The organism is Streptomyces sp. NPDC056734, assembly GCF_042790455.1.
GTDB lineage: Bacteria > Actinomycetota > Actinomycetes > Streptomycetales > Streptomycetaceae > Streptomyces.
Genome location: NZ_JBHTZD010000012.1, coordinates 150,035 through 192,151, shown reverse-complemented (window position 1 = coordinate 192,151; position 42,117 = coordinate 150,035). Strand labels below are relative to the sequence as shown.

At 72.0% G+C, this 42,117-nt stretch carries 40 protein-coding genes and 1 riboswitch; of the genes, 17 read left to right on the top strand and 23 right to left on the bottom strand.

Features of this window, described 5'->3' with window-relative positions:
• Nucleotides 1-115: 115 nt before the first annotated feature.
• The 3 genes from tuf to ACFRFC_RS20020 form a co-directional block, all read right to left on the bottom strand.
• A complete protein-coding gene (gene tuf, locus ACFRFC_RS20030; RefSeq protein ID WP_382692237.1) occupies nt 116-1,309 on the bottom strand; it encodes an elongation factor Tu in 1,194 nt (397 codons plus the stop codon).
• A gap of 207 nt (nt 1,310-1,516) precedes the next feature.
• Nucleotides 1,517-2,272: an SDR family oxidoreductase gene (locus ACFRFC_RS20025; RefSeq protein ID WP_382692238.1), complete on the bottom strand. Its 756-nt coding sequence runs from the start codon at nt 2,270-2,272 to the stop codon at nt 1,517-1,519.
• A gap of 23 nt (nt 2,273-2,295) precedes the next feature.
• Nucleotides 2,296-3,777, bottom strand: coding sequence for an FAD-dependent monooxygenase (locus ACFRFC_RS20020; protein WP_382692239.1), 1,482 nt, complete (start codon nt 3,775-3,777; stop codon nt 2,296-2,298).
• Nucleotides 3,778-3,868: 91 nt separating this feature from the next.
• Here ACFRFC_RS20020 and ACFRFC_RS20015 point away from each other — a divergent pair, with 91 nt between their 5' ends.
• The 5 genes from ACFRFC_RS20015 (at nt 3,869) to ACFRFC_RS19995 (ending at nt 7,658) form a co-directional block, all read left to right on the top strand.
• Complete coding sequence (locus ACFRFC_RS20015) at nt 3,869-4,477, top strand: TetR/AcrR family transcriptional regulator C-terminal domain-containing protein (protein WP_382692240.1); 609 nt, start codon at nt 3,869-3,871, stop codon at nt 4,475-4,477.
• A gap of 162 nt (nt 4,478-4,639) precedes the next feature.
• Nucleotides 4,640-4,942, top strand: coding sequence for a hypothetical protein (locus ACFRFC_RS20010; protein WP_382692241.1), 303 nt, complete (start codon nt 4,640-4,642; stop codon nt 4,940-4,942).
• A complete protein-coding gene (locus ACFRFC_RS20005; RefSeq protein WP_382692242.1) occupies nt 4,939-6,549 on the top strand; it encodes an amidase in 1,611 nt (536 codons plus the stop codon). Before ACFRFC_RS20010 ends, ACFRFC_RS20005 begins: the two co-directional genes overlap by 4 nt.
• Before the next feature lie 149 nt (nt 6,550-6,698).
• Nucleotides 6,699-6,827: a hypothetical protein gene (locus ACFRFC_RS20000; RefSeq protein WP_382692243.1), complete on the top strand. Its 129-nt coding sequence runs from the start codon at nt 6,699-6,701 to the stop codon at nt 6,825-6,827.
• 189 nt (nt 6,828-7,016) lie between these two features.
• Nucleotides 7,017-7,658: a superoxide dismutase gene (locus ACFRFC_RS19995; RefSeq protein ID WP_382692244.1), complete on the top strand. Its 642-nt coding sequence runs from the start codon at nt 7,017-7,019 to the stop codon at nt 7,656-7,658.
• A 46-nt stretch (nt 7,659-7,704) separates the two neighbouring features.
• On the opposite strand, the gene ACFRFC_RS19990 is transcribed toward ACFRFC_RS19995, so the two are convergent.
• The 5 genes from ACFRFC_RS19990 to ACFRFC_RS19970 all read right to left on the bottom strand — a co-directional run bounded on the left by ACFRFC_RS19990 (nt 7,705) and on the right by ACFRFC_RS19970 (nt 12,942).
• A complete protein-coding gene (locus tag ACFRFC_RS19990) occupies nt 7,705-8,439 on the bottom strand; it encodes an ABC transporter ATP-binding protein (protein ID WP_382692245.1) in 735 nt (244 codons plus the stop codon).
• Nucleotides 8,432-9,346: an ABC transporter ATP-binding protein gene (locus ACFRFC_RS19985; protein ID WP_382692275.1), complete on the bottom strand. Its 915-nt coding sequence runs from the start codon at nt 9,344-9,346 to the stop codon at nt 8,432-8,434. Before ACFRFC_RS19985 ends, ACFRFC_RS19990 begins: the two co-directional genes overlap by 8 nt.
• Nucleotides 9,347-9,438: 92 nt before the next feature.
• Nucleotides 9,439-10,245, bottom strand: coding sequence for an ABC transporter permease (locus tag ACFRFC_RS19980; protein ID WP_382692246.1), 807 nt, complete (start codon nt 10,243-10,245; stop codon nt 9,439-9,441).
• A gap of 118 nt (nt 10,246-10,363) precedes the next feature.
• On the bottom strand, nt 10,364-11,332 hold the full coding sequence (locus ACFRFC_RS19975; RefSeq protein WP_382692276.1) for an ABC transporter permease: 969 nt from the start codon (nt 11,330-11,332) through the stop codon (nt 10,364-10,366).
• A gap of 20 nt (nt 11,333-11,352) precedes the next feature.
• Nucleotides 11,353-12,942, bottom strand: a complete 1,590-nt coding sequence (locus ACFRFC_RS19970; protein ID WP_382692247.1) for an ABC transporter substrate-binding protein — start codon at nt 12,940-12,942, stop codon at nt 11,353-11,355.
• Between the two features lie 152 nt (nt 12,943-13,094).
• Between ACFRFC_RS19970 and ACFRFC_RS19965 the strand changes: the two genes are divergently transcribed.
• On the top strand, nt 13,095-13,535 hold the full coding sequence (locus tag ACFRFC_RS19965; protein ID WP_382692248.1) for a hypothetical protein: 441 nt from the start codon (nt 13,095-13,097) through the stop codon (nt 13,533-13,535).
• 133 nt (nt 13,536-13,668) lie between these two features.
• Here ACFRFC_RS19965 and ACFRFC_RS19960 read toward each other — a convergent pair whose 3' ends face one another.
• A complete protein-coding gene (locus tag ACFRFC_RS19960) occupies nt 13,669-15,000 on the bottom strand; it encodes a hypothetical protein (RefSeq protein ID WP_382692249.1) in 1,332 nt (443 codons plus the stop codon).
• Between the two features lie 25 nt (nt 15,001-15,025).
• Complete coding sequence (locus ACFRFC_RS19955) at nt 15,026-15,502, bottom strand: hypothetical protein (protein ID WP_382692250.1); 477 nt, start codon at nt 15,500-15,502, stop codon at nt 15,026-15,028.
• A 134-nt stretch (nt 15,503-15,636) separates the two neighbouring features.
• Here ACFRFC_RS19955 and ACFRFC_RS19950 point away from each other — a divergent pair, with 134 nt between their 5' ends.
• Both ACFRFC_RS19950 and ACFRFC_RS19945 read left to right on the top strand, forming a co-directional pair.
• Nucleotides 15,637-16,188, top strand: a complete 552-nt coding sequence (locus tag ACFRFC_RS19950; protein WP_382692251.1) for a hypothetical protein — start codon at nt 15,637-15,639, stop codon at nt 16,186-16,188.
• A gap of 26 nt (nt 16,189-16,214) precedes the next feature.
• A complete protein-coding gene (locus ACFRFC_RS19945) occupies nt 16,215-17,429 on the top strand; it encodes a helix-turn-helix domain-containing protein (protein ID WP_382692252.1) in 1,215 nt (404 codons plus the stop codon).
• A gap of 36 nt (nt 17,430-17,465) precedes the next feature.
• On the opposite strand, the gene meaB is transcribed toward ACFRFC_RS19945, so the two are convergent.
• The 8 genes from meaB to ACFRFC_RS19905 all read right to left on the bottom strand — a co-directional run bounded on the left by meaB (nt 17,466) and on the right by ACFRFC_RS19905 (nt 26,544).
• Nucleotides 17,466-18,449, bottom strand: coding sequence for a methylmalonyl Co-A mutase-associated GTPase MeaB (gene meaB / locus ACFRFC_RS19940; protein WP_382692253.1), 984 nt, complete (start codon nt 18,447-18,449; stop codon nt 17,466-17,468).
• Between the two features lie 15 nt (nt 18,450-18,464).
• Nucleotides 18,465-20,639: a methylmalonyl-CoA mutase gene (gene scpA, locus ACFRFC_RS19935; RefSeq protein WP_382692254.1), complete on the bottom strand. Its 2,175-nt coding sequence runs from the start codon at nt 20,637-20,639 to the stop codon at nt 18,465-18,467.
• Nucleotides 20,639-22,438: a methylmalonyl-CoA mutase family protein gene (locus ACFRFC_RS19930; RefSeq protein ID WP_382692255.1), complete on the bottom strand. Its 1,800-nt coding sequence runs from the start codon at nt 22,436-22,438 to the stop codon at nt 20,639-20,641. Before ACFRFC_RS19930 ends, scpA begins: the two co-directional genes overlap by 1 nt.
• Before the next feature lie 217 nt (nt 22,439-22,655).
• Nucleotides 22,656-23,483, bottom strand: a complete 828-nt coding sequence (locus tag ACFRFC_RS19925; RefSeq protein ID WP_382692256.1) for an energy-coupling factor ABC transporter ATP-binding protein — start codon at nt 23,481-23,483, stop codon at nt 22,656-22,658.
• A gap of 1 nt (nt 23,484) precedes the next feature.
• The gene (gene cbiQ / locus ACFRFC_RS19920) at nt 23,485-24,228 is read right to left on the bottom strand and encodes a cobalt ECF transporter T component CbiQ (protein ID WP_382692257.1); all 744 of its coding nucleotides are present in this window, start codon (nt 24,226-24,228) and stop codon (nt 23,485-23,487) included.
• Nucleotides 24,229-24,234: 6 nt separating this feature from the next.
• A complete protein-coding gene (locus ACFRFC_RS19915) occupies nt 24,235-24,738 on the bottom strand; it encodes an energy-coupling factor ABC transporter substrate-binding protein (RefSeq protein WP_382692258.1) in 504 nt (167 codons plus the stop codon).
• Nucleotides 24,735-25,445 (bottom strand): energy-coupling factor ABC transporter permease, encoded by a 711-nt coding sequence (locus tag ACFRFC_RS19910; RefSeq protein WP_382692259.1) that lies wholly within the window; start codon nt 25,443-25,445, stop codon nt 24,735-24,737. The genes ACFRFC_RS19915 and ACFRFC_RS19910 overlap by 4 nt, the downstream gene beginning before the upstream one ends.
• A gap of 29 nt (nt 25,446-25,474) precedes the next feature.
• A riboswitch (cobalamin riboswitch) is annotated at nt 25,475-25,659 on the bottom strand.
• Between the two features lie 126 nt (nt 25,660-25,785).
• Nucleotides 25,786-26,544: a DUF4142 domain-containing protein gene (locus ACFRFC_RS19905; protein ID WP_382692260.1), complete on the bottom strand. Its 759-nt coding sequence runs from the start codon at nt 26,542-26,544 to the stop codon at nt 25,786-25,788.
• Nucleotides 26,545-26,771: 227 nt separating this feature from the next.
• Between ACFRFC_RS19905 and ACFRFC_RS19900 the strand changes: the two genes are divergently transcribed.
• The 8 genes from ACFRFC_RS19900 to argF all read left to right on the top strand — a co-directional run bounded on the left by ACFRFC_RS19900 (nt 26,772) and on the right by argF (nt 36,559).
• Nucleotides 26,772-27,206, top strand: coding sequence for a cell division protein SepF (locus ACFRFC_RS19900; protein ID WP_382692261.1), 435 nt, complete (start codon nt 26,772-26,774; stop codon nt 27,204-27,206).
• Between the two features lie 387 nt (nt 27,207-27,593).
• Nucleotides 27,594-27,893 carry a nucleotide pyrophosphohydrolase gene (locus ACFRFC_RS19895; RefSeq protein WP_382692277.1) on the top strand — a complete coding sequence of 100 codons (300 nt, stop codon included), beginning with the start codon at nt 27,594-27,596 and terminating at the stop codon, nt 27,891-27,893.
• A gap of 269 nt (nt 27,894-28,162) precedes the next feature.
• Entirely contained in the window at nt 28,163-28,636 is a 474-nt protein-coding gene (locus tag ACFRFC_RS19890; RefSeq protein ID WP_382692262.1) for a DUF6099 family protein, read from the top strand.
• A 180-nt stretch (nt 28,637-28,816) separates the two neighbouring features.
• Nucleotides 28,817-29,740, top strand: a complete 924-nt coding sequence (locus tag ACFRFC_RS19885) for an LLM class F420-dependent oxidoreductase (RefSeq protein WP_382692263.1) — start codon at nt 28,817-28,819, stop codon at nt 29,738-29,740.
• Nucleotides 29,741-29,920: 180 nt separating this feature from the next.
• On the top strand, nt 29,921-31,384 hold the full coding sequence (locus ACFRFC_RS19880) for a 3' terminal RNA ribose 2'-O-methyltransferase Hen1 (RefSeq protein ID WP_382692264.1): 1,464 nt from the start codon (nt 29,921-29,923) through the stop codon (nt 31,382-31,384).
• Complete coding sequence (locus ACFRFC_RS19875; protein WP_382692265.1) at nt 31,381-33,933, top strand: polynucleotide kinase-phosphatase; 2,553 nt, start codon at nt 31,381-31,383, stop codon at nt 33,931-33,933. Before ACFRFC_RS19880 ends, ACFRFC_RS19875 begins: the two co-directional genes overlap by 4 nt.
• Nucleotides 33,934-34,227: 294 nt before the next feature.
• On the top strand, nt 34,228-35,451 hold the full coding sequence (locus ACFRFC_RS19870) for an arginine deiminase (protein WP_382692266.1): 1,224 nt from the start codon (nt 34,228-34,230) through the stop codon (nt 35,449-35,451).
• Between the two features lie 100 nt (nt 35,452-35,551).
• Entirely contained in the window at nt 35,552-36,559 is a 1,008-nt protein-coding gene (argF, locus tag ACFRFC_RS19865; protein ID WP_382692267.1) for an ornithine carbamoyltransferase, read from the top strand.
• 66 nt (nt 36,560-36,625) lie between these two features.
• Here argF and ACFRFC_RS19860 read toward each other — a convergent pair whose 3' ends face one another.
• The 5 genes from ACFRFC_RS19860 to ACFRFC_RS19840 form a co-directional block, all read right to left on the bottom strand.
• Nucleotides 36,626-37,087, bottom strand: coding sequence for an ATP-binding protein (locus tag ACFRFC_RS19860; protein ID WP_382692268.1), 462 nt, complete (start codon nt 37,085-37,087; stop codon nt 36,626-36,628).
• A 389-nt stretch (nt 37,088-37,476) separates the two neighbouring features.
• The gene (locus tag ACFRFC_RS19855; RefSeq protein ID WP_382692269.1) at nt 37,477-38,691 is read right to left on the bottom strand and encodes a sulfate adenylyltransferase subunit 1; all 1,215 of its coding nucleotides are present in this window, start codon (nt 38,689-38,691) and stop codon (nt 37,477-37,479) included.
• Between the two features lie 2 nt (nt 38,692-38,693).
• A complete protein-coding gene (gene cysD, locus ACFRFC_RS19850) occupies nt 38,694-39,596 on the bottom strand; it encodes a sulfate adenylyltransferase subunit CysD (protein ID WP_382692270.1) in 903 nt (300 codons plus the stop codon).
• Nucleotides 39,593-40,147, bottom strand: coding sequence for an adenylyl-sulfate kinase (cysC, locus tag ACFRFC_RS19845; protein ID WP_382692271.1), 555 nt, complete (start codon nt 40,145-40,147; stop codon nt 39,593-39,595). Before cysC ends, cysD begins: the two co-directional genes overlap by 4 nt.
• 212 nt (nt 40,148-40,359) lie before the next feature.
• A complete protein-coding gene (locus tag ACFRFC_RS19840; RefSeq protein ID WP_382692278.1) occupies nt 40,360-41,172 on the bottom strand; it encodes a PaaX family transcriptional regulator C-terminal domain-containing protein in 813 nt (270 codons plus the stop codon).
• A gap of 334 nt (nt 41,173-41,506) precedes the next feature.
• Between ACFRFC_RS19840 and ACFRFC_RS19835 the strand changes: the two genes are divergently transcribed.
• Nucleotides 41,507-41,950: a DUF6299 family protein gene (locus ACFRFC_RS19835; RefSeq protein ID WP_382692272.1), complete on the top strand. Its 444-nt coding sequence runs from the start codon at nt 41,507-41,509 to the stop codon at nt 41,948-41,950.
• Nucleotides 41,951-42,117: the final 167 nt, after the last annotated feature.

Genomic DNA, 42,117 nt, shown 5'->3' with positions numbered 1-42,117 from the left:
TCGGGGGTGCCCGATTTTTCGGCGCCCCCCACCGTGTTTTTACACTTGGTTGCCCCCCGGGGGTGGCGCGCCCCGGGGCCGGGCCCCCCGGGCCCGCCCCCGCCGGAGCCCCGGTCTAGCGGCTGACCTTGGTGACCTGTCCGGCGCCGACGGTCCGGCCGCCCTCGCGGATGGTGAAGCGCAGGCCCTCCTCCATCGCGACGGGCTGGATGAGGGACACGGACATCTCCGCGTTGTCGCCGGGCATCACCATCTCCGTGCCCTCCTGGAGGGTCACGACGCCGGTGACGTCGGTGGTGCGGAAGTAGAACTGCGGACGGTAGTTGTTGAAGAACGGGGTGTGACGGCCGCCCTCGTCCTTGGACAGGATGTACGCCGTCGCCTCGAACTCGGTGTGCGGGGTGACCGAGCCCGGCTTGATGATGCACTGGCCGCGCTCGACGTCCTCGCGCTTGATGCCGCGCAGCAGCAGTCCGACGTTCTCACCGGCCTGGCCCTCGTCGAGCAGCTTGCGGAACATCTCGATGCCGGTGACCGTGGTGGTGGCCTTCTCGGTCTTGATGCCGATGATGTCGACGGTCTCGTTGACCTTGAGGACACCGCGCTCGATCCGGCCGGTGACCACGGTGCCGCGCCCGGTGATGGTGAAGACGTCCTCGATCGGCATCAGGAACGGCCTGTCGACGTCCCGCTCGGGCTGCGGGATGTGCTCGTCGACGGCCTTCATCAGACCGAGGAGCTTCTCGGCCCACCCCTTGTCGCCCTCCAGGGCCTTGAGCGCCGAGACCTGCACGACCGGCGCGTCGTCGCCGTTGAACTCGTACTCGTTGAGGAGTTCACGGACCTCCAGCTCGACCAGCTCCAGGATCTCCTCGTCGTCCACCATGTCGGCCTTGTTCAGCGCGACGACGATGTACGGCACCCCGGACTGCCGGGCCAGCAGTACATGTTCCTTGGTCTGCGGCATCGGGCCGTCCGTCGCGGCCACGACCAGGATCGCGCCGTCCATCTGCGCGGCGCCGGTGATCATGTTCTTGATGTAGTCCGCGTGCCCCGGGCAGTCGACGTGCGCGTAGTGACGCGCGTCGGTCTGGTACTCGACGTGCGCGATGGAGATGGTGATGCCGCGCTGCCGCTCCTCGGGCGCCTTGTCGATCTCGTCGAACGGCGTGAACGGGTTCAGCTCCGGATGGGCGTCGTGCAGCACCTTGGTGATGGCCGCCGTCAGCGTCGTCTTGCCGTGGTCCACGTGCCCGATCGTGCCGATGTTCACGTGCGGCTTGGTCCGCTCGAACTTCGCCTTCGCCATGTGTCCGTCTCCTCACGCCCGGACGGGCGACGCTCCGTCGCGCACCCGCCGGGCTCCGCTCGTGCCTGGGATGGCGCGCGGGTGCGGCCGGCGGCGGCCGCACCACTCCACATAGTCACGACCGCCGGTAGCCGCACTCGCACGTACGGTGATGATAGGGCCGTCCGGGGTGCCCCCTCGCCGCCCCAAAACCACCGCGACCGGCGGTCAGAAGCCGTGCCGGGCGCCGCCGTCCACCGAGAGCATGACGCCGGTCACATAGGAGGCGGCGGGGGAGAGCAGGAAGGCGCCCGCGCGGCCGAACTCCTCGGGGGTGCCGTAGCGCCGCAACGGGATGCCCGCCTCGTTGGCGGCCCGGCCGGCGACCGGGTCGGCGGCCAGTCCGTCCAGCTCGCGCATCCGGTCGGTGCCGATCCGGCCCGGCAGCAGGCCGAAGACGCGGATGCCGCGCGGCCCCAGTTCGTCCGCGAGGGACTTCGCGAAACCGGCGAGTCCGGGCCGCAGCCCGTTGGAGATGACCATGCCGGTGGCGGGTTCGTGCACGGTGATCGACAGCACGAACCCGATGGCCCCGCCCTCGCCCAGTTCGGCGGCGGCGGCGCGGGCCAGCCGGACCGAGCCGAGGAACACCGAGTCGAACGACGCCTGCCACTGCGCGTCGGTGCTGTCCGCGAGACGGCCCGCGGGCGGTCCGCCGACGCTGACGAGGATGCCGTCGAAGCCGCCGAACCGCTCCCGCGCGGTGGCGATCAGCCGCCCCGGCGCCTCGGGGTCGGCGTTGTCCACGGCGACCCCGGCCGCGTGCGGGCCCAGCCCGGCCGCGGCCTCGGCGGCACGCCGCTCGTCACGGCCGGTGATGACCACCTTGGCCCCGTCGCCGACCAGTTCACGGGCGACCGCGTGGCCCAGCCCGCGGGTGCCGCCGGTGACGACGTACACCCGGTCCTTCAGTTCGAGATCCATGATCGTGCCGTTCCTTCCGAGGGCTACGCGCGGCCGAGGGCGCCCGCGATGACGGTGTCCGCCTCGGCGGCCAGCTCGGTGTCGTCCGGCTCCGTACCGGCCCAGGCGACATGGCCGTCGGGCCGGATCAGGGCGGCGCGCACGCCGTCCCAGCCCTCGGGCACCCGGTCCAGCGCCCCGCCCCGCACGGCGATCCGCTCCTGCCCGCGCCCCGCGAGCACCCCGCCGGCCGTGAGGTCGACCAGGAGGTACGAGTCCGCCCGCAGCAGCGCGAACAGGCCGCCGTCCGTGCCGGTGAAGGTGAGGTCGGGGGCGCGGACGCCGGTCAGCGGGTGGGCGGCCGGGTCCGCGCGGGGGTAGGCGACGTCGAGCGCGGTGAGCCGCCCGGCCAGGAAATCGCTGAACTCCCGCGACCGCGGCACCATCCGGCTGAGCAGATCACGCAGGGCGAGGCCCTCGGGGGAGAAGGCGTGGAACAGATAGGTCTGCGCGCGGCTGTGCTCCATCAACTGCTCGCCGACCGGGTACCGGTCGCTGTGGTAGCTGTCCAGCAGACCGTCCGAGGCCCAGCCGTTGACGGTCGCCGCCAGCTTCCAGCCGAGATTGAAGGCGTCCTGCACGCCGACGTTCATGCCGACCCCGCCGGTGGGGTAGTGCTGGTGGGCGGCGTCGCCCGCGAGCACGATCCGGCCCCGCCGGTAGTGGGCGGCCAGCCGGGTGGCGTTGCCGAACCGGGAGAGCCAGGACGGGTCGCGCATGCCGAAGTCGTCCCCGGCGATGGTGCGGGTCTTGCGCCGCAGCTCCTCCATGGTGAAGTCGCCGGGCCACTCGGTGGTCGCGCTCCGCGGATCGGTACCGGCGATGCGCCACCGGTTGCCGGGCAGCGGCACGACCATCAGGCCGCCGTGCTCGGTGAAACGGTTGAAGCCGGGCGGCGGCGGGTTGTCGAACAGCACGTCACCGAGCCAGCCCAGATAGGTGGAGTCGGTGCCGGGGAAGTCGATCCCGGCGGCCTGGCGCACGGTGCTCCTGGTGCCGTCGCAGCCCGCCAGATACTCGGCCCGGATCTCGTACGGTCCCTGCGGGCCCTCCACCCGGACGGTCACCGTGTCGGGGTGCTCGGTGTGGCCGGTGACGCGGTGGCCGCGCCGGATGGTGGCGCCGAGTCCGAGCGCGTACTCCTCGAAGAGTTCCTCGGTGCGGGCCTGCGGGATGAAGAGGGTGTAGGGGTGCGGGGTGTCCAGGACGGAGAAGTCCAGGCGGTCGGCGAGGTTGGCGAAGTGGCCGGTGGAGATCTTCAGGGCCTCGTCCAGGAAGCGCCGGTGCACCTGGCGGGAGGCCAGTACCTCCACGCCGCGCGGGTGCACGGTGAGCGCCTTGGAGCGCTGGTCGACCTCGGTGCGCTGCTCCAGGACGGTGACGGAGACGTTGTTGAGCCGCAGTTCGGCGGCGAGCCAGAGCCCGACCGGTCCGCCTCCGGCGATGACGACCTGCTGCGTTTCCATACGACCACCTCTGGGTGCGCGGCGGCAGGGCTGCCGCCGGGGAGCCTCTAGGTCACTGACCTAGAGCGGGTGGGTGCAGTAAACTAGGTCAGTGACCAATAGGCAACAGGAACGACTTGATCCGGCCGCGGTGATCCGTACGGCACTGGACCTTCTGGACGAGAAGGGCCTGGACGCGGTGTCCACGCGCGCGGTCGCCGACCGCCTCGGCGTCCGGATCAACACCGTGCAGTGGCATGTAAAGACCAAGGCCCGGATGCTGGAGCTGATGGCGGACGCCGTCCTCGGCGAGATCCCGCTCGGCGACCTCCCGGACGCCGCCGACGCACGCGCCCGTGAACTGGCCCGCCGCTACCGCCGCGCCCTGCTGTCGCACCGCGACGGCGCGATGCTGGTGGTGGGGACCTATCCGGCCGAGACGAACACCCTGCGGTTCGCCGAGGCCCTGGTGGAGGCGGTGCTCGGCTGCGGCCTCGGGGACCGCGAGGCCGCCTGGACCGCCTGGTCCGTCATCTACTTCACCCTCGGCCTCACCCAGGAGGAACAGGCCGTCGACCACCGCCCGCTGGGCGACCTCCTGGCGAGCGCGATCTCCGAGACGGCCCACCCCTCCCTGCACCGCGTGGCCGGACACCTCGCCCCGGCGTCCTTCGACGAGCGGTTCGAGTTCGGGGTGAGCGCGATCCTCGCCCCGCGCTGACACGGACCGGGCGAAGGGGGCAGGAGGCAGGGGGCAGGGGGCAGGGGGAGAGCGTGGAATGTGGGCAACAACCGTGACACGCGGGCTTAATGGGGCGGATATGGATGGGTGATGAAGTCTGGCCAAGTTGTCCGCCCCCCACGCAGACCGAGGGAGGATACGTTGAGCCAGCCCCAGCCGCCCACCACCGAACAGGTGGACGCCTACATACGCACCAGACTCGCGCTCGCCGGGTTCGATCTGGCGATGCTGCCCGAGACCCCCGACGCCACCACCGGGGTCCCCACCCAGGCCCAGGCCATCGCCTCCCTGCGGACGTTCGTGACCACGTCCCCGGTGTCCATCGCGGGCTGGGCCCCGCCCGTGACCCGCGAACCCGCGCCCGCCTACGCCCAGCAGGCCGCGGCCCCCCTGATCTATCCGTCCATCACCGAGTCCTGGACCGGAAAGGCGGACGCCAAGTGAGCGCCTCCGCGCCCGGCGCCGAGCGCCGCGCCCTCAATCGCCGTACGTTCCTCGCCGGTTCCGCCGCCGTCACGGGCGCCGTGGCCGGAGGCATCGCCCTTCCCACGCCGGCCGCCGCCGCCCCCGCGACCGCGTCCGGCGGCGTGACGCCCTACCTCCCCGACATCGCCGTACGCGACGCGGCCCGCAAGGACCCGACCGAGGCGACCCTCACCGAGGCCGCCGTGCTGATGCGGCAGCGCAAGCTGACCTCGGTCACCCTGGTCGAGGCGTACCTGGACCGGATCGGGTCCTTCGACTCCGTCTACAAGGCGTTCTCCGAGGTGACCGCCGACCGGGCGCTCACCGCCGCGCGGGCCGCCGACAAGCGCACCAAGCCCGGAGTCCTCAACGGCGTCCCGCTCTGCATCAAGGACAACTTCTTCACCAAGGACGTGCCGACCCGCTGCAACTCGTACATCTTCGAGGACTTCGTCCCCGAGTACGACGCCACCGCCGTCGCCAGGCTCACCGGGGCCGGCGGGATCGTGCTCGGCAAGGGGCAGATGGGGCCGCTGGCGACCACCCGCGCGACCTTGCCCAACGGCACGGTCACCACCGTCAACGCCTGGACCCCGAACAACCCCGCGACCGACCCCGGCGGCTCCTCCACCGGCCCCGCCTGCGCGGTCGCCGGACGGATGGCGGCCTCCGCCATCGGCACCCAGACCGGCGGATCCATCGTGCTGCCGGCCAACCGGCAGAATCTCACCGGTCTCAAGCCCACCATGGGCCGGGCCTCCGTATACGGCGTCATCCCGCTGTCCTTCACCCGCGATCACCCCGGACCGCTGGCCCGGGACGCCATGGACGCCGCGCTCATGCTCTCCGTGATGGCCGGACCCGACCCCAACGACCCGCGCACCCTCGGCCTGCCCGCCGTACCCGACCTGGTCAAGGCCGCCACCCCGGTCCGCTCCAAGCGCGGCGTCGTCGAGCTGCGGCACGCCACCCGCATCGGCGTCCCCACCAACTTCCTCACCTCCGCCGCCGACGTACGCTCCGCGCTGCTGGCCAAGCTCGACTCCATCCCGGGGGTGACCCTGGTCGACATCACCTACCCGGACGACTGGGCCCTGCTGACCACCACCTTCAACGCGGCCCGGCTCTCCGAGCGCACCGAACCCTTCCGGTACTGGCTGCGCGAGGACCCCCGCAAGTTCGGGGTGTCCCTGCTCAGCTGGCTCCAGGGGCTGATGCTCTCCGGTGATGAGTGGATCACCGCCCAGCGGGCCAAGAACCATCTGCTGCGCGAGGTGCTGGACGGCATCCTGGACGACTGCGACGTGGTGTTCCAGACCGACGTGGTCCCCTTCGACCTGCTGGGGCTGCCGCAGATCGGCTTCCCCGCCGGGTTCGTGGGCGGTGTCCCCTCCGGGGTGATCCTCGGCGGCCAGCCCTACGAGGAGGACCGCCTCCTGGAGGTCGTCGCCGCGTACCAGGCCGTCACCGACTGGCACACCCGCCGCCCGGCCGACCCCACACCCGCCCCCACCACCCTGGCCATGCGCTCGGCGACGGCGGAGCCGCGGCTGACGGCGGAGGAGGCGGCGGAACAGTCCGCCTGACCGGCGGTCACGGGAGTCGCAACGGCCCGGTCTTGTCCGAGGCGGATGGGCATGGGACTCTGCCCCGGACGAACCGGACACCGACCGGGGATGGACCGGACACCGGCCGTCGACCGGCCGTCGACCGGACCGACCACACGGGGGGAACCATGACCATCCGCCGTATCAGTACCGCCGCCCTCGCCGCGCTGGCCGCCGCGCTTCTCTCCCTCGGCGCCACCGCCCCGGCGCACGCCGCCGCGGGTGACAAGAAGGTCGAGGTCATCAAGGAGGCGTGACGGGCCAACTGGGGCCTGCTGAGAAACGCCCGTTCGGCACTCGCCGGACGGGCGTTTCTCATGCCGGTGGCCGGAGCGGTGATATCCCGCCGGACCCGGGACCTAGGTCCAACGCCTGATCGGCATCCGCGGCCTGCTGCTGTTAGCGTGCAGATGCACATCAGTTGCAATTAAGCCCAAGGGGACCGCATGCCCGTCTACACGCTGCCTGAACTGCCGTACGACTACTCCGCACTCGCCCCCGTGATCAGCCCCGAGATCATCGAGCTGCACCACGACAAGCACCACGCGGCCTACGTCAAGGGCGCCAACGACACCCTCGACCAGCTCGCCGAGGCCCGTGACAAGGAGACCTGGGGCTCCATCAACGGTCTGGAGAAGAACCTCGCCTTTCACCTCTCCGGCCACATCCTGCACTCCATCTACTGGCACAACATGACCGGCGACGGCGGCGGTGAGCCGCTGGCTGCCGACGGCGTGGGTGATCTGGCCGACGCCATCGCCGCGTCGTTCGGGTCCTTCGCCGCCTTCAAGGCCCAGCTCACCAAGGCCGCCGCCACCACCCAGGGCTCCGGCTGGGGCGTGCTCGCCCACGAGCCGCTGAGCGGACGCCTGATCGTCGAGCAGGTCTACGACCATCAGGGCAATGTCGGCCAGGGCGCCACGCCGATCCTGGTCTTCGACGCCTGGGAGCACGCCTTCTACCTCCAGTACAAGAACCAGAAGGTCGACTTCATCGACGCCATGTGGGCCGTCGTCAACTGGCAGGACGTCGCCAAGCGCTACGACGCCGCCAGGTCGCGCGCCGATGTGCTGCTGCTGGCACCCTGAGCCCGCTCCCCGCAGACGCCCTGCCTGGTGATCGTCTTCTCACCCTTCACCCGGCGGGCCGCACGACGGAAGGCTCCCGTGGCGAGGCCGGCCGCGGGAGCCTCTCCGTTGTCCGGGGGCCGTCCTGGTCCGAGACCTCCGGCCAGTGCAGGGTGCGGTCGCACCAGCGGGCCAGGAGGACATGGTCGTGGCCGACGGCCAGGAGCCCGGCGCCCGTTGCGGCCCGGTACTCCTCCACCGCCCCGACCAGCGCGGCCGTGGTGGACGCGTCGAGCATCGCCGTCATCTCGTCGCAGATCAGCCAGCGCGGGCGCAGCACCAGGGCGCGGGCCAGACACGCCCGCTGGAGCTGCCCGTCGCTGAGTTCGTGCGGGCGCCGGTTCAGCAGATCGGGCGTGAGGCCCACCGCCGGGGCCAGTTCGGCGATCCGCTCGCCGGTCTCCTCCCGGCGTCCAGTGGCCCGCAGCGGCTCGGCGATCAGGTCGGTCAGCCGCAGCCGGGGGTCCGCCGACAGCCGGGGCTGCTGGAAGACGACGCCGATCGCGGTGCGCTGCGCGCGCGGCGCCCGGTGCCGCCAGCCCCGTACGGTCTCGCCGTCCAGGACGACCGTGCCCGCGTCCGGGCGGTGCAGCAGGGCCGCGACCCGGGCCAGGGTGGACTTGCCGCAGCCGCTGGGGCCGAGCAGCCCGACGGCCTGACCGGGGTCCACGGAAAGGGACGCGCCCCGCACGGCCGGGGTCCGCCCGCCGTACCCGGCGGTGATGGCGCGCAGCTCAAGCACGGTGGTCCTCCGGTCGGTGCGGGTGGTGGCAGGCCGTGCCGTCGGTCAGCGCGGGCGGTGCGGCGCAGACGGCGGTGGCCCGTTCGCAGCGCGGGGCGAAGGCGCAGCCCGCCGGGAGGTCGCCCAGTTCGGGCGGCAGCCCCGGGATCGGGGTGAACCCGCGGTCGGGCAGCGCCTGGAGCAGACCCCGGCTGTAGGGGTGACGGGGGCCGGGGGTGCCGAAGAACGCGGCGGCGTCGGAGAGTTCCACGATCCGGCCCGCGTACATCACCGCGACCCGGTCCGCGATCCGCTCCGCCGCCGTCAGATCGTGGGTGATGACCAGCAGGGCGCGTCCGCCGCCGCCGTCGGCATGGCGGCGCAGTTCGTCCACGGTGTGGTCCACCAGGTCGCGGTCCAGGCCGGTGGTGGGTTCGTCGGCGAGCAGCAGCGGCGCGTCGCCGACCAGCGCGAGCGCGGTGGCGGCGCGCTGGGCGAGGCCGCCGGAGAGTTCGTGCGGGTGCCGGTCGAGATGGTCGGCGGGGAAGGCGGCGCGCTCGGCCGCCTTGTCGGTGGCGGCGCGCAGGGCGGCCCGGCCGCGTGTGCCGGTCAGCGCCTTGACCGTCTCCGCCAGCTGGGAGCGGATCCGGCGCACGGGGGTGAGGTGCGCGGCGGGGCTCTGCGGGATGAGGCCGACCATCCGGCCGCGTACGGTCCGGGCGAGGGTGCGTTCGTCGGCGGCGAGCAGGTCCAGTTCGCCGAGCCGGGCCTCGCCCGCCGTCTGGGCGTTGGCCGGGAGCAGCCCCAGCAGGGCGGAGGCCAGCACCGACTTGCCGCAGCCGCTCTCGCCGATCAGCGCCAGGCACTCACCGGCGGCCACCTCGAAGTGCGCGTCGGTGACGGCCGCGACGCGTCCGCCGCCCGGCATCAGGAACCGCACGGACAGCCCGCGCACGGACAGCACCGGATGACGCGCCTCGGGGAGTTCCTCCGCCTCGGGGCGTTCCTTCCTCAGGTCCGTCACAGCATCAGCTCCGATCGTCGGCGCGGATTGATCCGCTCCCGCCACGCCCCGGCGAGCCCCGCGATGGCGAGGGTCGGGACGATGATGAACAGGCCCGGGAAGAGGGTGGGCCACCATTGCCCGGCGAGCAGTGAGCTGCGGGCACCCTGGATGAGCGTGCCGAGGCTCGCGGTGTGGGTGGGCAGGCCCAGGCCCAGGAAGGACAGCGCCGACTCGTGCCACATGGCGTGCGGCACCATCAGTACGGCGGCCAGCCCCGCCTGCGGCAGCACGGCCGGCAGCAGATGCCGTACCGTCACCCGCCACCGGGAGGCGCCCCCCGACACAGCCGCGTCGATGTACGGGCGCGAGCGCAGCGAGAGCACCTCGGCGCGCACGATCCGGGCGGTGGACAGCCAGTGGGTGAGGGCGACCGAGACCACCACCGGCCAAACGCCCGGCCGGAACATGGCCACGATGAAGATGCCGAGCAGCAGATGCGGCACGGACGCGAGGGTGTCGACCACCCGCATGACGGTCCGGTCCACCCAGCCGCCCAGCGCGCCCGCGGTCGCCCCGACGGCGGTACCGATCACGGTCGCGGTGAGCGCCGCCGCCAGCCCCACCAGCAGCGAGACCCGCAGCCCGTAGACGCAGCGCAGCAGCAGGTCCCGGCCCACGTCGTCGGTGCCGAACGGGTGGGCCCAGCTCGGCGGCAGGAGCTTGGCGGCCAGATCCACGGCCTGCTGGTCGAGCTGGACCAGCGGCGGGACGAGGAGCACGGCGAGCGCGGTCACGGCCACCAGGGCGGCGGAGACCCGCACCCGTACGGTCCGGGTGGAGCGGCGCTTGGTGCCGTACGACCGCCAGGTCGATGGCGATGGGGACGGTGCCGGCGATGGCGATGGCGACGGTGCTGGCGATGGAGACGGTGCGGGCGCGTCACATGTCACGGAACTTCACCCTCGGATCGAACAGGCCGTACAGCAGATCCGCGAGCAGATTGCCGAGCAGTACGGCGGCGGTGGCCAGGGTCGTGAGCGCGGCGAGCAGCGGGAAGTCCACGGAGGTGGCCGCCTCCACGGTCGCCGCGGCGATGCCGGGCCAGCTGAAGACGGTCTCCACCAGCAGGGCGCCGGTGATGAGTTCGGGCACGCGGGAGCCGACCAGGGTGAGCACCGGCAGCAGTCCCGAGCGCAGGGCGTGTCCGAGCAGTACGGTCCGCTCGCTCAGCCCCCGGGCCCGGGCCCCGCGCACGGGGTCCTCGGCGAGCGCGTCGCCGACGCCCTGCCGGACGTACAGCGTGAACCAGGGCAGTTGCGAGATGGCGAGGACCCCGGCGGGCAGTACGACATGGCCGGCGACCTGGCCGAAGGTGACGTGTTCGCTGCCGGTGTCGGTGAGTCCGCCCGCCGGGAGGATGCCGAGCTGGAGGGCGAAGAGCCAGACGGCGAGCAGGGCGAGCCAGAAGACGGGGGCCGCCTCCAGGGAGTACGCCAGCGAGGTGACGGTCCGGTCGAGGAATGAGCCGGGGCGGCGGGCCGCCAGCACGCCGAGGACCGTACCGGTCAGCACGGCGGCGACGAACGCGACCGTGCACAGCAGCGCGGACCACACCAGCCGTTCGCCGATGACCTCGGTGACCGGCTGGCGCATCACGCTGGAGTAGCCGAGGTCGCCGCCGAGCGCGGAGGTCAGCCAGTTCCACCACTGCGCGGTGAACGCCTGGTCCACGCCGAGGTTCTCGCGCAGCCGGGCCAGTGTCGCCGCGTCGGCGCCGAGCGCGGCGGTCCCGGCGTACGCCTTGACCGGGTCGAAGGGGGAGGCGGCGGCCACGGCGAAGACGCCGAAGGTGACGACGAGCAGCACGGGCGCGGCGAACACCAGCCGCCGCCCCGCGAGCCGGGCCATCGGCCCCCAGGGCAGCGAGGTCACTTGCTGGGCTTCCAGGTCTCCAGGTTCCACCACGGGCCGCTGGCGAAGCCGTGCTCGTGCGGCTCGATCTGGGTGGTGAGCCCGTCCCAGCGGTCGGCGAGGACGTAGACGTGGTTGACGTGGGTGAGGAAGGTGTAGCCGGGGTCCTTCACCAGCTCACGCTGGAGCGTGCCGTACGCCTCTTCGCGCGCGCCCTGATCGGCACTGCGGCGGGCGGCGTCGAGGGCGTCGTCCACGGCTGGATTCTCGTAACCGGCCATGTTGTTGAAGCCGTCCCCGGCGAGCGTGGAGTGCAGCAGGGTGTAGAGCCCGAAGTCGGGGTCGCCGACGCTGCCGAATCCGGCGAGCACGGCGTCGTCCGCCATCCTGGGCTCGATGACCTCCCAGGTGGCGCTCTCCACCGTCACCTCGATCCCGGCCTTCTTGGCGTCGGAGGCGTAGGCGAGGGCGTGATCCTGGCGGACCTTGTCACCGGAGGGGTAGAGGAGGGTGAAGGAGGCCCGCTGATCGCCCTTGGCACGAATGCCGCCGTCCCCGGCCGTCCACCCGCCCGCGTCGAGGATCCGCCCGGCCTCGGCGAGATCCTGCTCGCGCTCGATCCCGTCGGCGAACCAGGTGTCGCCGACCGGCAGCGGCCCGTAGGCCGGGGTCCCGGCCCCGCTGAGGATGCTGTTCACCATCGCCTCGCGGTCCACGGCGAGGTCGAGCGCCTGCCGGATGGCGGTGTCCCCGGTGACGGGGCCGGACTGGGGGAGCGTGACAGCCCGGAAGTCGTAGGTCTTGGCCTCGTACGTCGTCCTGGTGTCGTCATTCTCGAAGGTGGCGGCCAGATTGGGCGGCAGCACGGCCCCGTCGAGATCGCCGGAGCGCAGCCGGGTGGCGCGCACGTCGTCATCTTCGATGATCGCCATGGTGACGGTCTTCACCTCCGGCTCCCCGCCCCAGTAGTCCGGGTTGGCCTTGAAGGTGAGCTTCTCGCCCTTGCTCCAGGACGACAGCGTGTACGGGCCCGTCCCCACCGGCTCGGTGTTGAAGTCGCCGGTGTTGGGGTCCTGCGCGCCCGCGACATGCTCGGGCACGATCGGCAGCACCGTGCGGGCGGCGAAGGGGGTGTAGGGGTACTTGAGCGTGAAGACGACCGTGCCGTCCCCGTCGGCCCGCACGTCCTCGATGGCGTCCAGCTCGCTGCGGGCCGTGTTGTTGGTCTTCTCGTCGAGGATCGTGTCGTACGTGAACACCACGTCGGCGGCGGTGAGCGGCTCCCCGTCGCTGAAGGTGACGCCCTCGCGCAGGGAGTAGGTGTAGGTGAGCCCGTCGGCGGCGACCTCGGGGAGCGCCTTCGCCAGCGCGGGGCGCAGCGAGAGGTCCGCGTTTCTCGCGAGCAGCCCGTCGAAGATCTTGGAGTTCCCGTCCTTGCCGTAGCCGAGGAGGGGGCTGAGCGTGTCGGGCTCGGAGGCGACCCCGACGACCACGGAGTCGGCTGCGCCGCCGCTGTCCTCGCTCCCGCCCCCGGGCGCCGAACAGGCGGCCACGCCGGTGAGTATCGCGCCCGCGAGTGCGGCCGTCCGTATCCGTCGGTTCGACATGGGTCTCCCACCGTTAATGCCTTACAGGTGCTGTTGCATATTAAGTGCAGGTAAGAAAAGAGCAAGAAGCGATCTCATCTTTGGTGGCGCTCCCGTACGGAGATGTTCACCACGTGGCGCGCGGCGCCGGGACCCTCTACTCTCTGCGGCCCATGCGAAGAGTTCTGCCGACCGCCGGGACGCTGGCCGCGCTGGCCGCCGTCTCCGGCTGCGCGATGTCCGGCCAGGCCCCCCGGTGCACCCTGATCGCCATGGACTCGGCGGTGTCGGTGACCTGGCTGCCCTCCGACTTCGGCGGCACGGACGCGGCGACGATCCGGCTGTGCGTGGCGGACCGCTGCGAGGAGCGGGCGTCCGGGGAGGCGGAGGCGCCCTTCGCGCGGCTGTCCGTACGGCTGCCCGACGACATCGGGGCGGTCACCGTGCCGGTGGGGGTGAGGGTGACGGCGGCCGACGGGGGGCGGATGCTCGTGACGGACGCGCGGGAGACGCGGCTGACGGAGGCGCGGCCGAACGGTGAGGGGTGCGGGCCGGTGGCCTGGACGGCGACGTATCGGGTTTCGGCGGAGGGGTTGGGGGAGGTGGTGGGGTGACGGGGCGCTTGTCGTGGGGCGGTTGGGCATCTGCCGCACATGCCTCTGGTCGCCGTCCGTCCCACGGAGCTGCTTCAGCGCTGCACCGGCTACAGAGGGATGCGCTCATCACGGTCGTACCAGGGGCGCTGCATCATGTCCCGAGGGCATCCATCAGGTGATCGTCCAGGTCGGCCACCCAGTCCTCCCGTCGCCATGGCCGCAGTTCCGAGCGGGCCTGTCTGAGACGCAGCGCCGGTACCCGGCCCCCTGTGCTCGACGCGGCAGCGACGCACTGGTGCAACAGGTCGGCCGCCGATCGCGGGTCGCCGAGTCGGATCCGCGCCAGCGCCTGATCAGTGGTCACGATCGCCCGCTGCACCTGCTCCCGGGGCGTCGACAACGTCGTCGCGGATCTCTCGAACCGGGCATGCGCGACCTCGGCATCCCCGATGTACAGCTCGCAGACGCCCTCGAAGCCTCGCAAGTGCCCGGCGGAGAACCCTGTCGGTGCCGGGTCGCCGCCGTGATCCGCCTCTACGTCGTACCAGGCGAGCCCGAGTGCGGCGCGCGCCTGGCGCTCATGCCCCCCTCGCGCCGCGAGTTCGGCCTGGAGCGCGTGGGCGCGCGCCCGTACGAAGTTGCTGTCCCCGCTGCGCGCTGTCCGCACTGCCTGGTCGACGAGTCGCCGTGCCTCGGCCACTCCCGTGGAGTACAGGGTGACGAGGGCGTGACTCATGTGGACGTTGGCCTGCCGCCACGGCTGTGCCAGTCGACTGGCTTCCTGGGTGGCCTCGGTGTACAGCGCTCGGGAGGCGGAATCGTCACGGGTCTCGAAAGCGAGCCTGCCGGCGAGGGTCATCCCGGCGACCGCCACCTCACGCAGGGGGGCCACCAACGGGTCGGGCAGCGGTCCGGCCAGGAGGCGGCGCGTGGCTTCGACAACTGGGGCGAGGAGCACCTGGAGCCGGACCATCGGCAGTGAGCCCACCTCCTGATTCACGTCGGCGACGGCCGAGGCCAGAGCAGCCACGGTCGCTCCGTCGGCCCGCGCCGGATCGTCGAGCGAGGAAGCGAGGCCGACGCGCACGGAGGGGGCCAGGAGAGCCAGAGTGCCGCCACCGTGGTCAGTGGCCGACCCAAGGACGAGCGTTCTGATCTCGGTGATGCGCCGCTCGCTCTCGCCGAGAAGGGCGAGGGCGTGCAGCAGCTCGGCGAAGTCGGTGCCACCGCCGAGCGCGGTGTCTCCGCCGGGCGTGCGCGCGTAGACGTGGGCGAGGAGGAGTTGGTACCGCTCATCGGGCAGGGTGGGCCGCGCGGACTCCCAGCGTGCGACGGAACGCTGCACGCTCGCCACGGCTGGGAGCGCGGGCTGATGCAGATCTGAGGCCATGGCGGTCAACGCGCGGGCGAGCCCGGACAGGGACAGCCCGCGCTGTCGTCGCAGTCGGCCGAGGGTTGCGGCTCCGGTGGCCCTGTCCTCCATGGCGTCATGCTGCACCACTTCGCGCCTACACGGGGACGATCAGGTGTGGTTTCCCCTGATCGCGGGTGTAGTTGAGGGTCTGCCAGGTACCCGAGTCGAGTTCACCGTTCCTCGGGAAGCCGATCGTCAGCTCGCTGCGGTCGACCATCCAGCGGTTTCGGGCGTGGTAGGCCGGTGCCGCGAGGCGGGCAGCCTTCAGTTCGACGACCTCGGTGATGCGGTCCCGTACGCGAGCGATGGCCTGTTGGGCCTCGGTCGGCTGCTGCTCGACGGTTCCGGGGACAACAACGGTGAGGTGGGCAGCGGTGTTCTCGGCGAGCCAGTGGAGGGTGAGGGAGTCGATGCCCTTGGCGCCGCCCATGTAGAGGTGGGCGTTGTCGGTGAAGGGCTGAAGGTAGGTGGCGAAGAGGTACGCATACTCGGCGAGGGGGCGGTGTCCCGTGCTGCGGGTTCCCGTGATGGTCACAGCGTGCAAGATCAACTCCGTGTCATAGGTTGTCATCTCCCCTGGTCCGGCGTCGGTTGGGACGCTCTACCCGTGGACACCGACGACCTCAAACATCTCGGCGAACTTCTGGACGCCGAGCGTATCGCCCGCATCCTCACCGCTGGGACGAGCCCGAAAGCGTCAGCGGCGTGAGCGCCCCGATGAACTACTTCGCCACCGGCACGGCCGATCTGCGGCTTGCCGGAGAGCAGTGGCTGCTCTCCACCCTCGACGCCCCCGGCCGGGACCACGCCCGCAAGGAATGGCAGGAACACGGTCTCGCCCTGCTCCCCCTCGGCACCCTCTTCGCCGCCGTCCGGCTGCCCGGCGCCGTGGTCGCCGCCGTCGCCGGGGACGACGCCCCCTCCGGCGCGGCGGACGACATCCTCGCCGAGATTCTCGACGGCGGCCCCGTCATCTGCGACCTCCACAGCGCCCGGTACTACGCCCTCGTACCGCCGAGCACCCCCCGCACCTGGCGGGACGCCATCGAGGAATGGCGGAGCCTCGGAGTCGACGCCCTCGGTCAGGGGACCTACCTCGGCGTCCCCCACCCGGCACTGACCGAGCCCGACCGCCGATCCTGCGCCTCGTACTGGTCCGTGCCGATGGACCCGCCCTGGAGGCTCTGCTCGCCCCTCCACGTGGCCCGCCTCATCGCCGCCGCCCGGCACCTGCTCGCCGAGGAACTGCCGACATGACGGCATCGGCGGCATACCGTGGCCCCGTGGCCACTCATGACCTCGGACACACTCTCCTGCGCCTGCGCCGCCTGGCCTCCCTCACACAAGAGGAACTGGCCGAACGCTCCGGCATCTCCGTCGACGTGATCCGTCAGCTCGAACAACACCGTGAACGATCCGCGAGGCTACCCACCTTGCACGCCCTGGCGAACGGGCTCGGCGTGGAGCTGACGACGCTGCTGGGGGACCCACCCGCGCTCTCCTCGACGGGCGAGAACGACGGCCCACGCTTCGTGGCGGTGCGGCGTGCCATCATGCCGGTGCTCTGGGGGACGGAGCCCGAACCGTCGGGACCCGGTCTCTCGCTCAGCGTCCTGCGCGAGCGGATCGCCGACGGCTGGACGCAGTACCACTCCGCCGATTTCGACACCGTGATGAAGGCGCTGCCGGACCTGATCTCCGACGCGCGCACGGCCACCGCCTCGTCCGACCCCGCCGACCGGGCCACCGGCTTCGCGGCGCTGGCCAAGGCGCTCCAACTGGCCGGTCATGTCGCTGTGCGGATGGGCAAGACGGACCTCGCTCTCATCAGCCTGGAGCGGGCCATAGCAGCGGCCGGTGAGTCCTCCGACCCCCTACTGCCGCCGATGATCGTCAACTCGGTCGCGTGGACGTATCAACGTCAGGGGCGCCTCGACGACGCCTTGTCGATCGCCCTGCGCGCGGCGGACGGCATCCGCGACGGCGGGCACACCACCACCGCCGACGGCCTGAAGGTCTGGGGCGCTCTGACCATGTCCGCCGCCACCTCCGCCGCGCGCGGCAACGACTACGACCGGGCCGCCGCGCTGATGGCGCACGCGGAGCGCGAAGCCACCCGCGTGGACACGCTGCCCCAGGTCGGCGACACCCGCATGGTCAGTGTGTTCAGCCCGTCCTCGGTACGGATCGAGCGCGTCCGCCTGGCCGTTCAGTACGGGCACCCGCATGAGGCCCTGGCGCTCGCGAGGGACATGCCACCGGACGCCGACATCCCCCTGTCCTGGCGGACCTGGCTCCTCCTCGACACGGCCCGCGCCCTGACGGATCTCGGCGACACGGACGCGGCCGTGGACACGCTCGCAGCACTGCGCAGCCTGGCACCGGCCTGGATGCGGCACCACACACAGGCGGTGGCCATCGTGCGCGACCTGTGGGCCCTGCTCCCTCACCCACCAGGACTACGGCCGCTGACAGAGTTCCTGGGCGTCACCGACTAGCCCCGGAAACCCGGAACGCTCCCGCGCAGGACGCCATCAGTCCCCCTCCCTCCCCAACGCCCCCAAAATCCGCTCCGCCGCCACCGTCGCCGTAATCTCCCCCTCCCGCACAGCCCGCTCCACCCCCGGCGTCACCTCCCGTACCGCCGGATCCGAGCGCAGCCGTCCCAGCAGCTCATCCCGGACCATGCTCCACGTCCAGTCGACCTGCTGCTCCCGGCGTTTGGCGGCCAGTCGGCCCGTGCCCTCCAGCAGCGCCCGGTGCTGTTCCAGGCGCTCCCAGACCACATCCAGGCCCAGCAATTCCCGCGCGCTGCAACTCAGCACCGGCGGTGTCCAGGACGCGTCCCTGCCGTGCATCAGCCGTAGCGCGCCCGCCAGTTCCCGGGCCGCCGCCTGCGCGTCGCGTTCGTGTGGGCCGTCCGCCTTGTTCACGGCGATGACGTCCGCCAGTTCCAGGACGCCCTTCTTGATGCCCTGGAGCTGGTCGCCGGTCCGGGCGAGGGTGAGGAGGAGGAAGGAGTCGACCATGTTGGCGACCGCTGTTTCTGATTGGCCTACGCCGACCGTTTCGACCAGGACGACGTCGTAGCCCGCCGCTTCCATCACCACGATCGACTCACGTGTCGCCTTGGCGACCCCGCCGAGTGTCCCGGCCGTGGGGGAGGGGCGTACGAACGCCGCCGGGTCCACCGCCAGCCGTTCCATCCGGGTCTTGTCGCCGAGGATCGAGCCGCCCGTACGGCTGGAGGAGGGGTCCACGGCGAGGACGGCGACCCGGTGCCCCAGCCCCGTCAGCATCGTGCCGAACGCGTCGATGAACGTCGACTTCCCGACGCCCGGCACCCCGCTCACCCCGATCCGACGCGCCCGCCCGCTGTGCGGCAGCAACTCGGTCAGCAGGTCCTGGGCCAGGGCCCGGTGCCGGGGGCTGGTGGACTCGACCAGAGTGATCGCGCGGGCCACCAGGGCGCGCTTTCCGTCGAGCACGCCCTTTACGTAAGTGTCAACGTCGATCATGCGGGCCATGGGCGATCACAGCTCGTGGGCGAGATCGGACGCCAGCCGCCGTACCAGGTCGTACGCCGCGTCCGGGATCACCGTCCCCGGTGGGAACACCGCCGCCGCGCCCATCTCCAGCAGCGTCGGTACGTCCTGCGGGGGGATCACCCCGCCGACCACGATCATGATGTCCTCCCGGCCCTCCGCCGCCAGCTCCTCGCGCAGCGCCGGTACGAGGGTCAGGTGACCGGCGGCCAGGGAGGAGACGCCGACGATGTGGACGTCCGCCTCCACCGCCTGCCTCGCCACCTCGCCCGGGGTCTGGAACAGCGGGCCGACGTCGACGTCGAAGCCCAGGTCGGCGAAGGCCGTCGCGATCACCTTCTGGCCCCGGTCATGGCCGTCCTGGCCCATCTTGGCGACCAGGATGCGCGGCCGGCGGCCCTCCGCCTCCTCGAAGGCGTCCACCAGGGCGCGGGTGCGGTCCACGGACGGGGACTCGCCTGCCTCGTTGCGGTACACCCCCGAGATCGTACGGATCTGGCTCGCGTGCCGCCCGTACACCGTCTCCAGGGCGTCCGAGATCTCGCCCACCGTCGCCTTCGCGCGGGCGGCGTTCACCGCCAGCTCCAGGAGGTTGCCCTCGCCGCCCGCCGCCCGGGTCAGTGCGTCCAGGGCATGACGGCAGGCGTTCTCGTCGCGCTCCTCGCGCAGCCGCCGCAGCTTCTCGATCTGCTGCACCCGCACAGAGGAGTTGTCGACCTTCAGGACGTCGATCTGCTCGTCGGTCTCCACCCGGTACTTGTTCACGCCGATCACCGGCTGCCGCCCCGAGTCGATCCGGGCCTGTGTCCGCGCCGCCGCCTCCTCCACCCGCAGCTTGGGGATGCCCGCGTCGATGGCCTGCGCCATGCCGCCCGCCTGCTCGACCTCCTGGATGTGCTGCCAGGCCCGGCGTGCGAGGTCGTACGTCAGTTTCTCCACGTACGCGCTGCCGCCCCACGGGTCGATGACCCGGGTCGTGCCCGACTCCTGCTGGATGAGCAATTGCGTGTTGCGGGCGATGCGGGCCGAGAAGTCGGTCGGCAGGGCCAGCGCCTCGTCCAGCGCGTTGGTGTGCAGGGACTGGGTGTGGCCCTGCGTGGCCGCCATCGCCTCCACGCACGTACGCGTCACGTTGTTGAAGACGTCCTGCGCGGTCAGCGACCAGCCCGAGGTCTGTGAATGGGTGCGCAGGGACAGGGACTTGGTGTTCTTCGGGTCGAACTGCTTCACCAGTTTCGCCCACAGCAGGCGCGCGGCCCGCAGCTTGGCGACCTCCATGAAGAAGTTCATGCCGATCGCCCAGAAGAAGGAGAGCCGGGGCGCGAACGCGTCCACATCGAGACCGGCCTCCCGGCCCGCCCGGAGGTACTCCACCCCGTCCGCGAGGGTGTACGCCAGCTCCAGATCGGCCGTCGCCCCCGCCTCCTGGATGTGGTAGCCGGAGATGGAGATGGAGTTGTAGCGCGGCATCCGCTGCGAGGTGTACGCGAAGATGTCGGAGATGATCCGCATCGACGGCTTCGGCGGATAGATGTACGTGTTGCGGACCATGAACTCTTTGAGGATGTCGTTCTGGATGGTCCCCGCGAGTTTCTCCGGCGGCACCCCCTGCTCCTCCGCCGCCACGATGTACAGCGCCAGGACCGGCAGCACGGCCCCGTTCATCGTCATTGACACCGTCATCTTGTCGAGCGGGATGCCGTCGAAGAGCTGGCGCATGTCGTAGATCGAGTCGATCGCCACGCCCGCCATGCCGACATCGCCCGTCACGCGCGGATGGTCGCTGTCGTAGCCCCGGTGCGTCGGCAGGTCGAAGGCGACCGACAGGCCCTTCTGACCGGCCGCCAGATTCCGCCGGTAGAAGGCGTTCGACTCCTCGGCCGTGGAGAAGCCCGCGTACTGGCGGATCGTCCAGGGCTGATTGACGTACATCGTCGGGTACGGGCCGCGCAGATACGGGGCGATGCCCGGATAGGTGGCCAGGAAGTCCAGGCCCTCCAGGTCCTGCCCGGTGTACAGCGGCTCGACCGTGATGCCCTCCGGGGTCTCCCAGAGCAGATCGTCGCCGCCGGCGGCCTTCTTCACCGCCGTACGCCAGTCGTCCGGGCCGCCCTCGACGGTGGGCGTGCCCAGCTCGATCCCGGAGAAGTCGGGGACGGTCATCACGACACTCCCATGCGGTCGAGGGCGGCGGACAGCACGGCCACCGCGTCACAGCCGGCGAAGACATAGGTGTCCACCCCGGAGTACCGGCCGGGGCGGCCCGCGAGGAACACGTGCGTGGCGCCCGCCGACCGCAGCTCCCCGGCCACCGCCTCCGCCCGCTCCTCGTACAGCGCGTCACTGGAGCACAGGCAGACCTCGCGCGCCCCGCTGTCCGCGAAGGCGCCCTCGGTGACCGGCTCGATGCCGCCCGCCTGGAACAGGTTCGCGGTGAAGGTGAGCCGCGCGGTGTGCGCGGCGGCCGGGCCCAGCGCGGCCAGATACACCCGGGGGCGGGCGCCGGTCGCGGCCAGATGGGCGTCCGAGCGGGCGCGCAGGGCCGCGAAGTCCTCGTCGCGCCGTACGCGCGGCAGTCCGCCGGACGGCGGCTCGGGCACCGGCTCCCGCACCACCGGCTTCTCCGCGAGGAACGGGAACTCACTGACCCCGGTGATCGGCTCGCGCCGCGTGGCCAGCTTCGCCTTGCGCACGGACCAGGTCCCGGCGAGCCGGTCCGCCACCAGCCCCGAGCGCAGCGCCGCCGCCTGACCGCCCGCCCGCTCGATCTCCTGGAAGAACTCCCAGCCCGCGTGGGCGAGTTCGTCCGTGAGCCGCTCCACGTACCAGGAGCCGCCCGCCGGGTCGATCACCCGGGCCAGATGCGACTCCTCGATGAGGATCGTGGAGGTGTTGCGGGCGATCCGGCGCGCGAACGCGTCCGGCCGACCCAGCGCGTGATCGAACGGCAGTACGGTCACCGCGTCCGCGCCGCCCACTCCGGCGGCCAGCGCGGCGACCGTCGCCCGCAGCATGTTCACCCACGGGTCGCGAGGCGTCGTCATCACCGAGGACGTCACGACATGCTGCCGCTGCGGGCTCGGCGCCCCGCACACCTCACCGACCCGCGCCCACAGCCGCCGCGCCGCGCGCAGCTTGGCGATGGTGAGGAACTGATCGGCGGTCGCCGCGTACCGGAACTCCAGCTGCGCGCACGCCTCGGCCGCGCTCAGCCCGGCCCCGGTCAGCTCCCGCAGATAGGCCACGCCGGTCGCCAGCGAGGCACCCAGCTCCTGTGCCGCCGACCCGCCCGCCTCGTGGTACGGCAGCGCGTCCACGGTCAGCGCCCGCAGCCCGGTCGGTGCGGCCAGCCGCGCGAGCCCGGCCAGCTGCGCCAAGTCGTAGGGCCGCTGCCCGGTGCGGGCCTCGAACCCCAGCGGATCGGCGCCCAGATTGCCGCGCAGCGCCTCCGGAGCCACCCCCCGCTCCTCCGCCAGCCGCAGCAACTCCCGTGCCGCGGGCTCGACTTCGGCCCCGGCCTCCAGCACCACCGGCGCCAGATCCAGATAGACCCCGTCGAGCACGGAGGCCAGCGCGGCGACCGGGATGTCGGCCTCGCCGACCACCAGCCACAGCGAGCCGACGCCGTTCTCCAGATCGGCGAGCACGGCTGTGTTGTCGGCCGCCGCGTGCCGCTGCCGCACATCCCAGCCGCCGACCGTGGCGCCCTCGGGCGTACCACCCCGCACGAACGGGGCGAAGCCGGGCAGGCCGGGGTCGGGCGCGGTGTCCCGCGCGGTGTACAGGGGGCGGGTGGTGAGCCCGTCCTCCAGCGGCGTGGACAAGGCGTCCTCCGCCGCGGCACCCGAGACTTCCCTGCCCGACTTTCGCAGGACACCCTCGACGAGGCGCTGCCACTGCTCATGCGTCGCTTCCGGGAACTCGGCGGCCAGGGAGAGCCCGTCATCAGGCAGGACCGTCATGTCTCGGATGCTAGGACAGATCGGCGAACGAGCAGCAGTGGGCGCGGCTGTGACCTTCTTCTCCTAGGGGGTGTGACGCGCCACGCTAGGGGGTGTCAGGGGGGTGAGGAGGGGGTGCGTGGGGGTGCTGAAGGAGGGGGTGACGCCAGGCATCAGGGGGCCCCGGGGGTTGCGGGCCACCCGCCCGCCGGCTCCGCCGGTTCCCCCTCCCCGTCGGCTACGCCAGCCCCGCCAGTTCCTCCGCCGTCAGCGGCCCCCGCTGCCCCTCCCCGAGCAGTCCCCGCGCCCGCAGCAGCCCGGCCGCCGCCACGCCCCACGGCAGCCGCAGTCCCGCCGCCGCCAGCAGGTCCGTCCGGGCGAGGGTCGCGGCCACCGGCCCGGTGTGCACCCCGCCCGGGGTGAGCAGGGCGGCGTCGTCGGCCCAGCGCAGGGCGAGATCCACGTCATGGGTGGCCATGACCACCGTCGTGCCGCCCGCCCGCAGCCCGTCCAGGGTCGCGAGCAGCCGCTCCTGCCCGTCCGGGTCGAGCCCGGCCGTCGGCTCGTCCAGGATCAGCACCCGGGGCCGCATCGCGACGGCTCCGGCGATCGCGGTCCGCTTGCGCTGGCCGTACGAGAGCAGATGCGTCGGCCGATCGGCCAGTGGAGTGATGTCCAGCGCGGCCAGCGCCTGCGCCACCCGCGCCCGCACCTCGCCGTCCGGCAGCCCGAGGTTCAGCGGCCCGAACGACACGTCCTGCCCCACCGACGCCGCGAACAGCTGATCGTCCGGGTCCTGCACCACCAGCTGCACACGCGTCCGCAGCCGGGTCAGCCCCTTGCGGTCGTACGACACCGTCCGCCCGTCGACCGACAGCTCCCCGGCGTCCGGCCGCAGCCCGCCGCTGAGCAGCCGCATCAACGTGGTCTTGCCGCTGCCGTTACGCCCCAGCAGCGCCAGCGCCCGCCCCTCGAACACACCGAAGTCCAGCCCGCTGAGCACGGCGGGCCCGTCCTCGTAACCGAAGGAGACCCCCCGCAGGGCGACCAGAGGGACAGCACTCATCTCAGCGACCTTTCAGTACGAGGGTCAGGGCGCCCAGCGCCACCAGCAGCGCCACGCTCCCCGCCACGAAACGGGCGGACACCCGCGCCTCGGGGACCAGCACCCGCAGGGTGCCGTCGTAGCCGCGCCCGGCGAGCCCGGCCTGGAGCCGCGCGGCCCGGTCGAAGGCCCGCACGAACGCGGTCGCGCCCAGCCCGGCCAGCGAGCGCCACCGCGCCGCCCGCGTGGTGTGCCCGAGCCGCGCCCCCTGCGCGTCCCGGATCCGCCGCACCGAGTCCAGCAGCAGAAAACTCATCCGGTACGTCACCAGCGCCACGTCCACCACGGGCGCGGGCACCCCGGCCCGCACCAGCCGGGGCAGCAGATCGGACAGGGGGGTGGTGAACGCGAACAGCAGCACGCCGAGCGAGGCGGCCGACGTCCGCAGCAGCAGTTCCCCGGCGCGCACCGGCCCGCCGTCCGCGAACCCGACGAACCCGCCGGGCCCGCCGACCCGCACCAGCAGCGGCAGCGCGCCGGTCACACAGAAGCCCAGCGGCACCCGGTAGGCCCGCCACAGCCTGCGGCCGGGCACCCCGGCCGGGCCCAGCAGCACCGTGAGGGCCGCCACCAGCACCAGCGCGGCCCCCGGCCAGGGCGGCAGGGAGATCGCCAGCACGGTCAGGCCGAGCCCGAGCACGGCCTTGTCCACGGGATGACGGCGGCGCCAGCGACTGCTGTGCGCCGCCGCGTCGATCGGCAGCACGCGGACTCAGCCCCGGGGGACGGCCGCGCCGCCGCCGCCCTCGGCGACCTGGATGTCCCCGCCACTCTTGGCGCTCCGGTCCCCTTCGGCCCTCCGGTCTGCCTTGGTACCGGGGCCGCGTTCGGTGTTCCGGCCCCGTTCGGCGCCCAGGCCGAGTTCGGTGTCCCCGCCCCCCTCGGTGTCCCCGGCGCCCTCCCGGGCCGCCGCCGTCCGCTCCTCCCCCTGCCGTCGTCCGCGTCGCAGCCCGAAGTAGTAGGCGAGCACGCCCGCGCCGATCGCCGCCTGCAAGGCGAACAGGGCCGACTCGATCTCCCCGGACGGCGGTTCGTACAGCGGCGAGAACCAGGGCTCGTAGTCCGGCCGGATCTCGGTGATCGCCGTCTCCGCCTCGGCGTCGGCCCCCGTGAACGGTTCCTCCTTGTGGTCGCCGAGCCCGAGGGCCAGCGGCAGCACGGCGAGGGCGGCCACCGCGAGCAGCAACAGCACATTGATCCGCGTAGCGCGCTTCACTTGGCCACCGCCTCCTGCTCGCCCTGGCGGTCCTGCTCGCCCTTGCGGGTCAGCAGCACGCCGAGCCGGGTCAGCTCGCCCTTGCTGGACTGCACCAGCAGCCGCATCACCAGCACCGTGAGCAGGCCCTCGCTGACCGCGAGGGGAATCTGGGTGACGGCGAAGATCGCGCCGAACTTGCCGAGCGCGCCCATGAATCCGCTGCCCGGGTCGGGGAAGGCCAGCGCGAGCTGCACACTGGTCACGCAGTACGTGGAGAGGTCGGCGACGAACGCGCCGAAGAACACGGCGACCATCAGCGGCACGTCGTAGCGGCGCAGCAGCCGGTAGACGGCGTAACCGGCCCAGGGCCCGACGATCGCCATGGAGAAGACATTGGCGCCGAGCGTGGTCAGCCCGCCGTGGGCCAGCAGCAGCGCCTGGAACAGCAGGGTGATGGTGCCCAGCACCGCCATGATCGGCGGCCGGAACAGAATGGCGCCGAGACCCGTGCCGGTCGGGTGGGAGCAACTCCCGGTGACCGAGGGCAGTTTCAGCGCGGACAGGACGAAGGTGAAGGCCCCGGAGGCCCCGAGCAGCAAGGTGCTCTCGGGATGCTCCCTGACCTCACGGGTGAGTGAACGGACTCCGTGGACGACGAACGGCGCCGACGCGACAGACCAGGCGATCGCGTGCGCCGGGGGCAGAAAACCCTCGGCTATGTGCATGGCTCAGCAGACCCTCTCCAGCACCTCGTGGATGGACGACGCGCCTTGGCCGGTCTCCTGGCTGACGGGTACCACCGCCCATGCCCCGCCTTCCCGGATCACAACGATCCAGTGGCTGCCCGTGAGGGCCGGAGCCGGACTTCCCGATCACAGTGGCGAGGGCCGCACCGGCATCACACCGGATTTCCCGTTCACCAAGGCGTGGCGACAGTAGTGCGCGGATCCGGCCATGACAAGCAGGGACGGACCGGGCGGAGGGGCCGGAGCCGGGTGTCGCCGGGCGTTGCCGGGCGGGGCCTGGACCGGAGCCGGACGGGTGTGGGCTATCCCACCTGCCCGCCTACCCCACCTGTTCTCTCGCCGTCGCCGACGGACTGGGCGCGGGGGAGGCGGTGTTGATCCCCAGGTCGGGGCGCGGGGTGAGAACCACGATCGGGGCGCCGGGCTGCGGCGGGGGTGGGGTCAGCTGGTCATTGGGGAGCTTGGGCGGGGTGGTCTGCTGGAAGTTGACCTGGTCGTGGTTGACCAGCCCGGTCTTCTCCAGCACGGTGATGTGGTCCAGCACGGTGTCGTTGGCGAGGTCGGCCAGCTGCCGCACCAGCGTGTTGCGGGTGTTGGCGCGGGTCTTGGCGACCACCGGGAAGATCTGACCATGGGTGACCCGCATGATCTGCACGGCCGTGGAGTCGAAGGACTGGCCCTGCTCGGCGGCGACCGTGGCCACGAACTGCTGTTGCTGGGGGCTCGCCTGGTTCGGCAGCGTGATGTTGAGATCCGGGGCGATCTCGCGGCACAGCTCGTCCAGCCCGGCGTGGCCGACGATCAGATGCTTGCCCGCCTCCTTCATCTCCGGTGTCGTGCCCCGCTCCATCGCCAGCTCGCCCAGCGGGTACTCCCAGAGCCCGGCGGCCCGCACCTTCACCACGAAGTCACGGTCCGCCTCGGTCAGCGGCCCCCACGGGGTATTGGCGATGATCCGGTTCTGGTCACCGGCCGTGTTCTCGACCCCCAGCATGGCCGGATAGGCGAGCGCGGTGAGGGTAAGACCCATGGCACCGAAGACGAAGATGCTCCCCACCTTGGTGCGGGAGATGGGCATGCGGCCTCCTGACGCGAACGGGCACGTGCGGCGGGTACGGCACGTTCGACCTACAGGGCACGTACGGCGCGCACGACTTGTACGACAGGAGATACGGACGCCCGTCCCGGATCCGTCACCGGGACGGGAGAATTTTCCCCGGCGGACCTGTGCGGTACGTCACACAGCTGTCCGAGCCGGTCGCACACCGTGTCGCTGTTCGGCCGAACGGGTGACTTGCCGTAAGAATGGCTGGTGCAGGAGATGAGAACGACGCAGATCGGGGGGAGCCGGTGAACAGTCGAGATGTCACCGATGAACAGTGGGAAGGGCTCGCTCAGGTCGTACCCCTGAGGGGACGTGACGCCTGGCCGTCCGCCGTGGACCACCGGGCCCGGCCGGACGCGGAGACCGAGGCACGGCGCCGCTTCGTCGTCCTGCGGGTCAACATCTTCGCCGACGCCCGCGAGGTCGCCGAGACCCTGATGGCCGGCATCCCGGTCCTCCTCGACCTCACCGGCGCCGAGGGCGATGTCGCCAAGCGTGTCCTCGACTTCAGCACGGGCGTGGTCTTCGGCCTGGCCAGCGGGATGCACCGGGTGGACCGCAATGTCTTCCTGCTGACCCCGCCGGGCACGGAGGTGCAGGGTCTGATGGCGGGGGTGGGCGGGCCGGGCGCCTGAGGACGGGGTCCTGGCCGGACGGCTCCGGCACGGCACCGCCCTCCGTTCCGCTGCCGGGGCCCGATGCGGGACGTGTACGGCGAACCGTGGCCGCCGGGCACGATCCGCGGACGGGGCCGGCCCGGCCCGGCGACGGTGAGGTGCGGTGGGCGACGCCGACCGGGCCCGGGGGACGCCCGGGGCGACAGTGGTACACCTTGATCCGTGAGTGACGAATCAGTGGGTGGCGAAGCTTTGACCGGCGAGTCCGTGACCGGCGGATCTGTGACCGGCGAGTCCGTGACCGGCGAATCCGGAAGCGGCGAATCCGGCAGCAGCGGAGCCGAGGGTGCCGCAGCCGGGAGCGGCGCAGTCGAGAGCGGCGCCCGGCGACTTGACGTACCGGCCCTGCAACGCCGGCTCGCCGACTTCGCCGCCGCCCGCGACTGGCAGCCCTACCACACCCCCAAGAATCTGGTGGCCGCGCTGAGCGTGGAGGCGTCCGAACTGGTCGAGATCTTCCAGTGGCTGACACCCGAGGAGTCGGCGCGGGTGATGGACGACCCCCGGGCCGCGCACCGGGTGCGGGATGAGGTCGCCGATGTGCTGGCGTATCTGCTCCAGCTGTGCGAGGTGCTCGGCGTCGATCCGCTCGCCGCGCTGGACGCCAAGATCGACCGTAACGAACAGAGATTCCCGGCGCCTTGAAGCACCGGGGGCGCCCGGTCGGCCGGTGTCTGTGATCTTCTGTGCTCCGAGTGACGGGGCGGCATCACGGACGAGTCCGGACAACTCGGGGACCGAACCAATCCATTTTTACTCTGCGTAGTCAAATCTGGGCCCGAATCCGAATCGTTGTCCGCAGATTTCCGTCTTCCTCTAGCTTTTCGTCTCACGGACCCTCACTCTGGGTAGTGGACAACGGAGTTCGGGCGGACGCGCGGACCAGCGTGCGTCTTGACAGACGGGGGCGGCCCATGGACGCGGTGCGGCTCATCGTGACGAGCAGGCGGGCGCTGGCGGCGAGCGGTGCCATACCCGACACGTTGCGGGAGGTGTGGCAGGCCCAGTGCCTGGCCCAGGCGATCGGCAGCAGGCTCGCGGTGTTCGGCCCGCCGGAGCTGCGCGGTGAGGCGCTCGGCCTGACCGAGCTGGCGGGCCGGGGCTGCGGAGTCCTGGACGAACCGCACCTCGCCCCCGGTGAGTTGCGCGCGGCCCAGCTGACCGAGCTGGGCGACACCCGCCAGGCCCTGACCTATCTCTGCGGACTCCTCGGCGAGGTGGGCATCGCCCTCGTCGGCGTGGCCTGCTCGGCGCCCGACGAGGGGACGTACTGGCAGTGCATGGAGGCCATCGACGCGGCGGACGAGTCCCGCGACCGAGTCCGCGAGCTGCTCCGCAAACTGGCGGACCGGGAGGCGGCGGCCTTACCCGAGCGGGAGGCGGGGTAGGCCCCGACCGTCGCCGGCCGCCTCCCCGACGCGCCCGCCCCGTCCCGCCCCGCCCCGCCCCGCCCCGCCACGTGACGGAACGGGACGGGACGGGACGGACGAATTTCACCCGACCGAGGAGCGCCCCGCAGGTGTGGACCGGCGCGATCCGGCGGGGGGCCAGGGGGCAGGATGGAGGCCATGGATCTTCGCATCTTCACCGAGCCCCAGCAGGGCGCCACCTACGACACGCTCCTCACCGTGGCCAAGGCCACCGAGGACCTCGGGTTCGACGCTTTTTTCCGGTCGGACCATTTCGTCAAGATGGGCTCCGTCGACGGTCTGCCCGGCCCCACCGACGCCTGGATCACCCTGGCCGGCCTCGCCCGCGAGACCCGGCGCATCCGACTCGGCACCCTCATGACCGCCGGTACCTTCCGGCTGCCCGGCGTCCTCGCCATCCAGGTCGCCCAGGTGGACCAGATGTCCGGCGGACGCATCGAGCTGGGCCTCGGCGCGGGCTGGTTCGAGGACGAGCACCAGGCGTACGGCATCCCCTTCCCGAAGGCGAAGTTCGGCCGTCTGGAGGAGCAGCTCGCCATCGTCACCGGACTGTGGGAGACCCCCGTCGGCGACACCTTCGACTTCGACGGCACCTACTACCAGCTGAAGAACTCGCCCGCACTGCCCAAGCCCGCCCAGGCGAAGGTCCCCGTGCTGATCGGCGGCCACGGCGCCACCCGCACCCCTCGCCTGGCCGCCCGCTACGCCGACGAGTTCAACATGCCCTTCGCCTCCATCGAGGACAGCGAGCGCCAGTTCGGCCGGGTGCGCGCCGCCGCCGAGGAGGCCGGCCGCAAGGGCGACGACCTCGTCTACTCCAACGCCCTCATCGTCTGTGTCGGAAAGGACGACCAGGAAGTCGCCCGCCGCGCCGCCGTCATCGGCCGCGAGGTCGATGAGCTGAAGACCAACGGCCTGGCCGGTTCCCCGGCCGAGGTGGTCGAGAAGATCGGCCGCTACGCCGAGATCGGCGCGAGCCGGATCTACCTCCAGGTCCTCGACCTGGACGACCTCGACCACCTGGAGCTGATCTCCGCACAGGTGCAGTCCCAGCTGTCGTAACCGCCCGCGCGATAACCGAAGGCGCCGGTCACACCCCCCGTGCGACAGTAGGACCGTCGTCCTGCCGAGCCCCCAGGATCACCCCCCCCTGGGGGCTTTCGCGCGCACGGCACCCCCAACGACAGATACGACAGACGACCGTCCACGACAGACGACCGTCCAGCCGGAGAGGCCCTCCGCATGTTCCTGACCATCAGCACCACCGGCGTACCCGAACGCCCCGCCACCGACCTCGGTTTCCTGCTGCACAAGCATCCGGACAAGGCGCAGGCGTTCTCCACCTCCTACGGCACCGCGCACGTCCTCTACCCCGAGGCGGGCGCGGATCGCTGCACGGCGGCGCTGCTGCTGGAGGTCGACGCGGTGGCGCTGGTGCGCCGGAACAAGGGCAAGGGCCGCGGCGGCGCCCCGGACGCGGCCCTCGCGCAGTACGTCAACGACCGCCCCTACGCCGCCTCCTCCCTCCTAGCGGTCGCCCTGAGCGCCGTCTTCTCCAGCGCCATGCGCGGAGTGTGCAACGCGCTGCCCGACCGTGCCGCCCAGCCGCTGCCGCTGCACATCGAGGTGCCCGCGCTGCCCGCCCGGGGCGGCCCCGCCGTCGTACACGCCCTGTTCGAGCCGCTGGGCTGGACGGTCACGGCCGAACCCGTGCCGCTGGACGACCGGTTCCCCGAGTGGGGCGACTCGCGCTACGTCCGGCTGGTCCTGGAGTCCGAGACCCTCACCCTGGCCGCCGCGCTGCGCCACCTGTACGTCCTGCTGCCGGTCCTGGACGACGCCAAGCACTACTGGGTCGCCCCCGACGAGGTCGACAAACTGCTCCGGGCCGGTGCGGGCTGGCTGCCCGGACACCCCGAACAGAAGCTGATCACCAGCCGCTATCTGTCCCGCCGCTGGTCCCTGACCCGCGACGCCCTGGAGCGGCTGGAACTGGCCCGGCTCGCCGAGACCGACGACAGCCAGGCCGAGGAGATCGACAACGCCGTCGAGGCCGACACCGAGGAGGCCCCCGAGCCCACCCCGCTCGCCGTCCTGCGGCGCGAAGCGATCCTCACCGCGCTGCGCGAAGCCGGTGCCGCCCGGGTCCTGGACCTCGGCTGCGGGCAGGGTCAGCTTGTCCAGGCGCTGCTCAAGGACGTCCGGTTCACCGAGATCGTCGGGGTGGACGTGTCGATGCGGGCGCTCACCGTCGCCGCCCGGCGGCTGAAGCTGGACCGGCTGGGGGAGCGGCAGGCGTCGCGCGTCCAGCTGATCCAGGGCTCCCTCGCGTACACGGACCGGCGGCTCAAGGGGTACGACGCGGCTGTGCTCAGCGAGGTGATCGAACACCTCGACCTGCCCCGGCTGCCCGCCCTGGAGTACGCCGTCTTCGGCGCCGCCCGCCCCCGCACGGTCGTGGTGACCACCCCCAACGTCGAGTACAACGTCCGCTGGGAGTCCCTCCCCGCCGGGCACGTCCGGCACGGCGACCACCGCTTCGAGTGGACGCGCGCCGAGTTCCGCGCCTGGGCGCAGGCGGTCGCCGCCCGGCACGGGTACGCCGTGGAGTTCCGGCCCGTAGGACCCGACGACCCCGAGGTGGGCCCGCCCACCCAGCTCGCCCTGTTCACCCTGACCGCCGACAAGGAGGCGAAAGCGGCATGACCGAGACCCAGAAGACACCTGACGCCGGGCGGAGCCTGTCCGTCACCGATCTCTCCCTGGTCGTCCTGGTCGGCGCCTCCGGCTCGGGCAAGTCCACCTTCGCCCGCCGCCACTTCAAGCCCACCGAGGTGATCTCCTCCGACTTCTGCCGGGGCCTGGTCTCCGACGACGAGAACGACCAGGGCGCGACCCGCGACGCCTTCGACGTGCTCCACTACATCGCGGGCAAGCGGCTGGCGGCCGGCCGCCGTACGGTCGTGGACGCCACCAGCGTGCAGCCCGAGGCCCGGCGCGGGCTGATCGCGCTGGCCCGGGAGTACGACGTGCTGCCCATCGCGATCGTCCTCGACGTACCGGAGTCGGTGTGCGCGGCGCGCAACGCGGCCCGCGCCGACCGGGCCGGAATGCCGCGCCGGGTGATCCAGCGCCACATCCGCGAACTCCGCCGCTCCCTGCGCCTCCTGGAGCGCGAGGGCTTCCGCAAGGTGCATGTCCTGCGGGGCGTCGAGGAGATCGAGACCGCGACCGTCCGTACCGAGAAACGGTTCAACGACCTCACCCACCTCACCGGCCCCTTCGACATCATCGGCGACATCCACGGCTGCGCGTCCGAACTGGAGTCGCTGCTCGGCAAGCTGGGCTACACCGACGGTGTGCACCCGGACGGCCGGACCGCCGTGTTCGTCGGCGACCTCGTCGACCGCGGCCCCGACAGCCCCGGCGTGCTGCGCCGGGTGATGACGATGGTGAGATCCGGCAACGCGCTGTGCGTGCCCGGCAACCACGAGAACAAGTACGGCCGTCACCTGCGCGGGCGCCCGGTGCGGCCCACGCACGGGCTCGCGGAGACCCTCGCGCAGATGGACGGCGAGAGCGCGGAGTTCCGGCGCGAGGTGAGCGAGTTCATCGACGGGCTGGTCAGCCACTACGTCCTGGACGGCGGCAGGCTGGTGGTGTGCCACGCCGGGCTGCCGGAGAAGTACCACGGCCGCACCTCCGGCCGGGTCCGCTCGCACGCGCTGTACGGCGAGACCACCGGGGAGACGGACGAGTTCGGGCTGCCGGTGCGCTACCCGTGGGCGGAGGACTACCGGGGCCGGGCGGCCGTGGTCTACGGCCACACCCCGGTGCCCGAGGCCACCTGGCTCAACAACACGATCTGCCTGGACACCGGCGCCGTCTTCGGCGGCAAGCTCACCGCGCTGCGCTGGCCGGAGCGGGAACTGGTCGACGTACCGGCGCAGCGGGTCTGGTACGAGCCGGTGAAGCCGCTCGCCTCGCAGGCGCCCGGCGGGCAGGACGGACGGCCGCTGGATCTGGCGGATGTGCAGGGGCGCCGGGCCGTCGAGACCCGGTACGCCGGGCGGGTCGCGGTCCGGGAGGAGAACGCGGCGGCGGCCCTGGAGGTCATGAGCCGCTTCGCCGTCGACCCGCGTCTGCTGCCGTATCTGCCGCCCACCATGGCACCCACGCCGACCAGCGCGGCCGAGGGCTTTCTGGAGCACCCGGTGGAGGCGTTCGCGCAGTACCGGGACGACGGGGTCGAGCGGGTCGTGTGCGAGGAGAAGCACATGGGCTCGCGGGCCGTCGCCCTGGTCTGCCGGGACGCGGACGCGGCGGCCCGCCGCTTCGGCGTCGACGGTCCGACCGGCTCCCTCTGCACCCGCACCGGCCGCCCGTTCTTCCCGGACGGCCCGATGACCGAGCAGCTCCTGGACCGGCTGCGCGCGGCGATCGGCGCGGCGGGACTCTGGGCGGAGCTGGACACGGACTGGCTGCTGCTGGACGCGGAGCTGATGCCGTGGTCGCTGAAGGCGTCCGGACTGCTGCGCACCCAGTACGCGGCGGTCGGCGCCGCCGCCGGGGCCGTCTTCCCCGGCGCCCTGGCCGCGCTCCAGGGCGCGGCGGCCCGGGGCGTCGACGTCACCGCCCTGCTTGCCCGCCAGCGGGAACGCGCCGCGCACGCCGACGCGTTCACCGACGTCTACCGGCGTTACTGCTGGCCCACCGACGGCCTGGACGGCGTCCGCCTGGCACCCTTCCAGCTGCTCGCCGCCCAGGGCCGCAGCCTCGCCGCCCTGCCGCACGACGAACAGCTGGCCCTGCTGGACCGGCTGGTCGAGCACGACACCACCGGCCTGCTCCACACCACCCGCAGGCTGTACGTCGACACCGCCGACCCGGCCTCCGTCGCGTCCGGCGTCGACTGGTGGCAGGAGATGACCGGCCGGGGCGGGGAGGGCATGGTCGTCAAGCCGCTCGCCGCCCTCGTGCGCGACCCGCGGGGGCGGCTGGTGCAGCCCGGCCTGAAGGTGCGCGGGGTGGAGTATCTGCGGCTGATCTACGGCCCGGACTACACCCGCCCCGACCACCTGGACCGCCTCCGCCGCCGCTCCCTGAACCACAAACGCTCCCTCGCCCTGCGCGAACACGCCCTCGGCCTGGAGGCCCTGGACCGCCTGGCCGACGGCGAGCCACTGTGGCGCGTGCACGAGGCGGTGTTCGGGGTGCTGGCCCTGGAATCGGAGCCGGTGGATCCTCGGCTCTGACCATCCGGTCCGGGGGAGGAGGAGGGCGACTGGGGGCGGTGTTGGTGGGCCCCGGCCGGGGCCGGCCCCTTGGGCCCGGCGGGTGTGACTCCGGTTGTGGTCTTCGGGACGCCGGCGTCCCGCGCCCGGCGTCCCGCGCCCGGCGTCCCGCGCCCCGCGCCCTGGAGCGTGACCCCGCCGACCTGCACACCCTCGCCGGGTGCGCCGCCCTGCCCGCCGGTCCGGCTGCCCGCCAGGGACCCGCTCCCGTGTGAAACAGGGGTGAACGCCTGCCCGAATGGTCAGGATGGAGACATGGCATACCACGTCGACTCCGAGGCCGGGCGGCTGCGCCGCGTCATCCTGCACCGGCCCGATCTTGAGCTCAAAAGGCTCACCCCCAGTAACAAGGACGCGCTGCTCTTCGACGATGTGCTGTGGGTGCGCCGGGCGCGCGCCGAGCACGACGGCTTCGCCGACGTCCTGCGTGACCGCGGTGTCGAGGTCCATCTGTTCGGCGAGCTGCTCACCGAGGCCCTGGAGATCCCGGCGGCCCGCGCGCTCGTACTGGACCGGGTCTTCGACGAGAAGGAGTACGGCCCGCTGGCCACCGACCATCTGCGGGCCGCGTTCGCGGCGCTGCCCGCCGGGGAACTGGCCGAGGCACTGGTCGGCGGCATGACCAAACGGGAGTTCCTTGAGGCCCACGCCGAGCCGACCTCCGTCCGCTTCCACGCCCTGGAGGTGGACGACTTCCTCCTCGGGCCGCTGCCCAACCATCTCTTCACCCGGGACACCTCCGCCTGGATCTACGACGGTGTCTCCATCAACGCCATGCGCTGGCCCGCCCGGCAGCGCGAGACCGTCCACTTCGAGGCGATCTACCGCCATCACCCGCTCTTCCGGGACCACACCTTCCACGTCTGGTCCGAAGGACAGGCCGACTACCCCTCCACCATCGAGGGCGGGGACGTGCTGGTGATCGGCAACGGCGCCGTGCTCATCGGGATGAGCGAGCGGACCACCCCGCAGGCCGTCGAGATGATCGCCCACAAGCTGTTCGCGGCCGGTTCCGCGACCACGATCGTGGCGCTGGACATGCCCAAGCGACGTGCCTTCATGCATCTGGACACCGTGATGACGATGGTCGACGGCGACACCTTCACCCAGTACGCCGGGCTCGGCATGCTCCGCTCCTACACCATCGAACCCGGCGCGGGCGACCGGGACCTGAAGGTCACCGACCATCCGCCGGAGCACATGCACCGGGCCATCGCCGCCGCCCTCGGCCTCAATGAGATCCGGGTGCTGACCGCCGTCCAGGACGTGCACTCCGCCGAGCGCGAGCAGTGGGACGACGGCTGCAATGTGCTCGCCGTCGAGCCGGGGGTCGTCGTCGCCTATGAGCGCAACGCCACCACCAACACCCATCTGCGCAAACAGGGCATCGAGGTGATCGAGATCCCGGGCAGCGAGCTGGGGCGGGGGCGGGGCGGCCCGCGCTGCATGAGCTGTCCGGTGGAGCGGGACGCGGTGTAGGGGCCAGGGGGGCGTGCGCCACATCGTCGTATAAGAATTCTGAAGGTCGTATACACTTCCATTCGACCGCCGTCCCCGTCGTCCCGACCTTGGAGCGCCCATGGCGACCGTTCCGACCGCCCTCGCCGGGCGCAGCTTTCTCAAAGAGCTGGACTTCACCCGTGCGGAGTTTCTCGGGCTGATCGAGCTGGCCGCCGAGCTGAAGGCGGCCAAGCGGGCCGGGACCGAGACGCGGTACCTGAGCGGCAAGAACCTCGCGCTGATCTTCGAGAAGACCTCCACCCGTACCCGCTGCGCCTTCGAGGTCGCGGCGGCCGACCAGGGTGCCGCGACCACCTATCTGGACCCCTCCGGCTCACAGCTCGGGCACAAGGAGTCCGTGCGGGACACCGCGCGGGTGCTGGGCCGGTACTACGACGGGATCGAGTACCGCGGGGACAGCCAGCGGGCGGTGGAGGAGCTGGCGGAGTACGCCGGGGTGCCGGTCTTCAACGGGCTCACCGACGACTGGCACCCCACCCAGATGCTCGCCGACGTCCTGACCATGACCGAGCACCGCGCCGGGCCGCTCACCGGGACAGCCTTCGCCTACCTCGGCGACGCCCGCTTCAACATGGGCAACTCCTACCTCATCACCGGCGCGCTGCTCGGCATGGACGTCCGGATCGTCGCCCCCGAGTCCTACTGGCCCGCGCAGCCCGTCATCGACCGGGCCCGGGCGCTCGCCGAGACCAGCGGGGCCCGGATCACGCTCACCGAGTCGGTGGCGGAGGGCGTGCGCGGCGCGCACTTCGTGGCCACCGACGTCTGGGTCTCCATGGGCGAGCCCAAGGAGGTGTGGGACGAGCGGATCGCCGCGCTGGTGCCGTACGCCGTGACCATGGACGTGCTGCGGGCCACCGGCAATCCGGATGTGAGGTTCCTGCACTGTCTGCCGGCCTTCCACGACCTGGGGACCAAGGTCGGCCGGGAGATCCATGAGCGGTTCGGTCTGGCCTCCCTCGAAGTGACCGACGAGGTCTTCGAATCGGCGCACTCGGTCGTCTTCGACGAGGCCGAGAACCGGCTGCACACCATCAAGGCGGTGCTGGTCGCCACGCTGGCCTGACCGGCGGCGGGGCCACAAGAACTACGAGGGCCACGAGCGCCACGCGGGCTACGCGGGCCACGCGGACTACGTGGGCTCCGGGGGGCGGTACTGGGCCGGTAGCGCGGGCAGTCTGAACCACACCGCCTTGCCGGTCTCGGTGGCGCGGTGGCCGCAGTCGGAACTGAGGGTGCGGATCAGCAGCAGCCCGCGTCCGTTCTCCTGCCAGGGGTCGGGTGCGTGGTCCGGGGGCCGGGTCAGCTCGGTCGGCGGCGCCGGGTCGGGGTCGTGCACCTCGACGTGGCAGCCGGTGGGCAGCAGTTCCAGGATCAGTTCTATCGGGCCCTCGCCGGCGGTGTGCTCGACGGCGTTCGCGACCAGCTCCGCCGTCAGCAGTTCGGCCGTGTCGCAGTCGGCCCCGTGCTTCAGCTCGGCCAGCGCGGTGCGCACCAGGGCACGGGCGACCGGTACCGCCACGGCCGAGCGTGGCAGCGCGATACGCCAGGAGGCGGAGGCGGAGGGGCGATCGTGCACGGCGTGTCCGTTCATGGCGCAGGAATCCCTGGAGGGGACTCGGGTCGTCCTGCTTTCAACTTTATAGAGGGCGCGGCGCCGTCGGCAGAGTCACTGGTCGGGCGTCGCCGGGACTTTCGGACCCCGATGCCGGGCGAGCGTCGGGCGACCCATATGAGGGAACGCTGTGCGCCGCACAGCCGATCCCCTCTCCTCCCGTTGTTACCGCGTTATTGACATCCGAAGGGAAAGCGGTGACGGAAGAGGCGCCGGGTGAGTGGCGCGTTGCTCTCCGTGAGCGATTTCCATGTGGCTCCGCCGCGTGGGCGCGACCACGGATGACGGCGGCCTCCGGACCGGGCACGCCAAAAGGCCCAGGTCCTGAGCTGAACGCTCAGGACCTGGGCCATCCGGCGCGGGCGGAGCTACCCCTCCACCATCCCCGCCGTCAGCGTCGCCCCGTCCGCCGGGTCGATCAAGATGAACGCGCCCGTGCGCCGGGACACCGCGTAGGGATCCAGCGCCAGCGGCTCGGCCGTGCGCAGGGTGATCCGGCCGAGGTCGTTGGCCGCGAGGACCTCCGCCCCCGCCAGGTCGGTGACCTTGGCCTGCACGGTCCGGGTGGTGTGCCGGACGAGCACCCGGTCACCGATCCGCAGCGGCCGGTCGGCGAGATGGCAGACGGCCGCGCGCACCTCCCGCGTCAGGGCGGGCGGCTCCGCGCCCGTCGTGATCAGGTCACCGCGCGCGATGTCCCGCTGCCCGGCCAGACGCAGGCTCACGGACTGCGGGGCGTGTGCCGACCCGGCCGGGGTGCCCAGGACGTCGATGCCGGTGATCTCGGTCGACTCGCCGTTCGGCAGGACCGTCACCCGGTCACCGACCGTCAGGGTCCCCGACACCAGCTGGCCCGCGTAGTGGCGGGCGTCGCCGTCCCGGATGACGTACTGGACCGGGAAACGGGCGGGCGCCTCGGTGCGCTCGGCGCCCACCGGCACCCGCTCCAGGAACTCCAGCAGCGCCGGGCCCTCGTACCAGCCGGTCCGCGCCGACCGCTCCACCACGTTGTCACCGGCCAGCGCCGACACCGGGACGGGCGTGAAGCCGGGCAGGCCCAGGCGGGCGGCGTGACCCGCGAAGTCCTCCACGATCCGCTCGAAGACCTGCTGCTCGTAGCCGACGAGGTCCATCTTGTTCACGGCGAGCACGATGTGCGGGACGCGGAGCAGGGCCGCGATGGCGGCGTGGCGGCGGGTCTGTTCGACGACGCCGTTGCGGGCGTCGACCAGGATCACCGTCAGCTCGGCCGTGGAGGCGCCCGTCACCATGTTGCGGGTGTACTGCACATGGCCGGGGGTGTCGGCGAGGATGAAGCGGCGCCGGGTGGTGGCGAAGTAGCGGTACGCCACGTCGATGGTGATGCCCTGTTCGCGCTCGGCGCGCAGCCCGTCGGTGAGCAGCGCCAGATCGGGGGTGTCCCCGCGCGAGGCCCGGGTCACGGCCTCCAGCTGGTCGGCGAGCACCGACTTGGAGTCGTGCAGCAGCCGGCCCACCAGGGTGGACTTGCCGTCGTCCACGGAACCGGCGGTCGCGAACCGCAGGGTGTCGACGTCCGTGCCGTGGATTGCAGTCGTGCTCATGGCTAGAAGTACCCCTCGCGCTTACGGTCCTCCATCGCGGCCTCCGACAGCTTGTCGTCGGCGCGGGTCGCGCCGCGCTCGGTGAGCCGGGAGGCGGCGATCTCCGCGATGACCTTCTCGATGGTGTCGGCGGTGGAGTCCACCGCCCCGGTACAGGACATGTCGCCCACGGTCCGGTAGCGGACCCGGCGCTTCTCGACGGTCTCCGTCTCGCGCGGCCCGCCCCACTCCCCGGCCGTCAGCCACATCCCGCCCCGCTGGAACACCTCGCGGTAGTGGGCGTAGTAGATGTCGGGCAGCTCGATGTCCTCGCGGTCGATGTACTGCCAGACGTCCAGCTCGGTCCAGTTGGAGAGGGGGAACACGCGGACGTGCTCGCCGGGGGCGTGCCGCCCGTTGTAGAGGTTCCACAGTTCGGGGCGCTGGCGGCGCGGGTCCCACTGGGAGAACTCGTCGCGCAGCGAGAACACCCGCTCCTTGGCCCGTGCCTTCTCCTCGTCGCGCCGCCCGCCGCCGAACACCGCGTCGAAGCGCCGCTCCTGGATGGTCTCGGTCAGCGGGACGGTCTGGAGCGGGTTGCGGGTGCCGTCCGGACGCTCCCGCAGCACCCCCCGGTCGATGTAGTCCTGCACGGAGGCGACATGCAGCCGCAGTCCGTGCCGTTCGACCGTGCGGTCCCGGTAGGCGAGGACCTCGGGGAAGTTGTGCCCGGTGTCCACGTGCAGCAGCGAGAAGGGCACCGGGGCGGGCGTGAACGCCTTCAGCGCCAGATGCAGCATGACGATGGAGTCCTTGCCGCCGGAGAAGAGAATCACCGGCCGCTCGAACTCGCCCGCCACCTCACGGAAAATGTGGACCGCCTCGGACTCCAGCGCGTCCAGGTGGGAGAGGGTGAAGCCGGTCATGCGAGCCCCTTTGCCACCAGCAGCGCGTGCACCGAGTCGGCCGACTCGTGCGCTGTCTGGTCCTGCGTCCGGAGGACCAGCGCCGGGTCCACCGGCTCCTCGTACGGGTCGTCCACGCCGGTCAGCCCGGTCAGCTCACCGGCGGCCTGCTGGGCGTACAGCCCCTTCACGTCCCGCTCGCTGCACACCGTGACCGGCGTGGCGACATGGACCTCGACATACGGGGTCCCGCTCGCCTCGTGCCGCTTGCGCACGGCCTCGCGGCTGTCGGCGTACGGGGCGATGACGGGGACGACGGAGAGCACGCCGTTGCGGGCCAGCACCTCCGAGACCAGGCCGATGCGCTGGACGTTGGTGTCCCGGTCCGCGCGGGAGAAGCCCAGCCCGGCGGAGAGGAAGCGGCGGATCTCGTCGCCGTCGAGGACCTCCACCCGGTGTCCCTCGGTCCGCAGCCGGTCCCCGAGGAGGCGGGCGATCGTGGTCTTCCCCGCGCTCGGCAGCCCCGTGAGCCAGACGGTGGCTCCTTGCGCTCTGGCCGTGCTGGTGGTCATGCGCAGCAATCCTCGTTTCTTCCCCGGCGTGTGACCCGATGGACGCTAGGTAAGAAACTTGAGAAGAGGGCCAGAGGAACCTGAGGGTTCCCTTAGCGCCTCAGGATGTGCCTGACGTCACACCGGCACCGGGTTTGCCGCATACGGGGTCACATCCGCACGCATGCGGTCCCGCGTCGCGCGGTCACATCCGCAGGAAAGCCGTCCCGCGGTCACACCCCCACGAACCCGGCCCCCGCGTCCCGCAGCCGCTCGTGCAGTTCCCGGAAGACGGCCGCCGAGCGCGCCCCCGGCCAGTCGGCGGGCAGCAGCCGGGCGGGCAGGCCGGGGTCGGTGTAGGGGAGATGGCGCCAGGAGTCCAGGGCGAGGAGATAGTCGTGGTACGCCTCCTCGGACGGGGTGTCGGCACGTTTCCGCCAGGCGGTGAGCACCGGGGCGTGCCGGTCGAGGAACGCCTCGTACTCCTTGGCGATGGCGGCCAGGTCCCACCAGCGGGCCACCGCCTCGGTGGTCGGCGCGAACCCGAGGTGCTCGCCGCGGAACAGATCGACATAGCCGTCCAGGCGCAGCCGGTGCAGGGTGTGCCGGGTCTCCTCGTACAGCCGCGCGGGCGCGATCCACACGCCGGGGGCGGCCGTGCCGAAGCCGAGGCCGGACAGGCGGGAGCGCAGTACGTGCCGCTTCTGCCGCTCCGACTCCGGCACCGAGAACACCGCGAGCACCCAGCCCTCGTCGCCGTCCGGCTCCGGCGCGTACACCCGCCTGTCGCCGTCCTTGAGCAACTGCCGGGCGTCCGGTGAGAGTTCGTACCCGGCGGCGCCCTCGGCGGTGCGGGCGGGCAGCAGCAGCCCGCGCCGCTTCAGCCGGGACACGGAGGACCGTACGGAGGGCGCGTCGACGCCCACCGCGGCCAGCAGCCGGATGAGTTCGGCGACGGGCACGGGACCGGGGAAATCACGGCCGTACGCACCGTAGAGCGTGACGATGAGGGACCGCGGAGCAGGCTGGTCGGACACGTTGATCATCTTAGGCATGGGGTATCGGTGCTGGTCACCCCAGGTCTCCCGGGCCCCGGTCAGGGGCGTCGCCCGGCCGGGCCGCGCAGCCGGAACCGGAACCGGAACCGCTGGAGCTTGCCGGTCGCCGTGCGCGGCAGCGCGCCGGGGAAGACGAACTCGCGCCCGCCTTCAGCACCGCCGGCCAGCAGGCGCCGCGCCCAGAACCGGCCGTCGACCGGCCGTCGACCGGTATGGCTCCGCCACCGTTGGAGTGACGTTCACGGATGTCGGCCTGTTGCGGCGCCGGCTGTGGTAGCCCCACGAGGCACCCCCCATGAGCCTCACCACAGGAGGTCCCCCCATGCTCACCCGATCCCTCACCCGATCCCTCACCCGCCCCGCCCTCGGTGTCGTCGCCGCGCTCGCGCTCGCGCTGGCCGCCGCGCCCGCCACCGCCGGGCCCTTCGAGTCGGTGACCGTCGACGCGGTCGGCAAGATCGCCGCCGACGGCACGGTCACCCTGTCCGGCACCTACCGCTGCCTCGGCAGCACCGGCCTGGTCTTCGTCAGTTCCTCCGTCGCGCAGAGCGAGAAGAACGTCCGCTACGGCATCGGTGGCAGCCGCGCGGTGTGCGACGGCGCCGAGCACCGCTGGACCAACACCGGCAAGCCGTCGCCCGACGTCCTGAAGCCGGGTGCGGCGAGCGTCGAGGCGACGGTCACCGAACTGCGTTCCCAGGGCGGCCTGCCGCTGCCGAGCTTCCACGCGGTGGGCACGTGGGACATCACCCTGGTGCGCGGCTGACCCGGACGGGGCGCCGCACACATGGCGAGGCCCCGGGCCGCCGGATTTACCGCGGCCCCGGGCCGGGGCGTGGTTATTTGCGGGTGATTGTGTAAGTCGACGTGGTGTTTCGTTTTTAGACCGCGTTTTTAAACACGGTCAACCCCAAGAACATGGCCCAGCCCACG

Coding starts and splice junctions, on each gene's coding strand:
- tuf (WP_382692237.1), bottom strand. CDS start 1,309: ATGGCGAAGGCGAAGTTCGAGCGGACCAAGCCGCACGTGAACATCGGC.
- ACFRFC_RS20025 (WP_382692238.1), bottom strand. CDS start 2,272: ATGGATCTCGAACTGAAGGACCGGGTGTACGTCGTCACCGGCGGCACC.
- ACFRFC_RS20020 (WP_382692239.1), bottom strand. CDS start 3,777: ATGGAAACGCAGCAGGTCGTCATCGCCGGAGGCGGACCGGTCGGGCTC.
- ACFRFC_RS20000 (WP_382692243.1), top strand. CDS start 6,699: ATGACCATCCGCCGTATCAGTACCGCCGCCCTCGCCGCGCTGGCCGCC.
- ACFRFC_RS19995 (WP_382692244.1), top strand. CDS start 7,017: ATGCCCGTCTACACGCTGCCTGAACTGCCGTACGACTACTCCGCACTC.
- ACFRFC_RS19985 (WP_382692275.1), bottom strand. CDS start 9,346: ATGCCGGGCGGCGGACGCGTCGCGGCCGTCACCGACGCGCACTTCGAG.
- ACFRFC_RS19975 (WP_382692276.1), bottom strand. CDS start 11,332: ATGGCCCGGCTCGCGGGGCGGCGGCTGGTGTTCGCCGCGCCCGTGCTG.
- ACFRFC_RS19970 (WP_382692247.1), bottom strand. CDS start 12,942: ATGTCGAACCGACGGATACGGACGGCCGCACTCGCGGGCGCGATACTC.
- ACFRFC_RS19965 (WP_382692248.1), top strand. CDS start 13,095: ATGCGAAGAGTTCTGCCGACCGCCGGGACGCTGGCCGCGCTGGCCGCC.
- ACFRFC_RS19960 (WP_382692249.1), bottom strand. CDS start 15,000: ATGGAGGACAGGGCCACCGGAGCCGCAACCCTCGGCCGACTGCGACGA.
- ACFRFC_RS19955 (WP_382692250.1), bottom strand. CDS start 15,502: ATGACAACCTATGACACGGAGTTGATCTTGCACGCTGTGACCATCACG.
- meaB (WP_382692253.1), bottom strand. CDS start 18,449: ATGATCGACGTTGACACTTACGTAAAGGGCGTGCTCGACGGAAAGCGC.
- scpA (WP_382692254.1), bottom strand. CDS start 20,639: ATGACCGTCCCCGACTTCTCCGGGATCGAGCTGGGCACGCCCACCGTC.
- ACFRFC_RS19930 (WP_382692255.1), bottom strand. CDS start 22,438: ATGACGGTCCTGCCTGATGACGGGCTCTCCCTGGCCGCCGAGTTCCCG.
- ACFRFC_RS19925 (WP_382692256.1), bottom strand. CDS start 23,483: ATGAGTGCTGTCCCTCTGGTCGCCCTGCGGGGGGTCTCCTTCGGTTAC.
- ACFRFC_RS19910 (WP_382692259.1), bottom strand. CDS start 25,445: ATGCACATAGCCGAGGGTTTTCTGCCCCCGGCGCACGCGATCGCCTGG.
- ACFRFC_RS19905 (WP_382692260.1), bottom strand. CDS start 26,544: ATGCCCATCTCCCGCACCAAGGTGGGGAGCATCTTCGTCTTCGGTGCC.
- ACFRFC_RS19900 (WP_382692261.1), top strand. CDS start 26,772: ATGGCTGGTGCAGGAGATGAGAACGACGCAGATCGGGGGGAGCCGGTG.
- ACFRFC_RS19890 (WP_382692262.1), top strand. CDS start 28,163: ATGGACGCGGTGCGGCTCATCGTGACGAGCAGGCGGGCGCTGGCGGCG.
- ACFRFC_RS19885 (WP_382692263.1), top strand. CDS start 28,817: ATGGATCTTCGCATCTTCACCGAGCCCCAGCAGGGCGCCACCTACGAC.
- ACFRFC_RS19880 (WP_382692264.1), top strand. CDS start 29,921: ATGTTCCTGACCATCAGCACCACCGGCGTACCCGAACGCCCCGCCACC.
- ACFRFC_RS19875 (WP_382692265.1), top strand. CDS start 31,381: ATGACCGAGACCCAGAAGACACCTGACGCCGGGCGGAGCCTGTCCGTC.
- ACFRFC_RS19870 (WP_382692266.1), top strand. CDS start 34,228: ATGGCATACCACGTCGACTCCGAGGCCGGGCGGCTGCGCCGCGTCATC.
- argF (WP_382692267.1), top strand. CDS start 35,552: ATGGCGACCGTTCCGACCGCCCTCGCCGGGCGCAGCTTTCTCAAAGAG.
- ACFRFC_RS19860 (WP_382692268.1), bottom strand. CDS start 37,087: ATGAACGGACACGCCGTGCACGATCGCCCCTCCGCCTCCGCCTCCTGG.
- ACFRFC_RS19855 (WP_382692269.1), bottom strand. CDS start 38,691: ATGAGCACGACTGCAATCCACGGCACGGACGTCGACACCCTGCGGTTC.
- cysD (WP_382692270.1), bottom strand. CDS start 39,596: ATGACCGGCTTCACCCTCTCCCACCTGGACGCGCTGGAGTCCGAGGCG.
- cysC (WP_382692271.1), bottom strand. CDS start 40,147: ATGACCACCAGCACGGCCAGAGCGCAAGGAGCCACCGTCTGGCTCACG.
- ACFRFC_RS19840 (WP_382692278.1), bottom strand. CDS start 41,172: ATGATCAACGTGTCCGACCAGCCTGCTCCGCGGTCCCTCATCGTCACG.
- ACFRFC_RS19835 (WP_382692272.1), top strand. CDS start 41,507: ATGCTCACCCGATCCCTCACCCGATCCCTCACCCGCCCCGCCCTCGGT.